This is a genomic window from Herbaspirillum sp. NPDC101396 (genome assembly GCF_044767365.1).
GTDB lineage: Bacteria > Pseudomonadota > Gammaproteobacteria > Burkholderiales > Burkholderiaceae_D > Herbaspirillum.
Map to the genome: position 1 here is coordinate 287,051 of NZ_JBIWNT010000005.1, position 56,879 is coordinate 343,929.

Below are 56,879 nucleotides of genomic sequence, written 5' to 3' on the forward strand. Positions count from 1 at the left end.
CACGGTGATCGGCGTGTCGAACGACAAGATCGATACCCTCAACAAATTTTCTGTGAGCGAATGCCGCAGCAAGTTTGCCGTGGCCGCCGACACCGATCAGAAGATCATGAAGTCCTATGATGCCGTGATGACGATCAAGTCGGACTACGCCAGCCGCACATCCTACGTGATCGCGCCGGATAAGAGCATCATCTATGAATACAGCAGCCCGAGTCCCGACAAGCACGTTGAGAACACGCTGCAAGCGCTGCAGCAGTGGGTCAAACGCAAGTAAGCTTATTGATTCGCAGAGGGCGCGTCAGGTAGTTGCAATGGTTTGCGGGCCGGCGCCGGAATAGCGCCACTGTCGACCTCTTCCCACGCCGTGACGAAATCCTCGTCAGCGACATAGATGCGCAGATAGGCTTGCAAACGCAGATTTTTCGGGGCGAGGAATGTCAGCCGGCGCTCTTTGCCGTGCTCATCAAATGCCGGTTGCTCGTAGGTATAGCCCCATAGCTCCTGTCCGTTGAACAGGCCGGGCTGCGTGATCTGCGTGTAGTACTGCTTCTTCCCGAAACGCTTGGCCTTGATCATCATCACGCCGAGGCCGCCGGCCAGCACCGCAATCAGGACAGCGCTCACAATCATCCATCCGGTACGTTTTGTCATTGCACTCACTTTAACCAAAGTCAAAGTGAGTCTGACTGCCCCTGCGCTGACCGGGTTGCTCGCATTTTATCGAGCATGTCGATGAAATTGTCTTTTCAGCCGATCGACAGGATCAGGGTGCTGACCAGGCGCACCGCAATCTGCAGCAGGATCAACGCCGCCAGCGGCGACAAGTCGACGTTGCCGATCAGCGGCAGGACCTTGCGCAGCGGACGCAGCAAAGGCTCATTCAACGCGCGCACGAACGGCGCCAGCGGCGCATACGGATTGACCCAGCTGAAGATCGCTTCGATGATCAGCGTGGCCATGAAACCGTAAAAAATCCATTGGAAGAAGCGCACCAGCGACAACAGAATGATGGGCTGAAAATCAAACCCCGAGGCAAATCCCAGCGCCGCGATGATCGACAGCAGCACGACCAGGAAGGCGCCGACCAGGCTGGCCCAGTCATAGCCGCCGACGCCCGGCAGGATCCTGCGCAAGGGCTTGACCAACCAGTCCGACAACTGGAACACGAACTGCCCCACCGAAGCCGGCGGGCGCACCTGCACCACCTGCATCCAGAAACGCAGCAACAGCACCCCGGCGAGCACGCTGGCGATGGCGTCAACGATCAACATGAAAATGCTATGCAACACGGTCACTCTCCATAAGAAGCTGCTTACTTGTTTACGCGATCTCCGTCCTGCGGAGGCCCTCTGGTGCACATACTAAACCATGCAGCCGTTTTCCCTATGTGGGGACGGCGAATAATTAATAAAGACTAAAGCAAGCACGCCAACGCGTTGAGACGGGCGAAAAAAAACCGCTGCATGAACGAATCACACAGCGGTATTTTTGCACCTGATTACTCAGGCGCCAGGCCAGGTCCGATTAAGGACGTGTTGTGCCTGTTGGGAACGGCCAAGCTGCTGCCGGGTTCAGCACAGTCTTCACAGCAGGAGCTGCTGCAGCGGCTGGCTTAGCTGCCGGCTTTTTAGCCGCAGGCTTAGCAGCTGCCTTCTTGGCGACTGGCTTCTTCGCTGCTGGCTTAGCGGCTGCCTTGACGGCCGGCTTTGCAGCTGGCTTGGCGGCTGGCTTCTTAGCCGCTGGCTTGGCGACTGCCTTCTTCGCGACTGGCTTCTTCGCTGCAACTGCCTTCTTAGGAGCTGCGGCCTTCTTCGCCACTGGCTTCTTCGCTGCGACTGGCTTCTTCGCTGCGACTGCTTTCTTGGCGACTGGCTTTTTAGCGGCGACTGCCTTCTTCGCTACTGGCTTCTTGGCTGCAACTGCTTTCTTAGGAGCCGCTGCTTTCTTCGCCACTGGCTTCTTCGCTGCTACCGGCTTCTTCGCTGCGACTGCCTTCTTGGCGACTGGCTTCTTCGCTGCAACTGCCTTCTTCGCTACTGGCTTCTTGGCTGCAACTGCTTTTTTAGGAGCTGCTGCTTTCTTTGCCACTGGCTTTGCTGCTGCCTTAGCTACTGGCTTCTTGGCGGCGACTGCCTTCTTAGGAGCTGCTGCCTTCTTGGCTGCAACCGGCTTCTTAGCGGCGACCGCTGGTTTCTTTGCAGCCGGCTTCTTGGCTGCTGGTTTCTTTGCTGCTGTTGCCATTTTGTTTCTCCTTCTTCACGTGATGGAAAAAATCAAGCTTGATTTAAGAAACCCGTCTGTACCATCGCGATGATGCAGGCGGATTATTCATCGGCACAAGCAAGCTTCTGCTTGCGCTAATGAATTCGGCACCAGCTGAACTGCTGCATCCCCTCATGTATGCAGCACTTCAGCTATCTTGGCTGGGCCTCTGCCCCGCTTGTTCAGGGGCTCAGAGCCTTGTTTCGCGCCTTCGCGAACGCCACAACCAAAAAAAACGCCAGCGGATTACACGCTAGCGTCAGGAATACGATTCCCGAAAAACCTTCAGGTTTTTCAAAGGAAAAGCCGCCTGACCCGATTTGATCGGGTCAAGCGGCGATAACAGAGAAGATCGTTTCGGTCTTTTACTGTTCATTAAATTTGGTGAAAGCCTTCCGTTTTTGGCAGTCGGATATCTTGCAAGCTATCCGACCGCTGAGTGCCTCACAGATCTCGCTGAAGAGCATTGACGAGATGGGCACATCATTCCCAGTTAAGCGCGCCTCCGGTTTGATACTCGATGACTCTGGTTTCAAAGAAGTTGCGCTCCTTCTTCAAATCGATCATCTCGCTCATCCACGGAAACGGATTTTCTTCTTGCGCGAACAGCGGATCAAGTCCGATTTGCTGTGCGCGACGATTAGCGATGAACCGTAAGTAGCCTTTGAACATCGGCGCATTCAAACCTAGCACGCCTCGCGGCATTGTATCCTCTGCGTAACGATATTCCAACTCTACGGCGCTTAAAAACAACGATTTAATTTCGTTTCTGAATTCCGGCGTCCACAAATGCGGGTTCTCCATCTTCACCGTGTTGATCAGATCGATCCCGAAATTGCAGTGCATCGATTCATCGCGCAGGATGTATTGATACTGTTCGGCGGCGCCCATCATCTTGTTCTGGCGACCCAGCGCAAGGATCTGCGTGAAGCCGACGTAGAAGAACAGGCCTTCCATGATGCACGCGAAAACGATCAGCGACTTCAGCAGCTTCTGGTCGTTCTCGGTGGTGCCGGTAGTGAACTGCGGATCGGTCAGCGTGTTGATGAACGGGATCAGGAACTCGTCCTTGTCGCGGATCGACTTCACCTCGTGATAGGCGTTGAAGATTTCCGCTTCATCCAGCCCCAGCGACTCGACGATGTACTGGTAGGCGTGGGTGTGGATCGCTTCTTCGAACGCCTGGCGCAGCAGGTACTGACGGCATTCCGGCGCGGTGATGTGGCGGTAGGTGCCCAGCACGATGTTGTTGGCGGCGAGCGAGTCGGCGGTGACGAAGAAGCCGAGGTTGCGCTTGACCAGACGGCGTTCGTCTTCGGTCAGGCCGTTCGGATCTTTCCACAGTTCGATGTCGCGCTGCATGTTGATTTCCTGCGGCATCCAGTGGTTGGCGCAGCCGGCCAGGTACTTGTCCCAGGCCCATTTGTATTTGAACGGCACCAGCTGATTGACGTCGGTGTGGCCGTTGATGATGCGCTTGTCGGCGGCGTTGACGCGGCGGGTCACATCAACCGGCGCTTCGTCTTTGGTAACCAGAGCAGGATTCAGGGCCACGTCGGAAAACTGCGGACGTGCATTTACGGCGGCCGATTGCAATTGAGGCTGAGGCGTTTGCGAGGCGCGTGGCGCGGATGGTGCCGGCGTCGCCTTCACTTCATCATCCCAAGAGAGCATTTTTTGATCCTTTACTTTATTTACTTTTGACGTCCCGGCGCGGCCGGGATGTGACTTATGACATTGATTCAGGCGGCTCGTTCATCTTCCGGAGAAGACTGCCGCCGGACTTGCCGGCGGCGGTTGCCTGTAGTTACTGCGTTTTGATTACTGGCAAGCTTCGCACTCTTCGAAACCATCATCGCCGGGACGCAGGTAGCATGCTTCGCCGTCGGCTTCGACTTCTGCCGCCGCCACGGTTGCCATGCTGGCGGCAGACGCCGTCATCGAGGCCGGTGCAGCTGTTGCCGCCGCCGCTGCACTGTGGCTGACGCCGCCGTCCACCGCCACCGCGTTCAACGCGCCGGTCTTGGAAGTCGACTTCTCGGTATGTGTCGCGCCGATGGTGCGGAGGTAGTACGTGGTCTTCAGGCCGCGCAACCATGCCAGCTTGTAAGTTTCGTCCAGGCGCTTGCCCGAGGCGCCGGCCATGTAGATGTTCAGCGATTGCGCCTGGTCGATCCATTTCTGACGGCGGGATGCTGCTTCCACCAGCCAGGAGGGCTCGACTTCGAAGGCGGTGGCGTAGATGTCGCGCAGGTCTTGTGGGATGCGGTCGATCTTGGCCAGGCTGCCGTCAAAGTACTTCAGGTCGGAAATCATGACTTCATCCCACAGGCCGCGGGCCTTCAGGTCACGTACCAGGTACTCGTTGATTTCGGTGAATTCGCCGGACAGGTTCGACTTCACATACAGGTTCTGGTAAGTCGGTTCGATGCAGGCCGACACGCCGATGATGTTAGAAATCGTTGCCGTCGGTGCGATCGCCACGCAGTTCGAGTTGCGCATGCCGAACTCTGAAATGCGCGAACGCAGTGCCGACCAGTCCAGCGTTTCGGACATGTCCGCTTCCAGGTAGCCGCCGCGTTCCTGCGCCAGCAACTTCAGGGAATCTTGCGGCAGGATGCCGCGATCCCACAGCGAACCGCGGTAGGAGCTGTAACGGCCGCGCTCTTCCGCCAGCTCGGTCGATGCCCAGTAAGCGTAGTAGCAGACGGCTTCCATCGAACGGTCGGCGAATTCCACCGCGTCCATCGATGCGTAAGGCACGCGCTTCATGTGCAGGCAGTCCTGGAAGCCCATGATGCCCAGGCCGACCGGACGGTGGCGCAGATTCGAGTCACGCGCCTTCTTGACCGCGTAGTAGTTGATGTCGATCACGTTGTCGAGCATGCGCATGGCAGTGCGGATGGTCTTTTGCAGCTTGGCGTGGTCGATTTCACCGTTGACCAGGTGGGCCGGCATGTTGACCGAACCCAGGTTGCAGACGGCGATTTCGGATTCGTTGGTGTTCAGGGTGATCTCGGTGCACAGGTTCGAGCTGTGGACCACGCCGACGTGTTGCTGCGGCGAACGGATGTTGCATGGGTCCTTGAAGGTGATCCATGGGTGACCGGTTTCGAACAGCATCGACAGCATCTTGCGCCACAGATCCAGTGCGGCAATCTTCTTGAACAGCTTCAGTTCGCCGCGTGCAGCCTTGGCTTCGTAGCCAGTGTAGGCTTCTTCGAAGGCCTTGCCGAACTTGTCGTGCAGGTCGGGCGCATCGGATGGCGAGAACAGGGTCCAGTCGCCCTTTTCCATGACGCGCTTCATGAACAGGTCGGGAATCCAGTTGGCGGTGTTCATGTCATGCGTACGGCGGCGGTCATCGCCGGTATTTTTACGCAGGTCGAGGAATTCCTCGATATCCATGTGCCAGGTTTCCAGGTAGGCGCAAACTGCGCCCTTGCGCTTGCCGCCCTGGTTGACCGCCACGGCGGTGTCGTTGACCACTTTCAGGAACGGCACCACGCCTTGCGACTTGCCGTTGGTGCCCTTGATGTGCGCGCCCAGCGAGCGGACCGGGGTCCAGTCGTTGCCCAGGCCACCGGCGTACTTGGCCAGCAATGCGTTTTCCTTGATGGCTTCGTAGATGCCGTCCAGATCATCGGCAACGGTGGTCAGGTAGCACGACGACAGTTGCGAACGCAGGGTGCCCGAGTTGAACAGGGTCGGGGTCGAGCTCATGAAGTCGAACGAAGACAGCAGGTTGTAAAACTCGATAGTGCGTTCTTCGCGGTTGATTTCGTTCAACGACAGGCCCATCGCGACGCGCATGTAGAACGCTTGCGGCATTTCGATGCGGGTGCCCTGGATGTGCAGGAAGTAGCGGTCGTACAAAGTTTGCAGGCCGAGGTAGCCGAATTGCAGGTCGCGCTCAGGCTTGATGGCCTCGGCCAGCTTGACCAGGTCGAACTGGGCCAGCTTGGAGTCGAGCAGGTCGGCGGCGATGCCCTTCTTGATGTACTTGGCGAAGTAGTCGAGGTACTCGGCCGGTGCATCGGCTTGCGCCACTTCCTTGCCGAACACTTCTTTACGGATCGTGTGCATCAGCAGGCGTGCGGTGACCTGGCTGTAGGCCGGGTCTTTTTCCATCAGCGCGCGGGCAGCCAGGATGGCCGACTTGTGCAGCTCTTCCACCGGCACGCCGTCGTACAGGTTCTTGACCGTTTCAGCCAGGATGGCGTCGGCGTCAACGTGTTTTTCCAGGCCGACGCAGGCGGCGGTGATCAGGGTGCGAACTTCGTCGAGGTCCAGCAGACGGCTCTGGCCGTCTTCCACCACGTGCAATTGCGGTGCGGCGAAATCGGTCTTGGCGGCGCTGCCTTGTTGCTGGGCGCGCTCTTCCATGCGCTTGGCGCGGTACAGCACGTAAGCGCGGGCGACGTCGTGTTCGCCGGAACGCATCAGGGCCAGTTCAACCTGGTCCTGGATGTCTTCAATATGGAAGGTGCCGCCGGTCGGCTGGCGACGCACCAGGGCCGAGACGACGCTGGTAGTCAGTTGCTCGACCATTTCGCGCACGCGCGCCGATGCCGCACCCTGGCCGCCGTTGACGGCGAGAAACGCCTTGGTCACCGCGATCGAGATTTTCGATGGTTCAAAACCGACCACCGCGCCGTTGCGGCGGATGATTCTGTATTCGCCCAGACCGGAAGCCGGCTTGATCAATTGCGACGAGGTGGCTTCGTCATGATTGCCTGCGGCGGGGATGACGCCAAAATCTGTTGGGGATTTAGCGGAAATTTCTTGAGTAGAGCGCACTGAGCCTCCTAAAACTGTGATTGATGGACAGCAAAACTGCCCGCGTTGCCAATAGAACCTTCTCTCTATATAGATACTGAAACGGAGAGAGGTTCACGAAATACCGGGAACAGGACAACACCAATGCCGCTGCCTGTGTGCAGCCGCCTGGTTGCTACCTGTTCCGAACCGTTAATAAAATCTGAGAAAACCTGAGATGAGAGGACTGCCGAGACATCGTTTGAATTGTTGCTTGCCTCAAGACCCGTCACCCGCAATGAAGCCCAACCATGAAGCCCTGACCTGCTGAACCTGCCCGGCCCCTGTTGAGAGCCTGATCCGGCGCCATGTACATGCCGCGACGAACCGAGAACAGCTACTTCCAACCCAAAGAACGATTAAAGATTTACTTACCAAAAACACTACATCTAGTTCCAAAGGAATGATTGAGACTAATTCTAGTGTCTGCAATCGTCAGATGCAACCGCTATTTCTGGATATTTTTATATGTTTTACGCTTGACTTCCGCCGCCCCCAGCAGGGAAGCGCAATTGCGCTTGTTCTGCAAGGCAATGGAAATTTTTCCGGAATCTCGCCCAGTCGAAAAATGGACCGGGGTCGGTCTTGCGACCGGGAGCGATGTGCTCATGACCGGCCACATCGGTCAGCGGATACCGTCGGCGCAGGGCGTCGGTGAGCGTCGCCAACACTTCGTACTGAAGGTCGGTGAAGGGCTCGAAGTCGGTTCCCTCGAGCTCGATGCCGATGGAAAAGTCGTTGCAGCGCTCTCGTCCATGGAAGCTGGACACGCCGGCATGCCAGGCCCGGTCATTGGCCGAGACGAACTGGATCAGAGCGCCGTCGCGCTGGATGACGAAATGGGCCGACACCCGCAAGGGGCGTAATTGATCGAAATACGGATGGGCGTCGCAATCCAGCCGGTTGCAGAACAGATCGCCGATGAACGGTCCGCCAAACTGGCCCGGCGGCAAGCTGATGTTGTGGATCACCAGCAGCTCTGCCGCCACGCCCTCGGCGCGCGCGTCAAAGTTGGGCGACGGCTGGCGGTGCGCCTGTCCGCACCAGCCGTCGGCTTCGATGTCCAGGACCGGCGCCGGCATGTTCATCTCAGGACGAGGCCAGACGCAGGTGTTCTTCGCTGCAAAACACGGTGCCGGCAGCGTTGCTGATGGACTCCGACGCCGGAAAATGGATGCCGCAATGCGCACATTGCACCATGGCCTCAATCTGCTGCTGAGGCTCGCTGCGCTTGCGCGCGAACGGATTGCGGCGCGCGCCTTCCCGGTCTGGAGAAGAGGCGGCGCCAGCCGCCATGGATTTTTTGGCGCGCTGGAACCAAACCACGACCGCCAGGGCGACTATCAGCCAAATGAGATATTTCATACGAGTATCCGATGCAGCACGACTTCAAGCACGAAGCGACTGCCGACATAGGCGAGCAGCAAAATGGCAAACCCGGCGAGGGTGAAACTGAGCGCGGTGCGACCGCGCCAGCCTTGCCATTTGCGTCCCGCCAGCAATAAACCGAACAGGCCCCAGGACAACAAGGTGAAGATCGTCTTGTGATCCCACCGGAACGCCTTCTGGAACAACTGCTCGGAAAACACGACGCCCGACAGCACCGTCAGGGTCAACAAAACGAAACCGAATGCGATCAGGCGAAACAGGATCTTTTCCATCGTCAGCAGCGCCGGCAGGCGGTCCAGTGCGATCGAGAACCAGCCCGAGCGGGCCGGTCCGGGTCGCGTATGCAGGCGCGACTCCTGCAGCACCATCAGCACGGCGTGGAAGGCCGCGATGGTCAGCGTGCTGTAGGCCAGGATGGAAATCGCGATGTGCCACAGGAACCAGTCCGACTTGCCTGCCAGCTCGACCATGTTGCCTGGAAATACGCTCGGCAAAATCACCGCCACGGCCGCCACCGGCAGCACCAGCACGCGCAGGCTGTCGAGCGAGAAGTTGCGGTTTTCAAGCCAGTAAGCCGCCACCGAGACCCACATCGTGGCCGACAGCATCACCGCAAATCCGACGCGCACGGCGTCGGGCGCAAACATGTCGTAGACCAGGGCGCCGCCGTGCAGCAGCCATCCGATCACCGTCCCGAGTGAAATCGGCAGGCGCCGCTCGGAAGGCAGGAAGGCGCAGCCCAGATAGAGGAGCGCAGCCAGAATGAAAAAATAAGTTTGCATCGACTAAGTTTACACCATGTCGTCACTTCGCTGACTGCGGGAGGGGCGGCAAAAAAGCGCCGAAGAGAGCCTGGCGCACTTACCGGAAGGCAAATGCGACCCCGCTCTATTGCGTTGGCACGAAACAATAGAGTGGGGGCAAAACAGCAAAAAACAATGCTCAGTCGACGGCGGCGGCGCGCATCTCGTCGTGGTGATGGCGCTGCTGCTCTTCCATGACCAGTTGGCCGAGTTCGCGCTTCAAGGCGTTGAACTCGGGGTCGGCCGGATCGCGCAGGCGTGGCAGCGTGACTGTGATGTCGCGCTTGATGGTGCCGGGACGATAGGTCATGACGACGATGCGGTCGGCCAGGTAGATGGCTTCTTCGATGCTGTGGGTGACGAAGACGATGGTCTTCTTGAACTCGTCCCAGATGCGCAGCAACTCGTCCTGCAAATTGCGCCGCGTCAGGGCGTCGAGCGCACCGAACGGCTCATCCATCAGCATGATCGGCGAATCCAGCGCCAGCACGCGGGCAATCGCCACGCGTTGGCGCATGCCGCCGGACAGGTCCTTGGGGAAACGGCTGCGGAAATCGATCAGGCCCAGCTTGTCCAGCAACTGCGTCACGCGCGCCTGGATCTCAGCCTTGCCGACGCCCTTGATTTCAAGGCCGAAGGCGACGTTCTGCTCGACCGTCATCCAGGGGAACAGCGCGTACTCCTGAAAGACCATGCCGCGATCCGGTCCCGGCTCGGTGACCAGTTTGCCGTCGGTGGTGATGCTGCCGCTGCTGGGCAGGGCGAAGCCGGCGATGGCGTTGAGCAAGGTCGACTTGCCGCAACCCGACGGGCCGAGCAGACAGACGAACTGGCCGTCCGGGATGTCGAGATTGATGTCCTTCAAGGCCACCACTTCGCGCTCGTCGCTTTTGAAAACCTTGTTGACGCCGGCAATGACGATTTGGGATGCGTTCATGTCAGCTCTCCAGTCCGCGATGCCAGCGCAGCATGTAATTGTTCAGACGGCTCATGCCGAGGTCGATCGCCAGGCCGAGCAGGCCGATGGTGATCATGCCGGCGATGATCTTGTCGGACCAGAAGTATTCGCGTGCTTCCATGATGCGGAAACCGAGGCCGTTGCTGACCGCGATCATTTCGGCCACGATCACCACGATGAAGGCGGTGCCGATGCCGATGCGCACGCCCGACAGGATGTAGGGCACCGCAGCCGGCAGCATCACGCGCACGAACAGCGTGCGCTGGCTGGCGCCGAGGTTGCGCGCAGCGCGCAGGTAGATGCTGTCGACCTGACGCACGCCGGCGATGGTGTTCATCAGCACCGGGAAGAACGCGCCCAGAGAAATCAGGAACAGCGCCGGCGGATTACCCAGCCCGAACCACAGGATCGCCAGCGGGATGTAGGCGATCGGCGGAATCGGACGGATCACCTGCACCGTCAGGTTCATCAACCCGTAGACGCGCTGGCTGGAGCCCATCAGCAAACCCAGCGGCAAGGCCAGCCCGGCGCCGATCAGGAAACCGACCACCACGCGATACAGGCTGCCGAGGGCGTCCATCAACAGCTCGCCGGAGAACAGCCAGGCCAGCCAGCTGCCCTCGGCGGGATCATATGGTTTCAGCGGTGCGGCGTACTCGAACCACTTGTGCACCACCGCCCACGGCGACGGCAAAACCAGCGGATTAATCCAGCCCAGCGAAGACGCCGCCTGCCAGATGGCGATCACCGCCACCGGCACCAGCAATCCCTCCAGGGCTCCCCCAATTTTTTGTTTTGCCATCGCTGTTTCCTTGTTACTTGACGAATTACTTCAGGTTCATGCTCTTCTTGGCTTGCTCCAGCAGATCGGTTTTCACCCAATCCTTGGCGACCGGCGGCTTGGCCATCTTGCCAGTGCCGTACTTGGCCATGGTGTCGGTGGTGATCTGGATATGCTCGGCGGTGATGTCATAGGCGTAAGGAGAATTGCCGATGGCGTCGTAGAAGTCTTCCTTGGTGATCTGGTTCTTGAAGATCACTTCACGCACGTATTTCTCGGCGGTTTCCTTGTTGTCGATAAAGGTCTTGGTCGCCTCCAGGAAACAGCGCATGAACTTCTCGGCCAGCGGACGCTTCTCTTTGTAGAACTTCTCGGTCATCACCATGGTGCGCACCGGTTCGCCGATCGGGGTGTCGTACGGCTTCATGACTTCGACGCCGTAGCCCTTGTTGATCGCCTGCGAGGATTGCGGCTCGCTCTGCATCATGGCGTCGATGTTCTTGCCCAGCAACGCCTGGTTGAGGTCGGCAAACGCCAGGTAGACGATGGTCACGTCCTTGGAAGTCAGGCCGTTCTGGCCGAGTTCGGCGTCGAGCAGCACTTCATGGATACCGCCGCGGGTGACGCCGACTTTCTTGCCCTTCAGATCCTTGACCGACTTGATGTTGGAATCCTTACCTGCCACCAGACGCGCGCCGCCCTTGGCGAAACCGGCCACGACATAGATCGGCGCGCCGTTGGCGCGGCCCGAAATGGCGGCTTCCGAAGCGGTGGTGCCGACGTCGAGTTCACCGGCGAGGATGCCCTGCATCACGTCGGGACCCTTGGCGAAGACTTTTTCGTCGACCTTGATGCCGCATTTCGGGGCGATTTCCTTGATATAGGACACCGCGCCGTAGTGGGCGAATTTGAGGTTGCCGAGGCGGATCACTTCCTGTGCGCCGGCGCTGAACGAAGCGCCTGCCGCCATGATGGCGACTGCAGCCGCCGCGATGAGTTTCTTGTGCATCTCTCTCTCCTGTCGTTATGTTTGCGCCGCGAGCGAAGTACGCCGCGGGTTGATATGCGCCTTCCTCGTGGGAAGAACCGTCCATTCATTCTGTGCAAGGCCACTGTATACACAAATCCTGCAGCGAGAACAATACCGTACTTTCCCCTACTCTTGTTCAGGGGCCTGCAGGGATAGCCGCTGAGAGGCGGTGCGATCGGGTAAAATGGCTGTTTACGCTGCGGTTTTCGCCCGGACGATTTTCACCCGAAATTTCCGGCGCGGGCCGCACCCATTTCTTCAAGATAACGGTTCATCATGCTCGACAATCTCACCCAACGCCTTGCCAAAGTCGTCAAAACCATGCGCGGCGAGGCGCGCCTGACCGAATCCAATACCGCCGAGATGCTGCGCGAAGTGCGCCTGGCGCTGCTGGAGGCCGACGTCGCCCTGCCGGCAGTGCGCGAGTTCATCGCCAAGGTCAAGGAAAGAGCTCTCGGCGAAGAAGTCATCGGTTCGCTGACCCCGGGCCAGGCACTGGTCGGCGTGGTCCAGCGCGAGCTGGCCAGCCTGATGGGTGCCGACCTCGGTCCGGCAGCCTCGCAGCTCAACTTCGCCACCCAACCGCCGGCGATCATTCTGATGGCCGGTCTGCAGGGCGCCGGTAAAACAACCACCGTCGGCAAGCTCGCCAAGTACTTGCGCGAGACCACCAAGAAAAAGGTCCTGACCGTCTCCGCCGACGTCTACCGTCCAGCCGCGATCGGCCAGCTGGAAACCGTGACCGCCCAAGCCGGCGCCGACTTCTTCCCGACCAAGACCACCGACAAGCCGGTCGACATCGCCTTGGCCGCGCTCGATTACGCCAAGCGCCATTTCCATGATGTGCTGATCATCGACACCGCCGGCCGTCTCGGCATCGACGAAGCGATGATGCAGGAAATCAGCGCCGTGCACGCCGCTGTCAAGCCGATCGAAACCCTGTTCGTGGTCGACGCCATGCTCGGCCAGGACGCCATCAACACCGCCAAGGCCTTCAGCGACGCGCTGCCGCTGACCGGTATCGTGCTGACCAAGCTGGACGGCGACTCGCGCGGCGGCGCCGCCTTGTCGGTGCGCCACATCACCGGCAAGCCGATCAAGTTCGCCGGCGTGGCCGAAAAACTCGACGGCCTGGAAGCCTTCGATCCAAGCCGCATGGCCAATCGCATCCTCGGCATGGGCGACATCCTGGCGCTGGTCGAAGAAGCACGCAAAGGCGTCGACGTCGCTGCTGCAAACGACCTCGCACAAAAGATCAAGGGCGGCGGCAAGTTCGACCTCAACGACTTCAAGGCCCAGCTCGGCCAGATGAAAAAGATGGGTGGCATGGCCGGCCTGCTGGACAAACTGCCGGCCCAGATGCAGCAGGCCGCCGGCAAGACCAACATGGACCAGGCTGAAAAGCAGGTGCGCCGCATGGAAGGCATCATCAACTCGATGACGCTGCAAGAGCGCGCCAAGCCGGAACTGATCAAGGCCACGCGCAAGCGCCGCATCGCCGCCGGCGCCGGTGTGCAGGTGCAGGAAGTCAATCGCATGCTGGCCCAGTTCGACCAGATGCAGACCATGATGAAGAAGCTCAAAGGCGGCGGCATGATGAAGATGATGCGCAGCATGAAAGGCATGATGCCGGGCATGCGCTGAGGCCACTTTGGAGGGTGTCCCGGCGCAGCGCGAAAGCCGCGCCGGGCGGCTTTTTGAGAGGAGCAAAGCGGGTTTTCGCAATCGTCGTTGCTTATAGCGTGTTTTCGCCCCGAAAAGCGCTAAAAAACACTTGCATCGCCGGGAAAACCGCACCACTATTGCTGGTGCGTGATTTGCGCATTCAACTCTTTCCTTGCTTGATCTCTTATTAAGGAGGCTTACAGATGGCCACAGCCAAAAAACCCGCAGCCGCAGCGAAGAAGCCCGTAGCAAAAGCAGCACCGAAAGCAGCACCGAAGAAAGCAGTCGCAGCACCGAAAAAGGCAGCACCAAAAGCAGCAGCAAAGCCTGCAGCAAAAGCCGCCGCACCAAAGAAGGCCGCCGCACCAAAAGCAGCAGCCAAGCCGGCAGCAAAGAAACCAGCCGTCAAACGTACTCCCAACGCCGCCTTCATGAAGCCGCTGACACCGTCCGCAGCGCTGGCTGAAGTCGTGGGCGCGAAACCTCTGCCACGTACGGAAGTGACCAAGAAGGTCTGGGAATACATCAAGAAACACAATCTGCAAAACCCTGAGAACAAGCGCAATATCGACGCGGACGACAAGTTGAAAGTCGTGTTCGGCGGCAAGAAACAGGTATCGATGTTTGAAATGACCAAGCTGATTTCCGGCCATTTGAAATAGGCAATACAGGTTTTTGCAGACTTGCTTGCAAAACAAAAACGCCCGCAACGCGCGGGCGTTTTTGTTTTTGGATGCGATTCGGGTCATGCGCCGACAGTGCATTCCTACAGGAGAGCGATATCTCTGTCGCCGGCTGAACTTTGGGTTTTGGGCCGGAGTCTAGACTGCACGGACGTAAACCTGAAAGGATTCGGCATGACATTTCCTCAACCCAACCCGGCCCGCGCGGGCCTGCGCAAGACAACCGCAGCAATCAGCATCGCTGCAGTGAGCCTCCTGACTGCCGGCGGTGTTTTCGCTGCTGGCAAGAGCAACTCCGAGCTCGACGCGCAATATCAACGTGAAAAAGCCGTTTGCACCAGCGGCCAATCCAACCAGGACAAGGCCACCTGTCTGCGCGAAGCCGGCGCCGCTTACCAGCAGGCCAAACAAGGCAAGCTCAATGACGGCCAGCAGACGCAATATTCTTCCAACGCGGTAAATCGTTGCAAGGCCTTGCCGGCCAGCGACCAGGCCGATTGCCAGCGCCGCATTGAGAACCCCACCGACGTGGAAGGCAACGCGCCCTCCGGCGGCATCCTGCGCAAGGACGTGACGATCGTACCCGCGACGACACAGTAAGAGATTGGCTATAAGAGATTGGCTGTAAACGATTTACCCGGCAGACTGGACTAGCGACGCCGACAGAGGGGATCAGCGCCGAATTGTTTCGGCGCTGATCCCCTCTCCTTTTTGAGCGAGCGGATTTCCGCTCACGGAATTGCCGTACTCCCAACGCCTCCATGCGCTCAGCACCGCATTCGGATAATCAGCCTGGCCGCGACTGCCGTTGTAACGTCCCAGCGCCATGAAATAATCGCCGCCCTCCTGATCCAGATACAGCCGCAGGATTACGCAGCCATAGCGCAGGTTGCTGCGCAGGTGGAACAGCTTGCGGCGGTCGCCATCGCCGATGACGCGCGTCCAGAACGGCATCACTTGCATGTAGCCGGTGGCGCCGGCCGACGAGATCGCATATTTGCGGAAAGCCGATTCCACCTGGATCAATCCCAGCACCAGGGCCGGATCGAGTCCGGCGCGACGCGCTTCATACCAGGCGCTCTCCAGCAACTCCAGGCGACCGCGCCGGTCGGGTATCGTCTCGCGCAGGCGATCGGACATCTCGCCCAGCCAGTTGAGGTAGGCGATGCGTTCTTCGATGGTGGAAAATTGCGGCTTCGGCGGACGGGCGTCCGCCACCGCTTGCGCGAGCACCGAGCGGAGCGAATCCGCCAGTTGCTCTTCTTTTTGATTGCCGGCGTGGGCGGCAACGGCAAGCAGCCATTGCGCACCACACGCCAGCATCAGGACCTGACGCACCAACCGCATGTTGCGGTGAATGCCGTTCAGGCCAGCTTGCCTTGGATGAAGGCGAGAGCATCGGCCAGCGGCACCGGTGTGGCTGCAGTGTCGCGACGGCCCTGGTATTCAATCTGGCCGTCCTTGAGACCGCGGTCGCCGATGACCACGCGGTGCGGCACGCCGATCAGCTCCCAGTCCGCAAACATGGCGCCCGGACGTTCACCGCGGTCGTCCAGGATGACGTCGACCCCGGCTGCGACCAGCGCGTCGTATAGCTTGTCGATCTCCGCCTTGACCGCTTCGCTGCGGTCGTAGCCCATCGGGCACAGCACCACTTCGAACGGCGCCAGCGTGGCCGGCCAGATGATGCCCTTGTCATCGAAGTTCTGCTCGATGGCGGCACCCAGAATACGCGTGACGCCGATGCCGTAGCAACCCATCTGCAGCGGTTGCGGCTTGCCGGCTTCGTCCAGATAAGTCGCCTTCATTGATTCCGAATACGCGGTGCCGAGCTGGAACACGTGGCCGACTTCGATGCCGCGCTGGATTGCCAGCACGCCCTTGCCATCCGGCGACGCGTCGCCTTCGACCACGTTGCGGATATCGGCGACGGCCGGTTCCGGCAGATCGCGGCCCCAGTTGGCGCCGGTGAAGTGGAAGTCGGCTTCGTTGGCGCCGCAGACGAAATCGCTCATGTTGGCGACGGTGCGGTCGGCCACGACCTTGACCGGCTTCTTGGTGCCGATAGGTCCGAGGTAGCCCGGTGGCGTGCCGAACCATTCGACGATTTCGGCTTCGTTGGCGAAACGATAATTGGCCAGACCGGGAATCTTGCCGGCCTTGACTTCGTTGAGTTCGTGATCGCCGCGCAGCAGCAGCAGCCAGACTTCCTTGTCTTCCGGCTTTTCCTTCTCGACGGTCAGTACGATGGACTTGATGGTGCGCTCCAGCGGCAGCTTGAGCAGCTCGGCCACCGCTTCGCACTTGGCCTTGCCCGGGGTCGCGGTCTTGGTCAGCGCTTCTGTGGCTGCGCCCCGCGTGGCATTGACGGCAACTGCTTCGGCCGCTTCCATGTTGGCGGCGTAGTCGGACGTAGGGCAATACACCAGCGCGTCTTCGCCGGTGGCGGCGATGACGTGGAACTCATGCGAGCCCGAACCGCCGATGGCGCCATTGTCGGCCGCGACGGCGCGGAACTGCAGGCCGAAGCGCGTGAAAATGCGCACGTAGGCGTCGTACATGACCTGGTAGGACTTTTTCAGGCCGTCGATATCGCGGTCGAAGGAGTAGGCGTCCTTCATGGTGAATTCACGGCCACGCATCAGGCCGAAACGCGGACGGCGCTCGTCGCGGAATTTGGTCTGGATGTGATAGAAGTTGACCGGCAACTGCTTGTAGCTGCGCAGCTCGGTGCGAGCAACGTCGGTAACCACTTCTTCGGAGGTCGGCTGGATGGCGAAGTCGCGGCCATGGCGATCCTTCACGCGCATCAACTCAGCGCCCATCTTGTCCCAACGTCCGGTTTCCTGCCACAGCTCGGCCGGCTGCACCACCGGCATCAACAATTCGATGGCGCCGGAACGGTTCATTTCCTCGCGCACGATCGCTTCCACCTTGCGGATTACCTTCAGGCCCATCGGCATGTACGTGTAGATCCCGGAGCCGAGCCGCTTGATCATCCCGGCCCGCATCATCAGCTTGTGGCTGACGATTTCGGCGTCGGAAGGAGCTTCTTTCAAGGTGGAAATAAAAAATCGGGAGGCGCGCATGACGATGAGTTCTTTTTAAAAGAGGAAGGTTTATAATCAACCTAATTTTAAAGGATTAGCTGGCTGATGCGCCCACTCTTTGCACATTTGATCCCTGTTTCATGCACATCGCGCGTCGATGTGCCGGTCTTTGCCGCGCTTGATAAAGGCGCGTGCTGACAATTATCGAGCAATTGCCAGCGGAGGCCGGATAGGGCAAGAGAGGACGCCCTGCCGCAGAAAGTTTTGAGGTACACCATGCTGGATCGAGAAGGCTTCCGCCCGAACGTCGGCATCATCCTGCTCAATGCCCAGAATGAAGTCTGGTGGGGCAAGCGGGTTAGAGAACATTCGTGGCAATTTCCACAAGGCGGAATCAAACATGGCGAAACTCCCGAACAGGCGATGTTTCGCGAACTCGAAGAAGAAATCGGCCTGAAGGCGGAACACGTCAAGATCATCGGTCGCACGCGCGACTGGCTGCGCTATGAGGTGCCCGATCATTTCATCAAGCGTGAAATCCGCGGCCATTATCGTGGGCAAAAACAGATCTGGTTCCTGCTGCGCATGGTCGGCCGCGATTGCGACGTCAACCTGCGCCTGACCTCGCATCCCGAGTTCGACGCATGGCGCTGGCACGACTATTGGGTCCCGCTGGATGTGGTCATCGAGTTCAAACGCGACGTCTATCAGCAGGCGCTCAAGGAGCTGTCGCGCTTCCTGGCGCGACCGCATGCCGGACATCGCCGTCCCGATGCCGCTGGCAAAACCGAGCACGCGTCATCCGATCATCCCGGCAATGCCCCACAGGCAGATCCTTGCGGCTCCGCCACTCCGCCCACCATTAAGTGAATCTTCATGTCCCAACGTTTCCGCAATATCTTTGCTCCGCACCGACTTGTCCGCACCCTGGCGGCAGGTCTGCTGTTGTGTTCGGCTACGCTCAGTTTCGCTCAACAGCTGGGCAACTTCGACGAAGAATTCGACGATGAAGAGAAGCCGTGGCAAGAGATCGCCGTCAAGTTACCCCCGGCGCCGCTGCCAGAGAATCTTGCCGAGTTCTACGTCGGCCCGACCACGACGTCGAAATCCTACGTCGATCTCAAGTCGCTGAGCATCGGCACTGACAACGTCGTACGCTACATCATGGTGACCAAGAGCAGCGGCGGCGCCACCAATATCATTTATTCAGGCATTCGCTGCGAAACTTACGAGATCAAGCAGTACGCCTTCGGCCGCAGCGATGGCAGCTGGTCGCGTTCGCGCCACGACAAATGGATACGCATCAAGGACGCCGGCGCCAATCGCCAGGACGCGGCTCTCTACAAGAGCTATTTCTGTCAGGTTGGCATACTGGACGGTGATCTGAGAAAAATCAGCAACCGCCTGCGTGAAAATCGTCCGATCGATCCTGCCAGAGAGTAAGTCCTGCCGACGCAGAATGCAAAAGGGGCGCAGATGAACACTGCGCCCCTTTTGTTTTTTCAGCGAATTTACCGGTTTATACCAGCACCAGGTTGTCGCGATGGATCAGTTCGGACTCTTCGACAAAGCCGAGGATGGAGAGGATTTCCGACGAAGGATGACGCACGATGCGGCGCGCATCCGAACTGGCGTAATTGCTGATGCCGCGCGCAACAGGCTTGCCGCTTGCGTCGACGCAAGTGATGACATCGCCGCGACCGAATTCGCCCGCCACTTCCGTGACGCCAATCGGCAGCAGCGACTTGCCTTCGGCCGTGAGCTTCTGCACGGCGCCGTCGTCCAGGACCACGCGACCGGCCGTCTGCAGATGATCGGCCATCCATTGCTTGCGTGCAGTCAGTTGCGCGGTCTGCGCCGTTAATTGCGTGCCGATGGCTTCGCCGGCGGCGAGGCGGCTCAGCACGCTCTCTTCACGCCCCCAGGCAATCACGGTGTGCGCACCCGAGGTGGCGGCGCGTTTGGCCGCGAGGATTTTGGTAAGCATGCCGCCACGACCGATGCCGCTGCCGGCGCCGCCCGCCATGGCCTCCAGCGTGAGATCGCCAGCCTTGGCTTCATGTACGAACTGGGCGTCGGGATCGCGTCGCGGATCAGCCGTGTACAAGCCGCGCTGGTCGGTCAGGATGATCAGCGCGTCGGCTTCGATCAGGTTGGCGACCAATGCCCCAAGCGTGTCGTTGTCGCCGAATTTGATTTCATCGGTAACGACGGTGTCGTTCTCGTTGATGATCGGCACGACGCCGAAACGCAGCAGCGTGAACAAGGTCGAGCGTGCGTTGAGGTAACGCTCGCGGTCGGCCAGGTCGGCGTGTGTGAGCAGCACCTGCGCGGTCCCGAGCTGATGCGCGCGGAAACTGGTTTCGTAGATTTGCGCCAGACCCATCTGGCCGACGGCAGCGCAGGCCTGCAATTCATGCACGCCGGTCGGACGGCGATCGAAGCCGAGACGCTGCATGCCTTCGGCGATCGCGCCGGAACTGACCAGCACCACTTCCTTGCCGAGCGTGCGCAAATGCGCGATCTGCTCGGCCCACATGGCGATGGCAGCGCTGTCGAGCCCCTTGCCATCGTTGGTCACGAGCGAGGAACCGACTTTGATGATCAGCCGCTTGGCTTGTTGTATGACGGAATGCATGTTGTTGGAGGAAGATCGGCCGGGCCGTAAAATTCAAATGTCCGCCGCACCATGGGTGTCGACGGACATGCATCGAGAACAAGATAGTAAACGATTTACTTGCAGATTGACCGGCAGACGATCAGTCGAGTACCTTGAAACGCGGATCATCCGGATCAATCGAGGAAATGCCGCGCGCTTCTTCGGTCATCTGGGTTTCTTCGGCGCGATGTTCCTGGTGACGCTTGGTTTCCAGGTAGCCGTAGATTTCGGTGATCAGGTCTTCGCAACCGTCGCGGGTCAGCGCGGAGATTTCAAACACCGGCCCCTTCCAGCCGAAGCGCTTGACGAAGTCCTTGACGCGCTTCTTGCGGTCCGCTTCCGGCACCACGTCGAGCTTGTTGAGCACCAGCCAGCGCGGCTTGTCAAACAGGGAATCGTCGTACTTCTGCAATTCCTTGACGATGGCCTTGGCTTCCTTGACCGGATCGACAGTATCTTCAAACGGCGCCAGATCGACGATGTGCAACAGCAAACCGGTACGCTGCAAGTGGCGCAGGAACTGCACGCCCAGGCCGGCGCCATCGGCGGCGCCTTCGATCAGGCCCGGGATGTCGGCGATCACGAAGCTCTTTTCATGGCTCACGCGTACCACGCCCAGGTTCGGATGCAGGGTCGTAAATGGATAGTCGGCGATCTTCGGACGTGCGTTGGACACAGCCGAGATGAAGGTCGACTTGCCGGCGTTGGGCATACCCAGCAGGCCGACGTCGGCCAGCACCTTCAGCTCCAGCTTCAGTTCGCGGCGTTGGCCTTCCTTGCCTTCGGTCTTTTGACGCGGGGCGCGGTTGGTGGACGTCTTGAAATGGATGTTGCCCCAGCCGCCTTCGCCGCCTTGCGCCAGCAGGACAACCTGCTCGTGCTCGGTCAAATCGGCAATATGTTCGCCGGTGTTGTGGTCGACGATCAGCGTGCCTACCGGCATGCGCAGGAAAATATCGTCGGCGCCCTTGCCGTAGCAATCCGAGCCGCGGCCGTTTTCACCGTTGCGCGCCTTGTGCAGCTTGGAATAGCGATAGTCGATCAGGGTGTTGACGTTACGGTCGGCGACGGCCCAGATGCTGCCGCCCTTGCCGCCGTCGCCGCCGTCGGGACCACCGAACGGACGGAATTTTTCACGGCAAAAACTGGCAACGCCGTTGCCGCCATCGCCCGCGATCAGTTCGATCTTTGCTTCGTCGATAAACTTCATGATTGTTACCGCTAACTTAAAAGTAAGAAGCTCTGCTTAAAATAAACTTAGCCGGGCAAGCGGTGGACATCAATGAAGACCGTTCGCCGGAGACAGTGTCCGAACGACAGCGGCGCCAGAAGAACACGGGCCATGATCGGAACACGGGTAGCTTAGGCAGAGATTCCTAGAGCTACAAGTACAGTCGCGTCAGCCACGCCGTTGCTCACGCTGGTCACGTTGGTGACACCGGACGGCAGACCTGCGCGCTGCAGGATGAATACAAAAACAGACAGCTAGAAACTAAAAAAGGCTCCACCAGAGGCAGAGCCTTAAAACAACTTTTGCTAAGGCTTGCGCCCTATGTAGTCACTGAATTGCAGGACTCAAGTAAAAACTTAAGCAGCCGCTGCAACAACAGTAACGTACTGGCGCTTCGCAACGCCCTTGATCACGAACTGGACTTTACCTTCTGTCAATGCGAACAGAGTGTGGTCCTTGCCCATGCCAACGTTTTCACCAGGATGAACCTTGGTGCCGCGTTGACGAATGATGATGCCGCCAGCGTTGATCGCTTGGCCGCCATAGACCTTGACGCCGAGTCGCTTCGACTCTGAATCACGGCCGTTGCGCGTAGTGCCGCCGCCTTTTTTATGTGCCATTTAAGGACTCCTTGTATCTAGTTTGACCTGCGCTGTTAAGCGTTGATCGAGACGATTTGCAGTTCGGTGTAGTTCTGGCGATGGCCTTGACGCTTCTGATAATGCTTACGACGACGCATCTTGAAGATCTTGACCTTGTCGTGGCGACCCTGCGCTATGACAGTAACCAGCACCGTTGCACCCTCGACCAATGGCGCACCGAATTTAACGGTATCGCCTGCGCCCACTGCGAGCACTTGATCCAAAGTGATTTGGGAGCCAATGTCTGCCGGTATCTGTTCTACTTTAAATTTTTCACCAGCGACAACTTTATATTGTTTGCCCCCGGTTTTTATGACCGCGTACATGTGAAACCTCATCGAAAATGAATGAATAAATTTTCTTTTTCTCCTCTGCGAGGCCCATGAAAAGCGGCTTTCGAATCGGGAAAACCTCCAATTATACATAGACTTAGCCTGCTCGTCAAAAGCTCTTGACTTCCGTGTGCAACACCTGATGAAAATGGCAATACGGCAATTTCCTGCAGGAAAAAGCACAATTCGAAACAGTCGCGGCGGTACGTGGCAGCGCCTTTGTCATCGTATAATCACGGCAATCTTGATTTTTCACAGGTTCAGCCTTGTCCGCCGCTCTCCAAACCGCTACGCCCAATTCCTTCATTGACCCGATAGCTGCCGACATGGGCGAGGTCAATACCGTTATCCGCCAGCAACTTTATTCCGAAGTGCCGCTGGTGAACCAGGTTTCCGAATACATCATCAGCGCCGGCGGCAAGCGCATCCGGCCCGTGCTGGTGCTACTGATCGCCAATGCCTACGCTTATAAAGGCACGGCTCACCACTCGCTGGCGGCGGTGATCGAATTCATCCACACCGCGACCCTGCTGCATGACGACGTTGTTGACGAATCGTCATTGCGCCGCGGCAAGGAAACCGCCAATGCCCTGTTCGGCAATGCCGCCTCGGTGCTGGTGGGCGACTTCCTTTATTCGCGCGCCTTCCAGATGATGGTGGCCGTGGGCAACGCCCGCGTCATGCAAATCGTCGCCGACGCCACCAACGTGATCGCCGAAGGTGAAGTGCTGCAATTGCTCAATATGCACAATCCGGACGTCAACGAAGAAGATTACTTGCGCGTGATCCGCTCCAAGACCGCCAAATTGTTCGAAGCCGCCGCCCAGCTGGGTGCGCTGATTTCCGGCGCCGACGAAGCCGGCATCGAAGCCGCCGGCGAATATGGCCGTTCGCTGGGCACCGCCTTCCAGCTGATCGACGACGTGCTGGACTATTCCGGCAACGCCGCCGAAATCGGCAAGAACGTCGGCGACGACCTGCGCGAAGGCAAGCCGACCTTACCGCTGATCTACCTGATGGAAAACGGCACCGCTGCACAGCGCGAACTGGTGCGCAGCTGTATCGAGAACGGCGACGAGCAGCATTTCAACGAGATCCTGGCTGCCATTACGAGCTCGGGTGCGCTCGATTACACCCGCCAGGAAGCGCAAAAAGCGGCACGCCGTGCAGCCGACGCGGTGAAGTCACTGCCGGATAGCAAGTACAAAAATTCTTTGCTAGAATTATCGACGTTCGCCGTTGACCGCAATCACTGATCAACGACAAGACACCCACCGTCGGGGTGTAGCTTAGCCCGGTAGAGCGCTACGTTCGGGACGTAGAGGCCGGAGGTTCGAATCCTCTCACCCCGACCAGGTTTCCCGTGTTTCACGACGCATGTTTTTTCAGCAGGCGTCGCGGGTCCACCCTCAGTTCCCCCTCTGAATTGGTGTTAGAATCCAGCTTCGTTTGCGTCACGGAAGCGGGCTTGTACCCGTGGCCGGAGCAGGCGACTACATCAACTTCCCTTACGGTGACCCTTTGGATACCGTGCCCATATGGGTGCAAATTCTTGCACTGGCACTTCTGATTCTTTGCTCGGCATTCTTTTCGATGACCGAGACCGCCCTGATGGCTGCCAACCGGCATCGCCTCAGGCATCTAGCCAAGCATGGCAACAAGCGCGCCATCACGCTGCTGTGGCTGCTTGAGCGCACCGACCGCCTGCTGTCGCTGATCCTGATCGCCAATACGCTGATCAACGCTTTGGCAACGGCGCTGGTCACCGCGCTGGCGATCGCCGCCTTCGGCAACCACGAAAAAGTCATCACCATCGCCACCGCCTGCGTGGCCGGCCTGCTGATCATCTTTGCCGAAATCGTGCCCAAGATCATCGGTGCGACTTATCCGGAACGCATCTCGCTGTTTACCGGCTTCTTCCTCAAGCCGCTGATGGCGCTGGCCAAGCCGCTGCTGTGGGTGGTCAACATCATCGTCTCGACGATCCTGCGCATCATCCATATCAAGGCCAGCGGCCGCTCCCACGATCAGCGCCTGTCGCCGGAAGAGCTGCGCTCGATCGTGCTCGAGGGCGGCAACTTCATTCCGCAAAAGCACAAGAGCATCCTGCTGAACCTGTTCGATCTCGAGAAGATTTCGGTGGAAGACGTCATGACGCCGCGCGCCCAGGTCGAGGCGCTCAACCTGTCGGTTTCCATCGATGAAATCCGCAACCAGCTGGCGACCTGTTATCACAACAAGCTGCCGGTCTATGAAGGCGAGATCAACCAGATCGTCGGCATCCTGCATGTGCGAAAGGCGATCATGCTGTTCAGCCAGGATGAGGAAATTACCAGCGAAGAAATTCGTGCGCTGCTGAGCGCGCCGTATTTCATCCCGCAGGACACGGACGTCTTCACGCAGCTGCAATACTTCCAGGAAAACCACGAACGCCTCGGCATCATCGTCGACGAATACGGCGAAGTGCAGGGCCTGGTGACGCTGGAAGACATCATCGAGGAAATGATCGGCGAGTTCACCACCTCGGTGCCGGGCGCCGCGCGCGCCGACAGCTTCGCCTGGAACAAGGATGGCGAATGCCTGCTGGAAGGCGCCACTACCCTGCGCGACATCAACAAGCGCCTGGGCCTGAGCCTGCCGCTGGACGGTCCCAAGACGCTCAACGGCCTGCTGCTGGAATGGCTGCGCGACATCCCCGAAGCCAACGTGTCGGTGCGCATCGCCGGCTGCATCATCGAAATCGTCCAGGTGCAGAACCAGGCCATCAAGGTGGTCAAGCTGTTCGCGCCATCCGCTGCAAAAGCGCCGAAAGCCGAATAGCTACGATTTACAAGGCGGTACGCAAGCCGCATCATCGGTCGCGTCAGGTTCACTCCCGATGCAGTTCCGATACGACGATGCCAGCAAGACGCCGGTGCAACGCCGGTCGTTCCCTAGACTCTTGCCGGCACCGTCACCATGCTCCAGCGCGCTTCTGCACTTGCTTCCGCTTCTACGCCCATCCCTGACTTCGACGACGTCTCCGCCGTCAATTACTTGCAAAAAATCCTGCTCGACGCCATCAACCTCGGCGCCTCGGACCTGCATTTTGAACCGTTTGAGAAGCATTGCCGCATCCGCTTCCGCGTCGACGGCCAATTGCGCGACATCGTAGAGCCGCCGCTGTCGATGAAGGACAAGCTGGCTTCGCACATCAAGATCATTTCAGGCCTCGACATCGCCGAAAAGCGCGTGCCGCAGGATGGCCGCATGAAGCTGGCGCTGTCATCGACGCGCGCCATCGACTTCCGAGTGTCGACGCTGCCGACGCTGTTCGGCGAGAAGATCGTCATGCGCATCCTCGACGCCAGCCGTTCCCAACTGGGCATCGACACGCTCGGCTACGACGCCGCACAGAAGGAACTGCTGCTGCAGGCGATCCGCCGGCCTTACGGCATGGTGCTGATGACCGGCCCGACCGGTTCGGGCAAGACGATGTCGCTGTACAGTTGCCTCAGCATCCTGAACCAGCCCGGCACGAATATTTCGACGGTCGAGGATCCGGCTGAAATCAGCCTGCCCGGCATCAATCAGGTCAACGTCAACCCGCGCGCCGGACTGACCTTTCCGGTTGCGCTGCGCGCCTTCCTGCGCCAGGATCCGGACGTAATCATGGTGGGCGAGATCCGCGACCTCGAGACCGCCGACATCGCCGTCAAGGCGGCGCAGACCGGGCATCTGGTGTTTTCCACGCTGCATACCAACGATGCGCCGTCGACGCTCACGCGCCTGATGAACATGGGCGTGCCGGCCTTCAACGTGGCCTCGTCGGTGATCATGATCACGGCGCAACGGCTGGCGCGCAGGCTGTGCGCTTGCAAGCAGCCGGCGGACATCCCCGTGCAGGCGCTGCGCGAAGCCGGTTTCGGCGCGGCGGACCTGAACGGCGGCTGGACCCCGCATCGCGCCGCCGGTTGCCGCCGCTGCGGCGGCACCGGCTACAAGGGACGCGTCGGGATTTACCAGGTCATGCCGATCAGCGAGACCATCGAAGCCCTGATTCTGGCGCACGCCACGGCGCCGGACATCGAAGCGCAGGCGGTGCGCGAAGGCGTGCTCACGCTGCGCCAGGCCGGTCTGCAAAAAGTCTGCGATGGCCTGACCAGCCTGGAGGAGATTCTCGCATGCACCAATCTGTGACAATGTCACCGGACGCCTCTGCATGACGACGGCACGCGACGAGCTCTATGCCTGGGAGGGCCGCGATCGCCAAGGCAAACCCGCACGCGGCGAGATGCGCGCCGGCGGTCCGGCGCTGGTCGGCGCGATACTGCGACGCCAAGGCATCCAGGCGGCATCGATCCGCAAAAAAAGCGTACAGCGCGACAAGCGCATCGGCGAGAAGGACATCGCGCTGTTCACGCGGCAACTGGCGACCATGCTCAAGGCCGGGGTGCCGTTGCTGCAGGCGTTCGACATCGTCGCGCGCGGCCAGGCCAATCCGGCGCTGGCGCGGCTGGTGACCGGACTGCGCACCGACGTGGAAGGCGGCAGCGGCCTGCACCAGGCCTTCGGCCGTCATCCGCGCCAGTTCGATGCACTGTATTGCAACCTGGTGGCGGCAGGCGAACAAGCAGGCCTGCTCGATGAATTGTTGGCGCGCCTGGCCCAGTACAAGGAAAAAACGCTGGCCACACGCAGCAAAGTACGCGCCGCGCTGGTCTATCCGGTCGCCATCGTGGGGGTCGCCGTGCTGGTGACGTCCATCATCATGATCTGGGTGGTGCCGTCGTTCAAGGAGGTATTCGGCAGCTTCGGCGCAGTGTTGCCGCTGCCGACGCTGATCGTCATCGCCATCTCGGATTTCATGACGGCATACTGGTGGCTGCTGGTCGCGACGTTTGGCGGGGCGAGCGCCTGGCTACTGCGGGCATGGCGCAGGTCGCCGGCCTTGCAGGCCCGGGCCGACCGCTGGCTGCTGCGTCTGCCGGTGGTCGGCAACATCGTGCGCAAGGCGGCGCTGGCGCGCTGGAGCCGTACCCTGGCGACACTGTTTGCCGCCGGCGTGCCGCTGGTCGATGCACTCGTATCTGTGCGCGGCGCGGCGGCCAACGCGGTATACGCCGAAGCCACCGCCTCCATTGGTCGCGAGGTCGGCGACGGCGCCAGCCTGGCGGCGGCGATCGAGAGCACCGGACTTTTCCCGGAACTGGTCGGGCAGATGGTCGCCATCGGCGAGGAATCAGGCGCGCTCGACCAGATGCTGGCCAAAGTCGCCGATTTTTATGAAATCGAGGTCGACGAAGCGGTCGCTTCCCTCTCCACGCTGGTGGAACCCTTTATCATGCTGGTATTGGGCGTCGTCATCGGCGGCCTGGTGATTGCGATGTACCTGCCTATTTTCAAACTGGGATCCGTTATCTGATGTTCGACCTGCTGACTCTTGCCGACATGCCCGCCGGCGGCACTGCCGCAGCGGCGGCGCTGGCCGCCTGCGCAGGACTGCTGATCGGCAGCTTCCTCAACGTGGTGATTCACCGGCTGCCGCAGATGATGCAGCGCGAAGCCGAGAACTACCTCGCCTATGAAGCCGGCTGCATCCCGCCGCATGGCGAGCGCTACAGCCTGTGGACGCCGCGCTCGGCTTGCCCGCATTGCGCAGCACCCGTTGCGGCCCGGCACAACATTCCCGTACTCGGCTACCTGCTGCTGCGCGGACGTTGCGCCGCATGCCGCGCTGCCATCTCGCGCCGCTATCCGGCAGTGGAAATCTTTACCGCGCTGCTGTCGGCGCTGACGGCCTGGCATTTCGGCCTCGGCCTGGAAGGCGTCGCCGCACTGGTCTTCGTCTATTTCCTGATTGCGCTTGGCTTCATCGACGCCCACACCCAGCTGCTGCCCGACAGCCTGACATTGCCGCTGCTGTGGCTGGGCCTGCTGGTCAACCTCGACGGTGTCTTTGTCCCGTTGGCCGATGCGGTAATGGGCGCAGCGGCCGGTTATCTTGTACTCTGGAGCATTTACTGGATCTTCAGGCTGGCCACAGGCAAGGAAGGCATGGGCTACGGCGACTTCAAGCTGCTGGCGGCGCTCGGCGCGTGGCTGGGCTGGCAGGCGCTGCCGCTGATCTTGGTGCTGGCGTCCTGCGTCGGCGCCCTGGTCGGCATCGCCATGGTGCTCCTGCGCAAGCAGAGCAAGGATCAGACCATTCCGTTCGGCCCGTACCTGGCGCTGGGCGGCGTACTGATGCTGCTGTACGGCAAATTTCTATTTCTGTTCGAGCCCTGATTCAGGGCGTTAATTCAAATTGCATTGATGAACGACATTTCTTCCACCGTCGGCGCAACGCCATTTTCGATCGGCTTGACCGGCGGCATCGGCAGCGGCAAGACCACTGTCGCCGACCTGTTCGGCGAACGCGGTGCGGCACTGATCGACACCGACGCCATCGCCCATCAGCTGACCACACCGGGCGGCGCCGCCATTGACGCCATCCGTGCAACATTCGGCGACGACTTCATCGGCGCCGACGGCGCCATGGACCGCCCCCGCATGCGCGCCCATGTATTCGCCGACGCCGGCGCGCGCAAACGGCTGGAGGCCGTGCTGCATCCGCTGATCCGCAGCGAGACCGCGCGCGCGGCGCAAGCGGCGCGCGGAGATTACCTCATCTTCGTGGTACCGCTGCTGGTCGAGTCCCAACAATGGCGCACACGCACCTCGCGCATCCTCGTTGTCGATTGCAGCGAAGAAGTCCAGATCGCCCGCGTCATGCAACGCAATGGCATGACGCGCGCGCAAGTCGAGGCCATCATGAAGGCCCAGGCCACGCGCACAGAGCGGCTTGCAGCAGCCGACGACGTCATCGAAAACAATGGCGACACCGCTGCGTTGCTGCCGCAAATCGAACGCCTGCACGCGCTCTATCTGGCCATGGCGAAAACAAATCGCGATGGGCATTTGTAATTTTCCTCTGCATGGGTCAGAATCACGTAAATTGAACGCGCGCTTTATCAATATCCTCACTCTCTTCACTATTCTGCAATTGTGCAATTGTTGAAGACATATTCATAAAGCGCGTTGTCGAATCCGATTCAACTTTAAAGGGACGCAGCTTTGATCGTTTACGAATACCCTTTCAACGAGCGTATTCGCACGCTGTTGCGGTTGGAGGATTTGCACGAGAAGTTCGTGTTCTTCCTGCATCAGGAAAGCCCGCTGCAACATCATGTCGCCCTCTCCACCATTTTCGAGATGCTCGAAGTGGCTGGACGCGCCGACCTCAAATCCGATCTGCTGCAAGAACTGGAACGCCAGAAGCAAATCCTGCTGGCCTACCAATCCAATCCCAATGTCGAAGCCGAGATGCTCAACGCCATCCTGAGCGAAGTCGACCGCGCCAGCGCCGCTTTGGCTGCCTCGCAAGGCCGGACCGGCCAGAATATCCGCGAAAACGAATGGCTCATGAGCATCCGCGGCCGCACCATCATCCCGGGTGGCGCCTGCGAATTCGACCTGCCTTCTTACTACGCCTGGCAAAAACGCACGGCGGAGCAGCGTTTCACCGATATTTCCAACTGGTTTGCACCGCTGGTGCCGTTGTTCGACGCCGTCGGCATCGTCATGCGACTGCTGCGGGAATCGGGACAACCGGTCAAAATCAACGCAGAAGGCGGAAGTTACCAGCAGATGCTGCAAGGGAAGATTTATCAGATGCTGCGTCTGGTGATCGACGAAGAGATGGGCGCGATCCCCGAGATTTCGGCCAACAAGTACATGCTGTGGGTGCGCTTCACTTCCCAAGACGGCGACATGAAACCCAAGCCTTTCGAAGGCGAAGTGCCGTTCGAACTGGCATTGTGCGGGTTTTAAGCAAGCGATTCAGATAGAACTCAGGTACACGTTATGGCAACAATCGTAGACTGCCCCACTTGCGGCACCAAGGTGGAATGGACCGAAAAGAACAAATACCGGCCGTTTTGCTCGGACCGCTGCAAACAGATCGATCTCGGCGCATGGGCCGAAGAAAAATACGCCATCCCCGCCGTCAACCTGCCGCAGGAGCCGGACGAGGACAATTCCTCAGTCCAATAGACCAGCCCGCGTCGGTCAGACCGGCAGCCGGAGTTTATCGATCCACTCGATCAACGGAATCGTGGCCGGCAGCAACGGCGCGACATCCACGCTGCCTTGCCACGCAAACGCTTGCCCCTCAAGGCTTTGCGGTTCACCGCGCCAGTCCCGGCTGATGTAGAAATGCAAACGCACGTGCGCATGCGGATAGATGTGCTGCACGCCGCACCAAGCTTCGGCCGACACCACTTCAATTCCCAGTTCTTCCAGAAACTCGCGCTTGAGCGCATCCAGCACCGACTCGCCGGCTTCGACCTTCCCGCCGGGAAACTCCCAGTAACCGGCGTATGGCTTGCCTTCGGGACGCTGCCCCAGCAGGACGTCACCGTTCGGCTTCATCAGGATACCGACGGCCACGTCGATCGGCGGCATTGCCTCCTTGGCAAGTATCATCAGGCTTTGAGCTTTCCGGCGTAATCCTTGGAGAACTGCCAGGCCACGCGACCCGAGCGCGAGCTGCGCTGCAGGGCCCAGCGCAGGGCGTCGCCGCGCGCCGCTTCGATCTGGGCGGCGTCGCAGCCGAAATGACGCAGCCAATGGGCCACGATTTCAAGATAGTCGTCCTGCTTGAATGGATAGAAGGTCACCCACAGGCCGAAACGCTCGGACAGGGAGATCTTTTCTTCCACGGTTTCGCCCGGATGGAGGTCGCCGTCGTCGGTGTGGGTGTACGTCGAGTTGTCCGACATGCGCTCGGGCATCAGGTGGCGGCGGTTGGAGGTCGCGTAGATCAGCACGTTATCCGACTGCGCGGCGATGCTGCCGTCGAGCGCCACCTTGAGCGCCTTGTAGCCGCTCTCGCCTTCTTCAAACGACAGGTCGTCACAGAAGATGATGAAGCGTTCCGGACGCGCCGACACCAGGTCGACGATGTCGGGCAGGTCGTGCAGGTCGTCCTTGTCCACCTCGATCAGGCGCAGGCCCCGGTCGGCGTACTGGTTCAGGCAAGCCTTGATCAGCGAAGACTTGCCGGTGCCGCGCGCACCGGTCAGCAGCACGTTGTTGGCCGGACGGCCGTCGACGAACTGTTTGGTGTTCTGGTCGATCTGTTCCTTCTGCGGCCCGATGTTATGCAGGTCGGACAAGGCGATGTGGGAGATATGGCCGACCGACTGCAGGTAACCGCCGCCATTGTTGCCATTGCGGCGGCGCCAGCGAAACGCCACGCCCTTGTCCCACTCCACCGACGTCGCCGATTGCGGCAGGATGGATTCGATACGGGCCAGCAAGGCCTCGGCGCGCTGAAGAAACTGATCTAATTGAGTCATGACAGATGGGCAAGGAGGATCAAGGAATCTCACATTGTGACGGAAACCCGTTCCGCCGCGCGTGAATAAAATTCGTGAGAACCGCGAGCCGTTCAACTAAAAACATCTCAGGCTCTGAATTCGCTCAGAAGCTTAGCGAGCGGCTCAAGGTCGGTGCGAGAAGCGCAGCCGTACTGACGTACGGCGGGCATCACAGCGCCGGGATTGAGTCGCGCAGCAGCTTATGAACGAATTCAGGAGCGGTAGTCGGCGTTGATGGTGACATACTCGTGGGACAGGTCGCAAGTCCAGATCGACGCCTTGGCCGTACCGCGCGCCAGCTTCACGCGCACCGTGATCTCGCTCTTCTTCATGACGCGCTGGCCGTCTTCTTCCTTGTAATCCGGATTACGGCCGCCGTTCTTGGCGACCCAGACGTCGTCCAGGTACAGGTTCAGTTTCGAGACGTCGAGATCGTCGACACCGGCATAACCGATCGCCGCCAGGATGCGGCCCAGATTCGGATCGGAGGCGAAGAAGGCCGTCTTGACCAGCGGCGAGTGGCCGATCGAGTAGGCGATCTTGCGGCACTCATCGACGCTCTTGCCGTCTTCCACGGTGACTTCGATGAACTTGGTGGCGCCTTCACCGTCGCGCACGATCTGGTGTGCGAGGTTCTGCGACAGCGCGCTCACGGCAGCGGCCAGTTCCTTGTACTCGGCGCTGCCGGCGCTGGTGATTTCCAGTTCGCCGGCGCCGGTGGCGATCAGCATGAAGGAGTCGTTGGTCGAGGTGTCGCCGTCGATGGTGATGCAGTTGAACGACTGGTCGGCGGCATCCTTGACCAGTTGGTTCAGCAGCGCCTGCGGCACTTTGGCGTCGAACGCCAGGTAGCCGAGCATGGTCGCCATGTTCGGCTTGATCATGCCGGCGCCTTTGCTGATGCCGGTCATGACCACTTTCTTGCCGCCGATGGTGATCGTGCGCGAGGCCGCTTTCGGCTGGGTGTCGGTGGTCATGATGGATTCGGCGGCGGCGAACCAGTTGTCGGTCTTCAGGTTGGCGATCGCAGCAGGCAAGCCTGCCTTGATGCGGTCGACCGGCAGGGGTTCGAGGATGACGCCGGTGGAGAACGGCAGGACTTGCTCCGGCTTCAGGCCGAGCAAGTTCGCCAGTTCGGCACAGGTGTCGTTGGCGCGCGCCAGGCCTTCTTCGCCGGTGCCGGCGTTGGCGTTGCCCGTGTTGATCACCAGCGCGCGGATAGGCGCGGCATCGCTGGCTTGCGCCAGATGCGTCTTGCAGACTTGCACCGGCGCCGCGCAGAAACGGTTGAGCGTAAACACGCCGGCGATGGTGGCGCCCGGCGCCAGTTTCATGACCAGCAAATCCTTGCGGTCGGCCTTGCGCACGCCGGCTTCGGCGTAGCCCAGCTCGATGCCGGCAACGGGTTTCAGATCGGCGGAAACGGGAAGAGGAGAATTGACGGCCATGGTTGTCTAGTCAGCGTTAAAGGTGAAAGGGAATGCGGGAGAGCGTTATTGTAATCGGATCGGATGACCGGAATATTTTTACGGCATCAGATTCTTGGCGACCACGAACCAGGGGCGTCGCGCCAGCGGCAGCAGCCGTGCATTGGCGTCGATGGGAATCAGCGACTCCGACACCGAATTGAAGACGTTGCCGCCGATCACGCCGGCCCAGCCGCGCTCGGGATGAATTTCGTAGACAAGATCGCAATGTCCCGGCAAACCCGGCCGGATGTCGTCCAGCGTGGCGGCCTGGTTGCTGTCGCGCGGTGCACAGATCAGGTCGCCCGGCGCGATCGGTTCCGTCGCCGCCGGACGCAGCACGAACAGCGGCGCCGGCAGGCTCTGGCGCGCCTTGAGATAACTCAGGTAGTTGAAGTGCACGTCGCTGGGCAGGAAGTCATCGGAAGAAATCCCCGCCGCCTGCATCAGGTAGGAAATGAACGCCGCCGACCAGGCTTGCTGCGTATCGGCGCCGGTGAGGGACTTGCCCACCGATTGCCAGTACATGCCGACGCGCTGCACCGCCTCGCCTTCATCTTCCAGCAAACCCAGGCGCGGTGCGCTGAGGACTTCGCCGCGCATGTCGATCTGCTGGCGATCGAAAAACGACCATTCGGTCTCGGCCGCCGCCAGCAAGGCGGCACGCGGCGGCGCATCCTGACGCACCGCCAAGGCGGAAGCCTCCGTCGTCGCTACCGGGGCGCTGCCGCACGCCGCCAGCGTCACCAGCAAAGCCGAGGCCACAAGAAAGCGGAACGGAGTTATCGGGAAGCGCATGCTTGCTTTCTTTGTCATGTTGTCATTCCGGTGAAACCACTTTCAAACCGATGATGCCGACGATGATCAGCGCCAGGCAGGCCAGCCGCGCCGGTGATGCTGATTCGTGGAACAGCACGATGCCGAGGATGACCGCGCCGACGGCGCCGATGCCGGTCCAGATGGCATAGGCGGTACTGAGCGGCAGGGTCTTCACCGCCAGCGCCAGCAGACCGACGCTGACGGCCATCGCGGCCAGCGTCGCCACGCTCGGCAACAAATGCGTGAAGCCGTCGGTGTACTTCAGTCCGACCGCCCACGCCACTTCAAACAAACCCGCCAATACCAGAATGATCCAGGCCATAGCCAATTCCTTTACGCTGCGGGGCCGTCCCCATCGAGTGAATCCGCGGCGAGGTCGTCCACGCACGGGGCCGGCCGTCGTTGCACTACGGCGCGGAGAACGAAAGAAAAAAGCCGCTCCGGAAATCGGGAGCGGCTCAATCACAACTAACAACTAACAACTAACAGCGGCTTAAGCCAGCTTGCCGTGGCATTGCTTGTACTTCTTGCCGCTGCCGCATGGGCATGGATCGTTGCGGCCGACCTTCGGCAAACCGTTGACCAGCGGTTGCTGGGCGTTGTCGTCGGAAGCGGCGTTGGCGGTCGGCGCCAGCAGCTCTTCCGGCGCCGCATTGGCGTCGAAATCGGCATGCTGGTAATGCACGTTTTCGACGTGCGACTGCGCCAGGTTTTCTTCGGCTTCTTCGATCGCCTCACGGCTTTCGATGCGTACCGTCATGACGATCTTGATGACTTCGTTCTTGATCAGATCGAGCATCTGGGCGAACAGCTCAAAGGCTTCGCGCTTGTATTCCTGCTTCGGATTCTTTTGCGCATAGCCGCGCAGGTGAATGCCCTGGCGCAGATGGTCCAGCGCCGCCAGATGTTCACGCCAGTGGCTGTCGATGCTCTGCAGCATGACGCTGCGCTCGAAACCGCTGAACGCTTCGGTACCGACCACATCGACCTTGGCCTTGTACGTCGTTGCCGCAGCAGACAGGACGCGCTCAAGCAACTCTTCGTCGGTCAGGTTCGGCTCGGCTTCCAGGATGGCCGTCAGCGGCACGGCCAGTTGCCATTCGTTGGCGAGGGCGGCTTCCAGCGCCGGGATGTCCCATTGCTCTTCGACCGACTCTTCCGGCACGTGGGTGCGGAAGGCTTCGGTGAACACGCCTTCGCGCAGCGACGTGATCATCTCTTCCATTTCGGCGGCTTCCAGCAACTCATTGCGCTGCTGGTAGATCACCTTGCGCTGGTCGTTGGCGACGTCGTCGTATTCCAGCAATTGCTTGCGGATGTCGAAGTTGCGCGCTTCCACCTTGCGCTGCGCCGATTCGATCGAACGCGAAACGATGCCCGCTTCGATCGGTTCGCCTTCCGGCATCTTCAGACGGTCCATGATCGCGCGCACGCGATCGCCGGCGAAGATGCGCAGCAGTGCGTCGTCCAGCGACAGATAGAAACGCGACGAACCCGGATCGCCCTGACGGCCTGAACGGCCGCGCAGCTGATTGTCGACGCGACGCGATTCGTGGCGTTCGGTGCCGATGATGTGCAGGCCGCCGGCGCCGACCACGTGGTCGTGCAGCGACTGCCATTCGTCATGCAGTTTTTGTGCTTGCGCCGCCTTGTCGGCATCCGACAGGGACGCATCGGCGTCAATGATCTTGATCTGATTTTCGACGTTGCCGCCCAGCACGATGTCGGTACCGCGACCGGCCATGTTGGTGGCGATCGTGATCATCTTGGGGCGACCGGCCTGCGCAATGATTTCCGCTTCGCGCGCGTGTTGCTTGGCGTTGAGGACGTTATGCGGCAGCTTGGACTGGTTCAGGATGCCCGACAGCAGCTCGGAATTTTCGATCGAAGTCGTACCGACCAATACTGGCTGGCCGCGCTCGTAGCAATCCTGGATGTCCTTGACCATCGCCATGTACTTCTCTTGCGATGTCTTGTAGACCTGATCCTGGCGATCCTTTCGGGCGCTTGGACGGTTGGGCGGAATCACCACGGTTTCCAGGTTATAGATTTCCTGGAATTCGTAGGCTTCGGTGTCGGCGGTGCCGGTCATGCCGGACAGCTTGCCGTACATGCGGAAATAGTTCTGGAACGTGATCGAGGCCAGCGTCTGGTTCTCGTTCTGGATCTTGACGCCTTCCTTGGCTTCCACGGCCTGGTGCAGGCCGTCTGACCAGCGGCGACCGGTCATCAGGCGGCCGGTGAATTCATCGACGATCACGACTTCGCCGTTCTGCACCACGTATTGCTGATCCTTGTGATACAGCGTGTGGGCGCGCAAGGCGGCGTACAGGTGATGCACCAGCGAGATGTTGGAGGCGTCGTACAGCGAAGCGCCTTCCGGCAACAGGCCCATGCTGGTCAGGATTTGTTCGGCGCGCTCGTGGCCGGCTTCGGTCAGCAGGACCTGATGGCCCTTTTCGTCCTTGGTGTAATCGCCCGGGACTTCAACCTTGCCCTTGCCGTCGGGAGTTTCTTCGCCGATCTGCAGCGTCAGCAGCGGTGGCACTCCATTGATCTTGTGGTACAGGTCAGTGTGATTTTCGGCCTGGCCGGAAATGATCAGCGGGGTGCGCGCTTCGTCGATCAGGATCGAGTCGACTTCATCGACGATGGCGAAATTCAGGCCGCGTTGCACGCGATCGGTCGCATCGAACACCATGTTGTCGCGCAGGTAGTCGAAACCGAATTCGTTGTTGGTGCCGTAGGTGATGTCCGAAGCGTAGGCGCCCTGCTTGAGGTCGTGCTCCATCTGCGACAGGTTGACGCCGGTCGACAGGCCGAGCCAGCCGTACAGCTTGCCCATCCATTCAGCATCGCGTTGCGCCAGGTAATCGTTGACGGTGACCACGTGCACGCCCTTGCCCGACAAGGCGTTCAGGTATGCCGGCAGTGTCGCCATCAGGGTCTTGCCTTCGCCGGTGCGCATTTCGGCGATCTTGCCGAAGTGCAGCACCATGCCGCCGACCAGCTGGACGTCGAAGTGACGCATCTTGAGCACGCGCTTGCTGGCCTCGCGGCAGACCGCGAAAGCCTCCGGCAGAATGTCGTCAAGCTTGGTTCCGCTTGCCACGCGCTGCTTGAACTCCGGCGTCTTGGCTTGCAGCTCGGCATCCGACAGTTTCTCGATGTCCGCTTCGAGCGCATTGATTTGACGGACAATTTTTTGATATTGTTTGAGCAACCGCTGATTGCGGCTACCGAAAATCTGGGTCAGTAATGACATGCTTGGATTCTAAAAAAGCGCCGAAAAATGACTCTGCGCGGCAGTTTTGCCCGCACGGAACCGGAATGAGGCCAATAAACCTTGGATTTTAGCATGCAAGCGGCCCGAGGCAGTGCCTCAGCCGGGCGCAGACACGACTGAGACGCTTGGCCGCCATCAACGGCGATGCGCTAATTTCCAGGATGCAATGTTCTTGCGATCTTTGCGACGCACCTGAATACGTGCGCGCAGAAATACTGTCAATAGATTGGGCCGAGGCGCAAAGATTCAATATGCCTGGCGGAGCAAGGCCGCATCAGCGCCCTGCCACGAACACCGGCGCCGCTTTGGGGCCGCCGCCCGGACTGCCGAGGGCGAGGAACTTGCGCGGATCCTGCGCCACGCCGCGGATGCGCACTTCGAAATGCAGGTGCGGTCCGGTGGAACGACCGGTGGTGCCGATGTCGGCCACGTGCTGGCCGCGCTTGACGATGTCGCCCACCTTCACGAACAGCTGCGAGGCATGCGCATAGCGCGTGATGATGTCGTTGCCATGGTCGATTTCCAGCATATTGCCGAACTGGTAATGGTATTCCGCCGCGATCACCACCCCGGCTGCTGCAGCGACGATGGGCGTGCCGGTCGAAGCCGGGAAATCGAGGCCTTCGTGGAATGCGTTATGGCCGGTGAACGGATCAAGGCGCCAGCCAAAGCTTGATGAGTTGTAGGCGACATTGACCGGCGGATTGGTCGGCAACAGGCGCGACTTGATCTTGTCGCTCATCAGCGTCGACTCCACCGCGTTCATGTAGTCGCCGCGATGACCGACGTCGACCGCCAAGGCATCCAGCATTTTCTGCAGCTCGCTCATGCCGAGTTCACGGCCGGGACCGCCGATGGACGACATCTCGACGCCGCCGCGTCCCGGTTTGTCCTTGAAGTTGAACTCTTCCGGACGCACGCCCGCCAGGCCTTGCACGCGCTCGCCGAGCGCGTCGAGACGCATCAATTGGGCTTGCATTTCGCCAAGCTTGACCGCCATCACGGCGAGGTTTTCCTTGAGGTATTTGTCCTTGCGGTCGTCTTCCTGCTGCGTCATCGAGACCATCAGCTTGTGCAGCATCGGCGAACTGTCGCCGTCGGAAGCATGGCGCAACACCAGATACGACAGGCCCGCAGCCGAAGCCGCAATGCTCACCACCAGGAACAACAGCACCGTCACCACATGCCTGGAAGTCAGCGTGACCGACCGGGCGCGCGTGAAGCGCGGGTGCAGCAGAATAATTTGCATCTTTACTCCCTAGTCTCTCCTCCGCACGAGAGGAGATGTGATAAGGTTTAAAGATGAAGTATGCCTCCACATTTACCCCTTATCGCCGCGGCCCTTCAGCCGCGCAGCTGAGGCGCAGGCCGCGGGACGCGACAGATTTCTTGCGGGCGGATAATGCCATGGCGACCCTGATGCCAGCCATTACCCGCATGGCGTCGCTGCAAAAAAGTTGTGCAGCGATTCTGCCGGCTATTTTCCAATCGTGCGACGTCATGAATTTCGAAGGCGGTCAGCTGGTGCTGAGCATGCCCAATGCCGCGCTTGCAACCAAGCTCAAGCAACAGTTGCCGAAGTTGCAAGAACGCCTCGTCCAGGATGGATGGCAGGTTAATGCAATCCGCATCAAAGTACAAGTTGGCAAGAATTACGTGGTGCCGCCGACGCCGCGCCGGCAACTGATTTTGCCGAGCCTGGCGGTGTCGTCGTTCGCCGAGCTCAATAGTGCCCTCGAAGACTCGCCGCAGAATCAGGCCTTGAAGGCGGCACTGGCGAACATGGTACGTCGCAACACCGGCGTCAAATAGGAAGAAAACAGAAAGAAACCCGGCCTTGTTCTTGCTCTCGCGAAAGAACGGCGGCCGGATGGCAGGGGGAGAAAGAGGGCTTGAGGCTGGACGCTTAGTTCAGCGCCCACTCCTGCTTGGCCTGCATGACATACGTCTGCGGCGCCGACTCCAGCGTGTCGAACGTCACGATCTCGTAGGCATCCGGCTGATCCAGCAAGGCACGCAACAACTGGTTGTTCATGCCGTGGCCGGACTTGTGGGCGTTGTAGCTGGCCAGCAGCGGATGGCCGATCAGGTACAGGTCGCCGATGGCGTCGAGGATCTTGTGACGCACGAATTCATTGTCGTAGCGCAAGCCGTCGGCGTTGAGGATGCGATATTCGTCCATGACGATCGCGTTCTCGAACGAGCCGCCGCGCGCCAGTCCCATGCCGCGCAAGGTCTCGACATCCTGCATGAAACCGAAGGTGCGTGCACGGGCGATTTCCTTGACGTAGGACTCGATGGCGAAATCGACTTCGGCGGTCTGGCCGGTGCCGTCCACTGCGGGATGGTTGAATTCGATGAAAAACTTGAGCTTGAAGCCGTTGTACGGTTCCAGGCGCGCCCACTTCTCCTTGGCGCCTTCGCCTTCGCGCACTTCCACAGGCTTCTTCACGCGGATGAATTTTTTGGCGGCGTTCTGTTCCTGCAAACCCGCTTGTTGCAATAGGAAAACGAACGACGACGCCGAACCGTCCATGATCGGAATTTCTTCGGCGGTCAGGTCAATGTACAGATTGTCGATGCCGAGGCCGGCGCAGGCCGACAACAGATGCTCAACGGTGGAAACCCGCGCACCGTCCTTCGACAGCACCGACGCCATGCGCGTATCGCCCACGCCGGTGGCCGATGCGGGAAATTCCACGACCGGTTCGAGATCGATGCGACGGAAGATGATGCCAGTGTCGACTGCCGCCGGACGCAGGGTCAGGTCGACCTTGGTGCCGGAATGCAAACCGACGCCGACGGTCTGGACGAGATTCTTGATGGTGCGCTGTTTTAACATCCCGACATTATAGCCAAGATGCCATCCGGCCTGCTGCCGGCTTGCTCACTGTTGCAAAAAAGTTCCGCACTGCAAAAAAACGTAAAAAGGCGCGGGGACGGCCCTTTCGGACCGCCTTCCGCGCCTTTCTTGTCAGACTGCGTCTGCCTGAAGCGGCAGATCAGCCCAACTGACCCAGCAGCGTCTCGGCGTTCGAGACTTCGAACTTGCCTGGCGCTTCCAGGTTCAGTTGCTTGACCACGCCGTCTTCGACCAGCATCGAATAACGTTGCGAGCGCACGCCCATGCCCTTTTCGGTCAGGTCGAATTCCAGACCCAGCGCCTTGGTCAGGGTGGCGCTGCCGTCGGCCAGCATGCGCACGGCGCCGGCGGCTTTCTGTTCACGGCCCCAGGCGCCCATCACGAACGCGTCGTTGACCGAGATGCACCAGATTTCATCGACGCCCTTGGCCTTGAACTGCTCCGCGTGCTGGATGTAGCCCGGCACGTGCTTGGCCGAACAGGTCGGCGTGAAAGCGCCCGGCAATGCAAACAGGGCGATCTTCTTGCCCTTGACCAGGTCGGACACCTTGAATGTGTTCGGGCCGAGCGAGCAGCCTTCGGTTTCTGTCTCGATGAATTCAGCCAGGGCGCCTTCCGGCAGGCGATCGCCAACTTTGATGGTCATGATGATTTCCTTCTAATGAGTAATTCGGTAGTTCGGGAATGCCGCAGCGAGAGGCTGACAAGCAAATGGGCAAAAAAACGCCGCGCACAAAGGCGCGGCGCGCAGGCGATAGTATGCCTGTTTATGACGTCGGTTGCTGTCGGCCGAAACGGACCGCAATCGACGTCAGGTATTGCTTAGTCCGCTTGCTTGCGCAGGAAAGCCGGAATGTCATAGGTTTCCATGCCATTCTTTTCCAGCGCGCGCACGGTGTCGGAAGCCGACTCGCGACGCCATACCGCCGGCGCCTTCATGCCGCCAAAAGCTGCGCCGGTTTGCGCGCCGCCGTTGGCATTGTTCATCGTGCCGGTGCCGGCCATCATCGGTTCGTTGTGGGTACCGGTGCGCAGCATCGGGGTCTGCACCAGTTGCACCGACTTGCGTGCACGGCCCAGGCCGGTCGCCACCACGGTCACGCGGATGTCGTCGCCCATGCCGTCGTCGTACGCGATGCCTTGCGCGATCGATGCATCAGGAGCGGCGAAAGCACGCACGGTCGCCATGACTTCCTTGATTTCCTTACCCTTCAGGTTGCGGCTGGCGGTCACGTTGACCAGCACGCCGCGCGCGCCGGACAGATCGATGCCGTCGAGCAGCGGCGATGCCACTGCCTGCTCTGCCGCCACGCGGGCGCGGTCCACGCCGGAAGCGGTGGCCGTACCCATCATGGCCTTGCCCTGCTCGCCCATGATGGTCTTGACGTCGTTGAAGTCGACGTTGATGTGACCAGGCACGTTGATGATTTCAGCGATACCGGCGACGGCGTTGTTGAGCACGTCATCGGCATGACCCAGCCATTCGATCATGCTGTCATCTTCGTAGATCTCTTCCAGCTTTTCGTTGAGGATGATGATCAGGGAGTCGACATGCTGCCCCAGTTCTTCCAGCCCCTGGTCGGCGATGTCCATGCACTTCTGGCCTTCGTACGAGAACGGCTTGGAGACCACCGCAACCGTCAGCGCGCCCAGCGACTTGGCGACTTCGGCCACCACCGGTGCAGCACCGGTGCCGGTGCCGCCGCCCATGCCTGCGGCGATGAACACCATGTGCGCGCCGCGCAGTGCATCTTCGATGCGCGAGCGGGTTTCTTCCGCCAGGCGGCGACCGACTTGCGGCTGCATGCCTGCGCCCAGGCCGGTTTCACCGATCTGGATGACGTTGTCGGCCTTCGACATTTTCAATGCTTGGGCATCGGTATTGGCCACAATGAACTCAACACCGGACACGCCCCTGTTGATCATGTGCTGCACCGCGTTGCCGCCTGCACCACCCACGCCGACGACCTTGATGATCGTGCCGAGAGTGGCATTGTCGAGCATATTTATTTCCATGATGACTCCTTAAATATATGTATGTGCAGCTTGCAGTTGATAGGCATCACGCGGTGTGACGACTAGCAACTGAGAACTGCGTGTTGCTGATCCGAAGACTGAATAACTGAAAACCAAATTGAAAACTGAATACTGAATACTGACTAATGCGACTGCTTAAAAATTGCCTAAAAACCATTCCTTCATGCGCTGCCAGATTGCCTTTACCGAACCCTCCTGCCGGGTCACGATGTACCCGCGCAGATACTGCTTTTTCGCTTCCAACAACAACCCCAATACGGTGGAATAACGTGGACTGCGCACCACGTCTGCCAACTGCCCGCTGTATTCCGGCGTCCCCAGGCGGGCCGGCTTGAGGAAAATGTCCTCCGCCAGCTCAATCATTCCCGGCATCATCGCGGAACCGCCGGTGAGGACGATGCCCGACGACAGCACCTCTTCGTAACCGGACTCGCGCACCACCTGATGCACTAATGCAAACAACTCTTCCACACGCGGCTCGATCACCGCCGCCAGCGCCTGGCGCGACAAGGTGCGCGGATTGCGGTCACCCAGGCCCGGCACTTCCAGCGTCTCGGTCGGATCCGCCAAAATCTGCTTCGCTACGCCGTAACGCAGCTTGATTTCTTCCGCTTCCAGCGTCGGCGTACGCAAGGCCATCGCAATGTCGTTGGTGATCTGGTCGCCGGCGATCGGGATCACGGCGGTGTGACGGATCGCGCCTTCGGTAAACACCGCCACGTCGGTGGTGCCGCCGCCGATATCGACCAGCACCACGCCCAATTCACGTTCATCCGGCGTCAGCACGGAATCGGCCGAAGCCATCGGTTGCAAAATCAAATCCGATACTTCCAGACCGCAGCGACGTACACACTTGACAATGTTCTGTACCGCCGACACCGCGCCGGTCACGATGTGCACTTTTACCTCGAGTCGGATGCCGCTCATGCCGATTGGTTCACGCACATCTTCCTGATTGTCGACGATGAATTCCTGCGGCACGGTATGCAGTAATTGCTGGTCGGTCGGGATGTTGACGGCCTTGGCGGTTTCGATCACGCGCGACACGTCCGCGGCACTGACTTCCTTGTCCTTGATGGCCACCATGCCGCTCGAATTGAAGCTGCGGATATGGCTGCCGGCGATACCGGTGTAGACGTTGCGAATCTTGCAATCGGCCATCAGCTCGGCCTCTTCCAGCGCGCGCTGGATCGATTCGACCGTGGCTTCGATGTTGACCACCACACCCTTCTTCAACCCCTTGGATTCGGACTGGCCCAGGCCGATCACTTCATGGCGTCCGTCCTGCAATACTTCCGCCACCACGGCCACCACTTTGGAGGTGCCGATGTCGAGACCGACGATCAGGTTTTTTGCGTCTTTTGTCATATCGTTCCGCTTATTTTTTCTTTCCGTTCAATGCAGCCAGTACCAGTCCATCCGCCTTCAGCGCCAGACCGTTCGGGTAACGCATGTCGACATTTTCAATCTTCTTCCCCTGCAGGCGATCCACCAGTTGTGGATAGACCGAGACCAGCCTGCCAATTCTTTCCTTCAGCGTGGCGTCGCTTTCAGCACGCCCCAGCTCCACTGTGAGACCGTTATCCAGCTTCACTGTCCACGCATAGCGGTTGGACAAGGCGACCGATTCCGGCTCCAGCTTGATCGGCGCGAACCAGTTGCGGAACTGGTCGAAGCGCGCCACCACTTCCTTCTCGCTGCCGACCGGTCCGTCAAACTCCAGCAGGTCGCCGTCGTCTTCCGCCTCCGCCAGATTGGCGGTAAATACATCACCCTTGACCGACAGCAAACGGCCGTCGTCGCCCCAGGTACCGAGCGCGCGATGCTCTTCCAGCGTCACGATCAGCTTGTTCGGCCATTCACGCCGCACCATCGCCTTGCGTACCCACGGCACCGACTCGAACGCGGCACGCACTGCATCGAGGTCGGCGGTAAAGAAATTTCCCTTGATGCGCGGCACCGCGCTGGCGCGTATCGTCAGCGGATTCACCCGGCGCAACTGCTCCTCGGCCACGCCTTCGACGCGTATTGTCCTGAGCGTAAACATCGGCCGCTGCGCCAGCCACCACAGTCCCGACGCCAGCAATGCCAACGCCACCAGCGCCAGCAGGGCGTTGGTGGTTGCGTTGAGCATCTTGACGTCTTGCCACATGGTTGCGCCTTATCCTTTATCTGACACTTCGGTGTCTTTTGAGGAGTGTGATTTCCACGCGTCGGACGGCTTCAGGTCGAGCGCCGCGAACTTCAGAATCTCGTAGCACAAATCTTCATACGTCATCCCCGCCTGGCGGGCCGACATCGGCACCAGCGAGTGCCCGGTCATGCCCGGCGAGGTGTTGATCTCCAGCAGGAACGGCTCGTTGTCCGAAGCGCGCAGCATGAAGTCGACGCGCGACCAGCCGCGGCAACCGAGCGCGTTGTAGGCCTTCACCGCGAGTTCCTGGATACGCTGCGTCAGTGCTTCGTCGAGCGGCGCCGGGCACAGGTACTTGGTGTCGTCGGTGAAATACTTGTGCTGATAGTCGTAGTTGCCTTCCGGCGCGCGGATCTCGATCACCGGAAAGGCTTTGGCCTTGTTGTCCCCGCTCGTGCCTTTGCCCATCACCGGCACGGTCAGTTCACGGCCGGTGACGAATTCTTCCGCCAGCACCACCGCATCGTATTGCGCGCACAGATCGAAACCTTCCTGCATGTCCGAATAGCCCGCCACCTTGGCGATGCCGATGGTCGAACCTTCATGCGGCGCCTTCAGCATCAGCGGCAAGCCGAGCACGTCCGGCACCTGGCGCAATTCTTCCCGCGGCGTGGAGGCGCTGTCGAGCACGATGAAGCGCGGCGTCGGCAAGTCGTGACCGATCCAGATGCGCTTGGTCATGACCTTGTCCATCGCAATCGAGGACGCCATCACGCCGGGGCCGGTGTAAGGAATGCCGAGTTGCTCCAGCGCGCCTTGCAGCGTGCCGTCTTCGCCGTAGCGACCATGCAGCGCGATGAACACGCGGTCGAATTTCTCCGCCGCCAGTTCCGCCAGGCTACGCTCGGCCGGATCGAAAGGATGCGCATCGACGCCCTTGCTGCGCAGCGCCTTGAGCACGCCGGCGCCGGACATCAGCGACACTTCGCGCTCGGCGGAACGACCGCCGAACAGCACACCGACCTTGCCAAATCCGGCAGCTTGATTGATTTGATTCATCACGCCCCCTGTCCTTGACCTTGACCCTGTGCCGCCAGCTTGGCCGGCACGCCGCTGATCGAGCCGGCGCCCATGGTCATGACGACGTCGCCGTCTCGCACTACATTCAGAATGGTTGCCGGCATGTCGGCGATGTCCTCGACGAACACCGGCTCGACCTTGCCCGCCACGCGCAAGGCGTGCGCCAGCGCGCGGCCGTCGGCGGCGACAATAGGCTGCTCGCCGGCGGCGTAGACTTCCGCCAGCACCAGCACGTCGGTCGTCGACAGCACCTTGACGAAGTCTTCGAACAGGTCGCGCGTGCGCGTATAGCGATGCGGCTGGAACGCCAGCACCAGGCGACGGCCGGGATAAGCGCCGCGCGCTGCGGAAATGGTGGCGGCGGTCTCGACCGGATGGTGGCCGTAATCGTCCACCAGCGTGAACGAACCGGCTGGCTTGCCGGCGGCGTCCTGCAGCTGCACATCGCCGTAGCGCGTGAAGCGGCGGCCGACGCCGTTGAATTCGGTCAGCGCCTTTTGGGTATCGGCGTCGGCGACATCGAGCTCACGCGCAATTGCCACGGCGGCGCAGGCGTTCTGCACGTTGTGCATGCCGGGCTGGTTCAGGCTCACCTGCATCGGCTCATATCCGTCCTGGATCACGGTGAATTCCATCTTGCCGTCGACGGCCTTGGCGTCAATCGCCCGGATATCGGCGTCTTCATGGAAGCCGTAGGTCAGGATCGGCTTGGAAATCATCGGCATGATTTCGCGCACGTGCGGGTCGTCCAGGCACACCACCGCGACACCGTAGAAAGGCAGGCGCTGAGTGAACTCGACGAAGGCCTGCTTGAGCTTGGCGAAATCGTGGTTGTAGGTTTCCATGTGATCGGCATCGATGTTCGTGATGACTTCGATCACCGGCGTCAGGTTCAGGAACGATGCGTCCGACTCGTCCGCCTCGGCCACGATGAAGTCGCCCGAGCCGAGCTTGGCGTTGGCGCCGGCGCTGGTCAGGCGGCCGCCGATGACGAAGGTCGGATCCAGTCCGCCCTGCGCCAGCACGCTCGCCACCAGACTGGTGGTAGTGGTCTTGCCGTGCGTTCCGGCAATTGCGATGCCCTGCTTCAGGCGCATCAGCTCACCCAGCATCACCGCGCGCGGCACGATGGGGATATGTTTCTTGCGCGCCGCCACCACTTCCGGATTGTCGCCCTTGACCGCAGTCGAGGTGACGATGGCGTCGGCGTTTTCAATGTTCTCGGCCGCGTGACCGTAGAGGATGCGCGCGCCCAGTTGCGCCAGGCGTTGCGTGGCCGCGTTGCTGCCCAGATCCGAGCCGGACACGCCGTAGCCCAGATTCAGCAACACCTCGGCAATGCCGCTCATGCCTGAGCCGCCAATACCGACGAAGTGAATATTCTTAACCCGATGTTTCATTGCTTTACCAGTCTTTCCAGCACCTGCGCAATCGCCTCATTGGCGTTGCGCCTGCCTTGTTCATATGCCGCCAGCGCCATTTCCAGGCAGGCAGGCCGATCCATTTTTTGCAGCAACGCCGCCAGGCTGTCCGGCGTCAGTTCTGTCTGCGGCAAATGCACTGCCGCCTTGTTTTGCGCCATCCATTTGGCGTTGTCGCGCTGATGCGAAGTCGTCGACGCCACCAAAGGCACCAGCACGCTGGCGACACCTGCCGCCGTCAGTTCCGACACGGTGATCGCACCGGCGCGGCAGATCACCAGGTCGGCGTCGGTGTAGCGGCGCGGCATGTCGTCGATGAAATCCACCACTTCCGCTTCCACACCCGCCTGCGCATACGCCGCACGCAAGGCCTCGATATGTTGCTTGCCCGACTGGTGCGTCACCAGCGGACGCTGATCCGCCGGCATCTTTGCCAGCGCGGCTGGCACGCATTCATTCAATACTTTCGCCCCCAGGCTGCCACCCACCACCAGGATGCGCAGCCGGCCGTCGTGAGCGGCATAACGCGTCGCCGGCAACGGCAGCGCCAGGATTTCCTTGCGCACCGGATTGCCGGTGACTTCCGCCTTGGCGGCCGCCTTGCCGAAATCGGCGGGAAAACCGAACAACACCTTGTCCGCCAGCGGCGCCAGCGTCTTGTTCGACAGCAGCAAGGCCGCGTCGGCGTTGACCAGCGCCAGCGGCACGCCGCGCAGGCGCGCCATCGCGCCGCCCGGCACCGTCACGTAACCGCCCATGCCCAGCACCACGTCGGGCCGGCGCTTGCCGATGATGCCGTAGCAGGCGCCGAAGCTCGCAATCATTCTCCACACGCCCTTGACGGTATGCATCAGGCCCTTGCCGCGCAGACCGGCGAAGACGATGGCATCCATCTCGACGCCGTGCTTGGGCACCAGCTCGCGCTCCATGCCGTGCGTCGTGCCCAGCCAGGAAACCTGCCAGCCGCGCGCACGCATGGTGTCGGCGATCGCCAGGCCCGGGAAGATATGCCCGCCGGTGCCGGCCGCCATGATCAGAAGGCGCGTGCTCATAGCCGTCCTCCCCGCATCAGCACGCGGTTTTCATAGTCGATGCGCAGCAGAATCGCCAGGCCGACGCAATTGATCAGCACGCCGGAGCCGCCGTAACTCATCAGCGGCAAGGTCAATCCCTTGGTCGGCAGCAAGCCGAGGTTCACGCCCATGTTGATGAAGGTCTGCACGCCGATCCAGATGCCGATGCCCTTGGCGACCAGGCCGGCAAAAGTCAGGTCCAGTGCGATCGCCTGGCGGCCGATCTCGAAGGCATGCTTGATCAGCCAGTAGAACAGCAGCACCACCACCAGCACGCCGGCAAAACCGAGTTCTTCACCGATCACGGCCAGCAAGAAGTCGGTATGTGCTTCCGGCAGATAGTGCAATTTTTCCACGCTGCCGCCGAGGCCGACGCCGAACAGTTCGCCGCGACCGAAGGCGATCAGCGAGTGCGACAACTGATAGGCCTTGCCGAGCGCGTTCTCTTCCACCCACGGATTCATGTAGGCAAAAATCCGTTCGCGCCGCCATGGCGACAAAATGATCACCAGTGAAAATATCCCCACCAGCGTGGCGCCGATGCCGCCGAACCAGACGCCGTTGATACCGCCCAAAAACAGGATGCCCATGGCGATGCAGACGATCACGCCGAAGGCGCCTAGGTCGGGTTCCAGCAGCAACAGCAAACCGACCACGCCCACCGCCAGCGTCATCGGCATGAAGCCCTTGGTCAGCTTGTGCATCACTTCCTGCTTGCGCACCGTGTAATCGGCGGCGTACAGGACGATGAACAGCTTCATCAATTCCGACGGCTGCAGATTGAATACCTTGAACGACAACCAGCGCTTGGCGCCGTTGACGCCCTTGCCGATGCCTGGGATCAACACCATCGCCAGCAGGATCAGCGTGCCCACGAACAGATACGGCGCCAGCTTTTGCCAGGTCTCGATCTTGATGCGGAACACCAGCAGGCCGGCCAGCAGCGAGACGCCGATGAACATGGCCTGGCGGATCAGGAAATGCGCCGTCTTGTAGTTCGCGTACTTGGGCGAGTCGGGCAAGGCGATCGACGCCGAATACACCATGACCATGCCGAACAGCATCAGCAGCAAGACCACCCACACCAGCGGCTGGTCGTACTCCATCATGCGTGAACGCTGCTCGATACCGCTGATACCCTTCAGGCTGCCGCTGTTGCTGCCCGCGCGCGCACTGCCGCGCACGCCAGGTTCATCCTTGGCGCCGAACCAGCCGGTGATCGAGGGCAGCGTCAGTTTCATCACATCACCTCGCCACGCGACAAGGCCAGCTCACGCACGGCGTCAACGAAGACTTCGGCGCGATGCCCGTAGTTGCGGAACATGTCGAAACTGGCGCACGCCGGCGACAGCAGCACGGCGTCGCCGCCCTGGGCCATGGCGCCGGCTTTCTCGACGGCTTCTTCCAGCGTTGCGCAGTCGATCAGTTCGACGCCGCTGTCAGTGACGGCGCTGCGGATCGCTCCGGCATCGCGACCGATCAGGAACACGGCGCGGCCGTATTTCGCCAGCGGTTCGGCCAGCGGTGCGAAATCCTGCCCCTTGCCTTCGCCACCGGCGATCAGCAACAGTCGATTCGGTTTGCCGCCGTGGCCGAGGCCATTGAGCGCGGCAACGGTAGCGCCGACATTGGTGCCCTTGCTGTCGTCGTAATATTCGACGTCCTGGATGGTCGTAACCAGCTCGACGCGGTGCGGCTCGCCGGTGTACTCGCGCAGGCCGTGCAGCAGCGGCGCCAACGGCAGGTCGACGGCGCGGCACAACGCCAGCGCGGCCAGGCCGTTGAGCGCATTGTGCAGGCCGCGAATGCGCAAGGCATCAGCGGGCATCAGGCGCTTGAGCTGGAATGGCTGCTCGACCACTTCCTTCGGATCCTTCTTGCGGCGGCGGCCTTCGGGCTTTTCTTCGTCTTCGATGGCGGCGGCGTTGGCCAGCCACAGCATGCCGTTTTCATCGACCAGGCCGAAGTCGCCGGCTTTCGTCGGCTCGCCCATGCCGAAGCTGGAAACGGTCGCGCCCGGCTTGGTCATCTGCATGACCAGCGGATCGTCGCGGTTGAGCACGCGCACGGTGTTGTCGCCGAAAATCTTCGCCTTGTCGGCGGCGTAGGCGTCCATGTCGCCGTGCCAGTCAAGATGGTCTTGGGTCACATTGAGCACGGTCGCGGCGCTGGGCTGCAGGCTGTGCGTCGAATGCAACTGGAAGCTCGACAGCTCCAGCACCCAGGCTTGCGGCAGAATGCCGGTGTAGACTTTTTCGGGTTCCGGCGGCGGCAATTCGAGTTGCAGCGGCGTCGTGTCTTCCTCGTCGACAGATGCAACTTCCGGCATGGCCGACGCTTGTTCGAACTCATCCTGCGCCGCTTGAACCTCTGCGTCGGCGATGACTTCTTGCTGCGCGTCACCTTCGACCGTGGCCGAGTCTGAGTCTGAGTCTGAGTCTGAGTCTGAGTCTGAGTCTGAGTCTGAGTCTGAGTCTGAGTCTGAGTCTGAGTCTGAGTCTGAGTCTGAGTCCGCATCCGCGTCAGGATCCGCAGATGCCTCGACGCTCAGCACGGCGTCGCCCCCGATCAGCACCGCCTGTGTCGCCGGTGCGTTTGCTTCTTTCAATTCATTTGCGGCTTCGTCGATCGCAGCCTGCAATTCAGCCGCTTCTTCCTGCTCGCGCAACTCCATCTGCGCCGACGCGGCTGCTGCGAGTGCAGCCTCTTCGGCCGCCTTCCGCTCAGCTTCGGCCGCCTCGATGGCAGCTTGCTGTGCAGCTTCCGCGGCCAGCTTTTCCGCTTCCACGGCATCGGCTTCGGCCTGCAAAGCTGCCGCTTCCCGTTCAATGCGCAATTGCTCGGCAACTACCTTGGCGTGTGCTTCGTCGTCGATCAGCGTCTGGCGCAGGACGTCCAGCACGGCCGGGCTGATGTTGCCGGCGACCTTGGTGGTCAAGCCGGCGCGACGGCACAGCATGCCGGCCAGGCTGGTGACAGTGGTCTTGCCATTGGTGCCGGTGATGGCCAATACTTTCGGCGCGTAAGCGCGCTCTTCGCGCAATGCCGCCAGGGCTTGCGCGAACAATTCCATTTCACCCCACAGCGGGATGTTGCGTGCGCTCGCGGCGGCGGACACGGCCGCCAGTTCGCGTCCGGGCGCCAGGCCGGGACTGACGGCAACGAAGTCGACGCCGTCCAGCAAACCGGCCGACAAGGCTTGGCCGCCGACGAATTCAATATCGCCGGACACTGCGCGCAATGCCGCCAGCCGCTCGGCCACGGCCTGCTCGTCGCGGGTGTCGGCAACACGCACGCGCGCGCCGCAATGGACCAGCCATTGCGCCATCGCCAGACCGGATTCACCGAGTCCGAGCACCAGAGCGTGTTTATCGACGTAATTCATTCTTTATTACCTGAGTCTTTCTAAAGTGACCTGCTCAACGCAATTTCAGCGTCGACAGACCGAACAGCACCAGCATCATCGTGATGATCCAGAAGCGCACCACGACTTGTGTTTCTTTCCATCCTTTTTGTTCATAGTGATGGTGCAAAGGCGCCATCAGCAGAACGCGTTTACCGACGCCGTAGCGCTTCTTGGTGAACTTGAAATACGCCACCTGGATCATCACCGACAGCGTCTCCACCACGAAGATGCCGCCCATGATGAACAGCACGATTTCCTGGCGCACGATCACGGCGATGGTGCCGAGCGCACCGCCCAGCGCCAAGGCGCCGACGTCGCCCATGAACACTTGCGCGGGGTAAGCGTTGTACCAGAGGAAAGCCAGTCCCGCGCCGGCCATCGCACCGCAGAAAATCAGCAATTCGCCTGCGCCCGGAATGTGCGGGATAAACAGATATTTGGCGTAGCTGGCGCTGCCGGTCAGGTAAGCGAAGATGCCCAACGCACCGCCGACCAGCACGGTCGGCATGATCGCCAGGCCATCGAGGCCGTCGGTCAGGTTGACGGCGTTGCTGGTGCCGACGATGACGAAATAGGTCAGCGCGATGAAGCCCCACACGCCCAGCGGATAGCTGACGGTCTTGAAGAACGGTACGATCAGGTCGGCCTTGGGCGGCAGGTCGAGGTTGAAGCCCGACTGCACCCAGGCGAAGAACAGATCCAGCACCTTCATGTTGCTGACTTCGGACACCGAAAACGCCAGGTAAAACGCTGCCACCAGGCCGATCAGCGACTGCCAGAAATACTTTTCACGCGAACGCATCCCGTTCGGGTCCTTGTAGACCACCTTGCGGTAATCGTCGACCCAGCCGACGGTGCCGAAGCCCAAGGTCACGATCAACACGATCCAGACGAAACGATTGCTGAGATCCGCCCACAGCAGCGTGGAAATGCCGATGCCGATCAGAATCAGCACGCCGCCCATGGTGGGCGTGCCGGATTTGATCAGGTGCGTTTGCGGACCGTCGGTGCGCACTGCCTGGCCAACCTTGAGCAAGGTCAGCATGCGGATGACCGCCGGACCGGCGACGAGGCCGATCAACAGCGCCGTCAGCGTCGCAAACACGGCGCGGAAGGTGATGAAGTTGAACACGCGCAGGAAACTAAAATCCTGCTGAAAATTCTGAGCCAGCCAAAGCAGCATGTTAATGAGTCTCCTGGTGAAGTGGCGCCCCGGTCTGCAGCTGCGCCCCGACCAAATGCTGCACAACGCGTTCCATCTTCATGAAACGCGAACCTTTTACCAACACCGTCGCGGCGGCGACGGCAACCTCCTCGGTTGCGGCGCCGATGGCGTCGACGGTGTCGAAATGGCGCGCCGGAAATGCTGCTCCCGGCGTGCTGTTGTATGCCTCGATGGCGTCGCGCATGGCGTCGCCGAAACCGAAGAAATGATCGATGCCGCGTTCGCGCGCATAGGCGCCGATTTCGCGGTGGAATTTGGGGCCTTCGTTGCCGACCTCGCCCATGTCGCCCAACGCCAGCACGCGCGGCGCGGCGGTTTGCGCCAGCACGTCGATGGCAGCGCGCACCGAATCCGGATTGGCGTTGTAGGTGTCGTCGATCACCAGCGCACCGCTGGCAGCGGTCTTGCGTTGCAGACGGCCGTTGACCGGCGCGAAGGCTTCCAGTCCGCGCACGATGGCGGCGGCGGCGATGCCTGCGCCCAGCGCGCAGGCGGTTGCGGCCAGCGCATTGCGCACGTTGTGCTCGCCGACGGCGGCGAGCTTGATGCCGAATTGTTGCGCGCGGCCGCCGATGTTGGCGTTGACGGCGATGGCGCTGCCGAATTCACGCACCTGATACGTGGCGCTGACGTCGGCATCCGGATTGAGGCCGAAGCTGATGACCGGACGCGCGCCGGCGAGCTCGCGCCAGACCCAGGCGTAGTCGTCTTCAGCCGGGAACACGGCGACGCCGTCGGCAGGCAAGGCGGCAAACACGGCGCCGTTTTCACGTGCCACGGCTTCGACGGTCGCCATGAATTCCTGATGCTCACGCTGGGCATTGTTGACCAGCGCCAGCGTCGGTCGTGCAATCTCGGCCAGCACGGCGATCTCGCCGGGGTGGTTCATGCCGAGCTCCACCACTGCAGCCTGGTGCTGCGGCTGCAGGCGGAACAGCGTCAGCGGCACGCCGATTTCATTGTTGAAGTTGCCGCGCGTAGCCATGCTGCGCTCCTCGCCGAAATCGGCGGCGAGAATCGAGGCGATCATTTCCTTGACCGTGGTCTTGCCGTTGCTGCCGGTCACGGCGATCACCGGCAGCTTGAATTGCTGGCGCCAGTGACGTGCGATCTGCCCCAGCGCAACGCGGGTGTCGGGCACGACGATGGCGGGAATCTTCAGATCGGCCGGAACGTGCTCGACCACCACTGCAGCGGCACCTTGCGCAGCGACCGCTTCAAGAAAATCATGCGCGTCGAAACGTTCGCCGCGCAAGGCGATGAACAGGTTGCCGGGCACGACCGCGCGGCTGTCGGTGGTGGCGCCGTTGATGGACACATCAGCCAATGCACCGGCGTCGTTGTGCACGGCTGCGCCGTCCAGCCACTGCTTCAATTGTTCAAGCGTTGCTTTCATCACGCGCCCCCCATCATCGTGGCGCGCGCAGCCAATGCCAGCGCGACGTGGTCGGCGTCGAGGAAGGGATATTTCTTGCCGGCGATTTCCTGGAAGGTCTCGTGACCCTTGCCGGCCAGCAGCACGACGTCCTGCTTGACCGCGTGACGCACGGCCCACAGGATCGCGCCGGCGCGGTCCGCCAGTACATGCGGCGTCAGTCGCGTCATGCCGCTTTTGATATGCGAAATGATGACCGCAGGATCTTCACTGCGCGGATTGTCGCTGGTCAGGATCACGTGGTCGGCCAGCTCGGAGACTGCCCCCATTTGCGGACGCTTGCCCGGATCGCGATCGCCGCCGCAGCCAAACACGCACCACAGTTCACCGCCGCGCTGGTTGGCGACCTGGCGCAAGGCGAGCAAGGTCTTTTCGAGCGCATCCGGCGTGTGGGCGTAGTCGATCACGATCAACGGCACTTCCTGGCCGCCGAATTGCTGCATGCGTCCGGGCACGGCCGTCAGCGTTGCGATCACCGCCAGCGCGGCGTCCCAGCCGGTACCCTTGGCCAGCATCACACCGAGGATGCCGAGCACATTGCTGACATTGAATTGTCCCACCAGTTGCGTCTTGACCTGGCCGGTGCCGAACGGCGACTCGATGTGAAAACTGGTGCCGGCATTGGTGCTGCGGATCGCCGAGGCGCGCAGCACGGGCACGGCTTCCAGCGCCTCATCGACGGTGGCGTCGCCCAGCGAATAACCGATGATCGGGATGTTCTTGGCCTGCACATAAGGAATCAGGCGCTGTCCCATCTGGTCGTCCAGATTGATGACGGCATGCTGCAGACCGGGTGAGTCGAACAACTGAATCTTGGCCGCTTCATAGGCGATCATGTCGCCGTGGTAATCGAGATGGTCGCGGGTGAAATTGGTGAACAGCGCAACGTCCACGTGCAGGCCGTTCATGCGGCCCTGGTCGAGACCGATCGACGATGCTTCGATCGCCAGCACCGACGCGCGCGCGGTGCGCAGATCGGACAGCTTACGTTGCAGCAGCACCGCGTCCGGCGTGGTGTAGCCGGTAACGTCGAAGGCATGCGGCTTGCCGTCCTGGAACATGCCAACACCCAGCGTGCCGACTACGGCTGCAGGTGCGCTAACGCCTTGCAGGCGCGACAGCGCCATGCCCAGCCAGTACGAGCACGAGGTCTTGCCGTTGGTGCCGGTGACGGCGACGGTGAACATTTCCTGGTCCGGCTGCCTGTAATAAGCATTGGCGGCGAAGCCGGCCAGATGCTTGAGTCCGCGCACACCGAGGTGCGGCACGCCGCCTTGTGCTTCATCCCAATCATGGCCAGCTTCTTCATAGACCACGGCAGCAGCGCCGCGCTCGACGGCGTCGGCGATATAGAGACGACCATCGGCGCTGTCGCCGGGATAGGCAAAGAAGATATCGCCGGCCTGCACACGACGCGAGTCAGCAGTCAAATTCGCGCCCGCGACGGCGACGCCCTGCAGCCAGGTCACGATTTTTTGCGCGGAAAGCATGGTCGCAGGCATTACATGCTCTCCTCTAAGGCGTCTTTTGGAATGATGATGTTGGTCACGCTGGAATCCGGTGCGACATTGAGCGCACGCAAGGCGTTGGCCGTTACGCTGGCGAAGACGGGACCCGCGACAGTGCCGCCGTAGTGGTTGCCGGCGCTGGGTTCGTCCAGCATCACGGCAATGATCAGGCGCGGATCGGACATCGGCGCGATGCCGACGAAGGACGACACATATTTCTTCACGTACTTGCCGCCCTCGATCTTGTATGCGGTACCTGTCTTGCCGCCGACACGATAACCGGGCACCTGAGCCTGCGGCGCGGTGCCGCCGGGCGCCACCACGGTTTCCAGCATGCGGCGCATCTGCAATGCGGTGTTTTCAGAGATCACGCGCTGGCCGATCGGCGAGTCGTTGACCTTGGTAAACGACAGGGGAATCAGGTCGCCGTTGCGGGCAAAGATCGTATAGGCATGCGCCAGCTGGATCAGCGAGACCGAAATGCCGTGGCCGTAGCTCATCGTCGCCTGTTCAATCGGACGCCACGCCTTGTACGGACGCACCCGACCGGCGACCGCACCCGGGAAGCCGAACTTGGGTTGCTGGCCGAGGCCGACGTTGGTGAACATTTCCCACATTTCCTGGGCCGGCATTTCCAGCGCGATCTTGGCAGTACCGATATTGGAGGACTTCTCGATGATCTGCGCGACCGTCAGCGGTCCGTGCGCGTGCGAGTCGCCGATGGTGGCGGTGCCGATGGTCATCTTGCCTGGCGAAGTCTGGAACACCGTCGACGGTGTGACGCGATGCGTATCCAGCGCCAGCGCCACGGTAAACGGCTTGAGCGTCGAACCCGGTTCGAAAGTATCGGTCAGCACGCGATTGCGCAGCTGCGCGCCGGTCAGCACCGAGCGGTCATTGGGGTTGTAGGTCGGCAGGTTGGCCAGCGCCAGCACTTCGCCGGTACGCGCGTCAACCACGATGATGCCGCCGGCCTTGGCCTTGTTCTTCTCGACCGCTTCTTTCAGTTGCGTGAAGGCGATGTACTGGATCTTGCTGTCGATCGACAGCGTCAGGTCCTTGCCGTCGTGCGGCTCGCGCACGGCTTCGATGTCTTCGACGATGCGGCCGAGGCGATCCTTGATCACGCGACGACTGCCGGTCACGCCGGCCAGGGTTTTCTGCGAGCCGAGCTCCATGCCGTCCTGCCCGGTGTCTTCGACGTTGGTGAAGCCGACCACGTGGGCCATGACTTCGCCCTCGGGATAGAAGCGCTTGTATTCCTTACGGGTCTCGATGCCGGCGATGCCGAGCTTGACGATCTTGTCGGCGGTGTCCTGCTCGACCTGGCGCTTCAGATAGACGAAGTTGCGGTCGGAGTCGAGTTTCTTGCGCAATTCGGCATCGCTCATGCCAAGCAATTTGGCCAGATCGCGCAGCTTGT

At 60.7% G+C, this 56,879-nt stretch carries 52 protein-coding genes, 1 tRNA gene and 1 pseudogene (2 of these 54 running past the window's edge); 16 read left to right on the top strand and 38 right to left on the bottom strand.

The features are described from left to right. Positions 1-274: the 3' portion of a peroxiredoxin gene (locus ACIROY_RS18705; RefSeq protein WP_402343186.1), read on the top strand. Its footprint begins 272 nt before the window's first position; only the last 274 of its 546 coding nucleotides appear in the window; its start codon lies beyond the left edge, outside the window; it ends in the stop codon at positions 272-274. 2 nt (positions 275-276) lie between these two features. Here the strand turns inward: ACIROY_RS18705 and ACIROY_RS18710 are convergent, their stop codons facing one another. The 11 genes from ACIROY_RS18710 to ACIROY_RS18760 form a co-directional block, all read right to left on the bottom strand. Beyond that, positions 277-651 (bottom strand): YxeA family protein, encoded by a 375-nt coding sequence (locus tag ACIROY_RS18710; RefSeq protein ID WP_402343189.1) that lies wholly within the window; start codon positions 649-651, stop codon positions 277-279. A 95-nt stretch (positions 652-746) separates the two neighbouring features. After that, positions 747-1,289 carry a YggT family protein gene (locus tag ACIROY_RS18715; protein ID WP_053201110.1) on the bottom strand — a complete coding sequence of 181 codons (543 nt, stop codon included), beginning with the start codon at positions 1,287-1,289 and terminating at the stop codon, positions 747-749. A 235-nt stretch (positions 1,290-1,524) separates the two neighbouring features. Then, a complete protein-coding gene (locus tag ACIROY_RS18720; RefSeq protein WP_265211169.1) occupies positions 1,525-2,241 on the bottom strand; it encodes a histone H1-like DNA-binding protein in 717 nt (238 codons plus the stop codon). Positions 2,242-2,745: 504 nt separating this feature from the next. Continuing rightward, a complete protein-coding gene (locus tag ACIROY_RS18725; protein ID WP_116436613.1) occupies positions 2,746-3,936 on the bottom strand; it encodes a ribonucleotide-diphosphate reductase subunit beta in 1,191 nt (396 codons plus the stop codon). A gap of 147 nt (positions 3,937-4,083) precedes the next feature. Then, positions 4,084-7,062, bottom strand: coding sequence for a ribonucleoside-diphosphate reductase subunit alpha (locus ACIROY_RS18730; protein WP_402275557.1), 2,979 nt, complete (start codon positions 7,060-7,062; stop codon positions 4,084-4,086). A gap of 491 nt (positions 7,063-7,553) precedes the next feature. Continuing rightward, on the bottom strand, positions 7,554-8,162 hold the full coding sequence (ampD, locus tag ACIROY_RS18735) for a 1,6-anhydro-N-acetylmuramyl-L-alanine amidase AmpD (protein WP_402275559.1): 609 nt from the start codon (positions 8,160-8,162) through the stop codon (positions 7,554-7,556). 7 nt (positions 8,163-8,169) lie between these two features. Continuing rightward, on the bottom strand, positions 8,170-8,445 hold the full coding sequence (locus ACIROY_RS18740) for a PP0621 family protein (RefSeq protein WP_402275562.1): 276 nt from the start codon (positions 8,443-8,445) through the stop codon (positions 8,170-8,172). Further along, positions 8,442-9,251, bottom strand: coding sequence for an inner membrane protein YpjD (locus tag ACIROY_RS18745; RefSeq protein ID WP_402275564.1), 810 nt, complete (start codon positions 9,249-9,251; stop codon positions 8,442-8,444). The genes ACIROY_RS18740 and ACIROY_RS18745 overlap by 4 nt, the downstream gene beginning before the upstream one ends. Positions 9,252-9,411: 160 nt before the next feature. Next, on the bottom strand, positions 9,412-10,209 hold the full coding sequence (locus ACIROY_RS18750) for an ABC transporter ATP-binding protein (RefSeq protein WP_402275566.1): 798 nt from the start codon (positions 10,207-10,209) through the stop codon (positions 9,412-9,414). 1 nt (position 10,210) lies between these two features. Then, positions 10,211-11,032: an ABC transporter permease gene (locus ACIROY_RS18755; protein WP_402275568.1), complete on the bottom strand. Its 822-nt coding sequence runs from the start codon at positions 11,030-11,032 to the stop codon at positions 10,211-10,213. A 25-nt stretch (positions 11,033-11,057) separates the two neighbouring features. Beyond that, the gene (locus tag ACIROY_RS18760; RefSeq protein WP_116436620.1) at positions 11,058-12,020 is read right to left on the bottom strand and encodes an ABC transporter substrate-binding protein; all 963 of its coding nucleotides are present in this window, start codon (positions 12,018-12,020) and stop codon (positions 11,058-11,060) included. A 297-nt stretch (positions 12,021-12,317) separates the two neighbouring features. Between ACIROY_RS18760 and ffh the strand changes: the two genes are divergently transcribed. The 3 genes from ffh (at position 12,318) to ACIROY_RS18775 (ending at position 14,989) form a co-directional block, all read left to right on the top strand. Then, on the top strand, positions 12,318-13,685 hold the full coding sequence (ffh, locus tag ACIROY_RS18765; protein ID WP_116436621.1) for a signal recognition particle protein: 1,368 nt from the start codon (positions 12,318-12,320) through the stop codon (positions 13,683-13,685). Positions 13,686-13,909: 224 nt separating this feature from the next. Then, positions 13,910-14,368 (top strand): SWIB/MDM2 domain-containing protein, encoded by a 459-nt coding sequence (locus tag ACIROY_RS18770; protein WP_402275570.1) that lies wholly within the window; start codon positions 13,910-13,912, stop codon positions 14,366-14,368. Positions 14,369-14,563: 195 nt separating this feature from the next. After that, complete coding sequence (locus ACIROY_RS18775; RefSeq protein WP_402275573.1) at positions 14,564-14,989, top strand: hypothetical protein; 426 nt, start codon at positions 14,564-14,566, stop codon at positions 14,987-14,989. Positions 14,990-15,061: 72 nt separating this feature from the next. Here ACIROY_RS18775 and ACIROY_RS18780 read toward each other — a convergent pair whose 3' ends face one another. Then, on the bottom strand, positions 15,062-15,736 hold the full coding sequence (locus tag ACIROY_RS18780) for a lytic transglycosylase domain-containing protein (RefSeq protein WP_402343192.1): 675 nt from the start codon (positions 15,734-15,736) through the stop codon (positions 15,062-15,064). A 17-nt stretch (positions 15,737-15,753) separates the two neighbouring features. Then, positions 15,754-17,478, bottom strand: a complete 1,725-nt coding sequence (locus ACIROY_RS18785) for a proline--tRNA ligase (RefSeq protein WP_402275577.1) — start codon at positions 17,476-17,478, stop codon at positions 15,754-15,756. Positions 17,479-17,715: 237 nt separating this feature from the next. Here ACIROY_RS18785 and ACIROY_RS18790 point away from each other — a divergent pair, with 237 nt between their 5' ends. Beyond that, a complete protein-coding gene (locus ACIROY_RS18790) occupies positions 17,716-18,309 on the top strand; it encodes an RNA pyrophosphohydrolase (RefSeq protein ID WP_402275580.1) in 594 nt (197 codons plus the stop codon). Positions 18,310-18,315: 6 nt separating this feature from the next. Next, a complete protein-coding gene (locus ACIROY_RS18795) occupies positions 18,316-18,882 on the top strand; it encodes a CNP1-like family protein (protein WP_402343195.1) in 567 nt (188 codons plus the stop codon). A gap of 76 nt (positions 18,883-18,958) precedes the next feature. Here the strand turns inward: ACIROY_RS18795 and proB are convergent, their stop codons facing one another. The 4 genes from proB to rplU form a co-directional block, all read right to left on the bottom strand. Next, positions 18,959-20,077 (bottom strand): glutamate 5-kinase, encoded by a 1,119-nt coding sequence (gene proB, locus ACIROY_RS18800; RefSeq protein WP_402275584.1) that lies wholly within the window; start codon positions 20,075-20,077, stop codon positions 18,959-18,961. Between the two features lie 121 nt (positions 20,078-20,198). Then, on the bottom strand, positions 20,199-21,308 hold the full coding sequence (gene obgE / locus ACIROY_RS18805; RefSeq protein ID WP_402275587.1) for a GTPase ObgE: 1,110 nt from the start codon (positions 21,306-21,308) through the stop codon (positions 20,199-20,201). Between the two features lie 377 nt (positions 21,309-21,685). Next, positions 21,686-21,949 (bottom strand): 50S ribosomal protein L27, encoded by a 264-nt coding sequence (gene rpmA / locus ACIROY_RS18810; protein ID WP_016834239.1) that lies wholly within the window; start codon positions 21,947-21,949, stop codon positions 21,686-21,688. 35 nt (positions 21,950-21,984) lie between these two features. After that, positions 21,985-22,296, bottom strand: coding sequence for a 50S ribosomal protein L21 (gene rplU / locus ACIROY_RS18815; RefSeq protein WP_116436658.1), 312 nt, complete (start codon positions 22,294-22,296; stop codon positions 21,985-21,987). A gap of 272 nt (positions 22,297-22,568) precedes the next feature. Between rplU and ispB the strand changes: the two genes are divergently transcribed. The 9 genes and pseudogenes from ispB to yacG all read left to right on the top strand — a co-directional run bounded on the left by ispB (position 22,569) and on the right by yacG (position 30,375). Further along, a complete protein-coding gene (gene ispB, locus ACIROY_RS18820) occupies positions 22,569-23,558 on the top strand; it encodes an octaprenyl diphosphate synthase (RefSeq protein ID WP_402343198.1) in 990 nt (329 codons plus the stop codon). Positions 23,559-23,580: 22 nt separating this feature from the next. Further along, positions 23,581-23,657 (top strand) — tRNA-Pro (locus ACIROY_RS18825). Between the two features lie 166 nt (positions 23,658-23,823). Beyond that, positions 23,824-25,122, top strand: a complete 1,299-nt coding sequence (locus tag ACIROY_RS18830) for an HlyC/CorC family transporter (protein ID WP_402275592.1) — start codon at positions 23,824-23,826, stop codon at positions 25,120-25,122. Positions 25,123-25,329: 207 nt separating this feature from the next. Continuing rightward, positions 25,330-26,481, top strand: a pseudogene (locus tag ACIROY_RS18835) (ATPase, T2SS/T4P/T4SS family); the annotation flags it as partial. A 22-nt stretch (positions 26,482-26,503) separates the two neighbouring features. Then, positions 26,504-27,706 carry a type II secretion system F family protein gene (locus ACIROY_RS18840; RefSeq protein ID WP_402343201.1) on the top strand — a complete coding sequence of 401 codons (1,203 nt, stop codon included), beginning with the start codon at positions 26,504-26,506 and terminating at the stop codon, positions 27,704-27,706. Next, a complete protein-coding gene (locus tag ACIROY_RS18845) occupies positions 27,706-28,569 on the top strand; it encodes a prepilin peptidase (RefSeq protein ID WP_402343204.1) in 864 nt (287 codons plus the stop codon). Before ACIROY_RS18840 ends, ACIROY_RS18845 begins: the two co-directional genes overlap by 1 nt. Positions 28,570-28,596: 27 nt before the next feature. Further along, positions 28,597-29,247: a dephospho-CoA kinase gene (gene coaE, locus ACIROY_RS18850; RefSeq protein WP_402343206.1), complete on the top strand. Its 651-nt coding sequence runs from the start codon at positions 28,597-28,599 to the stop codon at positions 29,245-29,247. A 150-nt stretch (positions 29,248-29,397) separates the two neighbouring features. Next, complete coding sequence (zapD, locus tag ACIROY_RS18855; RefSeq protein ID WP_402275601.1) at positions 29,398-30,153, top strand: cell division protein ZapD; 756 nt, start codon at positions 29,398-29,400, stop codon at positions 30,151-30,153. 33 nt (positions 30,154-30,186) lie between these two features. Then, positions 30,187-30,375, top strand: a complete 189-nt coding sequence (gene yacG / locus ACIROY_RS18860) for a DNA gyrase inhibitor YacG (RefSeq protein ID WP_402275603.1) — start codon at positions 30,187-30,189, stop codon at positions 30,373-30,375. 15 nt (positions 30,376-30,390) lie between these two features. On the opposite strand, the gene ACIROY_RS18865 is transcribed toward yacG, so the two are convergent. The 7 genes from ACIROY_RS18865 to ACIROY_RS18895 form a co-directional block, all read right to left on the bottom strand. Next, positions 30,391-30,786 (bottom strand): NUDIX domain-containing protein, encoded by a 396-nt coding sequence (locus ACIROY_RS18865; RefSeq protein WP_402275605.1) that lies wholly within the window; start codon positions 30,784-30,786, stop codon positions 30,391-30,393. A 20-nt stretch (positions 30,787-30,806) separates the two neighbouring features. Next, positions 30,807-31,682 (bottom strand): ATP-binding protein, encoded by an 876-nt coding sequence (locus ACIROY_RS18870; RefSeq protein ID WP_402275607.1) that lies wholly within the window; start codon positions 31,680-31,682, stop codon positions 30,807-30,809. A 233-nt stretch (positions 31,683-31,915) separates the two neighbouring features. Then, on the bottom strand, positions 31,916-33,151 hold the full coding sequence (gene argJ / locus ACIROY_RS18875) for a bifunctional glutamate N-acetyltransferase/amino-acid acetyltransferase ArgJ (protein ID WP_402343209.1): 1,236 nt from the start codon (positions 33,149-33,151) through the stop codon (positions 31,916-31,918). Positions 33,152-33,229: 78 nt separating this feature from the next. After that, positions 33,230-33,985: a DUF2272 domain-containing protein gene (locus ACIROY_RS18880; RefSeq protein ID WP_402343212.1), complete on the bottom strand. Its 756-nt coding sequence runs from the start codon at positions 33,983-33,985 to the stop codon at positions 33,230-33,232. A gap of 4 nt (positions 33,986-33,989) precedes the next feature. Continuing rightward, positions 33,990-34,310, bottom strand: a complete 321-nt coding sequence (gene sugE / locus ACIROY_RS18885; protein ID WP_402343215.1) for a quaternary ammonium compound efflux SMR transporter SugE — start codon at positions 34,308-34,310, stop codon at positions 33,990-33,992. Between the two features lie 171 nt (positions 34,311-34,481). Next, positions 34,482-37,253 (bottom strand): preprotein translocase subunit SecA, encoded by a 2,772-nt coding sequence (secA, locus tag ACIROY_RS18890; protein ID WP_402343218.1) that lies wholly within the window; start codon positions 37,251-37,253, stop codon positions 34,482-34,484. A gap of 295 nt (positions 37,254-37,548) precedes the next feature. Further along, positions 37,549-38,523 (bottom strand): M23 family metallopeptidase, encoded by a 975-nt coding sequence (locus tag ACIROY_RS18895; RefSeq protein WP_402343221.1) that lies wholly within the window; start codon positions 38,521-38,523, stop codon positions 37,549-37,551. A gap of 53 nt (positions 38,524-38,576) precedes the next feature. On the opposite strand from ACIROY_RS18895, the gene ACIROY_RS18900 reads away from it, so the two are divergent. After that, positions 38,577-39,086 (top strand): DciA family protein, encoded by a 510-nt coding sequence (locus ACIROY_RS18900; RefSeq protein ID WP_402343224.1) that lies wholly within the window; start codon positions 38,577-38,579, stop codon positions 39,084-39,086. 94 nt (positions 39,087-39,180) lie between these two features. Here ACIROY_RS18900 and lpxC read toward each other — a convergent pair whose 3' ends face one another. The 14 genes from lpxC to ACIROY_RS18970 form a co-directional block, all read right to left on the bottom strand. Continuing rightward, the gene (gene lpxC, locus ACIROY_RS18905) at positions 39,181-40,116 is read right to left on the bottom strand and encodes a UDP-3-O-acyl-N-acetylglucosamine deacetylase (protein ID WP_402275619.1); all 936 of its coding nucleotides are present in this window, start codon (positions 40,114-40,116) and stop codon (positions 39,181-39,183) included. A gap of 160 nt (positions 40,117-40,276) precedes the next feature. Then, positions 40,277-40,783 (bottom strand): peroxiredoxin, encoded by a 507-nt coding sequence (locus ACIROY_RS18910; RefSeq protein WP_402275622.1) that lies wholly within the window; start codon positions 40,781-40,783, stop codon positions 40,277-40,279. A gap of 176 nt (positions 40,784-40,959) precedes the next feature. Continuing rightward, on the bottom strand, positions 40,960-42,153 hold the full coding sequence (gene ftsZ, locus ACIROY_RS18915; RefSeq protein WP_402275624.1) for a cell division protein FtsZ: 1,194 nt from the start codon (positions 42,151-42,153) through the stop codon (positions 40,960-40,962). A gap of 156 nt (positions 42,154-42,309) precedes the next feature. Then, entirely contained in the window at positions 42,310-43,542 is a 1,233-nt protein-coding gene (ftsA, locus tag ACIROY_RS18920; RefSeq protein WP_007878109.1) for a cell division protein FtsA, read from the bottom strand. Positions 43,543-43,552: 10 nt separating this feature from the next. Further along, entirely contained in the window at positions 43,553-44,326 is a 774-nt protein-coding gene (locus ACIROY_RS18925) for a cell division protein FtsQ/DivIB (RefSeq protein ID WP_402275626.1), read from the bottom strand. Between the two features lie 9 nt (positions 44,327-44,335). After that, positions 44,336-45,367: a D-alanine--D-alanine ligase gene (locus tag ACIROY_RS18930; RefSeq protein WP_402343227.1), complete on the bottom strand. Its 1,032-nt coding sequence runs from the start codon at positions 45,365-45,367 to the stop codon at positions 44,336-44,338. Beyond that, on the bottom strand, positions 45,367-46,788 hold the full coding sequence (gene murC, locus ACIROY_RS18935; RefSeq protein ID WP_402343230.1) for a UDP-N-acetylmuramate--L-alanine ligase: 1,422 nt from the start codon (positions 46,786-46,788) through the stop codon (positions 45,367-45,369). Before murC ends, ACIROY_RS18930 begins: the two co-directional genes overlap by 1 nt. Then, complete coding sequence (gene murG, locus ACIROY_RS18940) at positions 46,785-47,861, bottom strand: undecaprenyldiphospho-muramoylpentapeptide beta-N-acetylglucosaminyltransferase (RefSeq protein ID WP_402343233.1); 1,077 nt, start codon at positions 47,859-47,861, stop codon at positions 46,785-46,787. Before murG ends, murC begins: the two co-directional genes overlap by 4 nt. After that, positions 47,858-49,123 (bottom strand): putative lipid II flippase FtsW, encoded by a 1,266-nt coding sequence (ftsW, locus tag ACIROY_RS18945; protein ID WP_402275636.1) that lies wholly within the window; start codon positions 49,121-49,123, stop codon positions 47,858-47,860. The genes murG and ftsW overlap by 4 nt, the downstream gene beginning before the upstream one ends. After that, positions 49,123-51,267 carry a UDP-N-acetylmuramoyl-L-alanine--D-glutamate ligase gene (murD, locus tag ACIROY_RS18950; RefSeq protein ID WP_402343237.1) on the bottom strand — a complete coding sequence of 715 codons (2,145 nt, stop codon included), beginning with the start codon at positions 51,265-51,267 and terminating at the stop codon, positions 49,123-49,125. Before murD ends, ftsW begins: the two co-directional genes overlap by 1 nt. 34 nt (positions 51,268-51,301) lie before the next feature. Then, a complete protein-coding gene (gene mraY / locus ACIROY_RS18955) occupies positions 51,302-52,471 on the bottom strand; it encodes a phospho-N-acetylmuramoyl-pentapeptide-transferase (RefSeq protein WP_016835724.1) in 1,170 nt (389 codons plus the stop codon). Position 52,472: 1 nt separating this feature from the next. Then, entirely contained in the window at positions 52,473-53,909 is a 1,437-nt protein-coding gene (gene murF, locus ACIROY_RS18960) for a UDP-N-acetylmuramoyl-tripeptide--D-alanyl-D-alanine ligase (RefSeq protein ID WP_402343240.1), read from the bottom strand. Beyond that, on the bottom strand, positions 53,909-55,450 hold the full coding sequence (locus ACIROY_RS18965; protein WP_402343243.1) for a UDP-N-acetylmuramoyl-L-alanyl-D-glutamate--2,6-diaminopimelate ligase: 1,542 nt from the start codon (positions 55,448-55,450) through the stop codon (positions 53,909-53,911). Before ACIROY_RS18965 ends, murF begins: the two co-directional genes overlap by 1 nt. Then, positions 55,450-56,879 carry the 3' portion of a peptidoglycan D,D-transpeptidase FtsI family protein gene (locus ACIROY_RS18970; protein ID WP_402275646.1) on the bottom strand. Its footprint extends 352 nt past the window's final position, so the window shows 1,430 of its 1,782 coding nt (coding positions 353-1,782); its start codon lies off the right edge, out of view — the gene reads right to left on this strand; it ends in the stop codon at positions 55,450-55,452. Before ACIROY_RS18970 ends, ACIROY_RS18965 begins: the two co-directional genes overlap by 1 nt.

Excerpts from the sequence above, each read along its gene's own strand:
- ACIROY_RS18710 (WP_402343189.1), bottom strand. The coding sequence starts at position 651 with ATGACAAAACGTACCGGATGGATGATTGTGAGCGCTGTCCTGATTGCG.
- ACIROY_RS18720 (WP_265211169.1), bottom strand. The coding sequence starts at position 2,241 with ATGGCAACAGCAGCAAAGAAACCAGCAGCCAAGAAGCCGGCTGCAAAG.
- ACIROY_RS18725 (WP_116436613.1), bottom strand. The coding sequence starts at position 3,936 with ATGCTCTCTTGGGATGATGAAGTGAAGGCGACGCCGGCACCATCCGCG.
- ampD (WP_402275559.1), bottom strand. The coding sequence starts at position 8,162 with ATGCCGGCGCCGGTCCTGGACATCGAAGCCGACGGCTGGTGCGGACAG.
- ACIROY_RS18740 (WP_402275562.1), bottom strand. The coding sequence starts at position 8,445 with ATGAAATATCTCATTTGGCTGATAGTCGCCCTGGCGGTCGTGGTTTGG.
- ACIROY_RS18745 (WP_402275564.1), bottom strand. The coding sequence starts at position 9,251 with ATGCAAACTTATTTTTTCATTCTGGCTGCGCTCCTCTATCTGGGCTGC.
- ACIROY_RS18750 (WP_402275566.1), bottom strand. The coding sequence starts at position 10,209 with ATGAACGCATCCCAAATCGTCATTGCCGGCGTCAACAAGGTTTTCAAA.
- ACIROY_RS18755 (WP_402275568.1), bottom strand. The coding sequence starts at position 11,032 with ATGGCAAAACAAAAAATTGGGGGAGCCCTGGAGGGATTGCTGGTGCCG.
- ACIROY_RS18760 (WP_116436620.1), bottom strand. The coding sequence starts at position 12,020 with ATGCACAAGAAACTCATCGCGGCGGCTGCAGTCGCCATCATGGCGGCA.
- ffh (WP_116436621.1), top strand. The coding sequence starts at position 12,318 with ATGCTCGACAATCTCACCCAACGCCTTGCCAAAGTCGTCAAAACCATG.
- ACIROY_RS18770 (WP_402275570.1), top strand. The coding sequence starts at position 13,910 with ATGGCCACAGCCAAAAAACCCGCAGCCGCAGCGAAGAAGCCCGTAGCA.
- ACIROY_RS18775 (WP_402275573.1), top strand. The coding sequence starts at position 14,564 with ATGACATTTCCTCAACCCAACCCGGCCCGCGCGGGCCTGCGCAAGACA.
- ACIROY_RS18780 (WP_402343192.1), bottom strand. The coding sequence starts at position 15,736 with ATGCGGTTGGTGCGTCAGGTCCTGATGCTGGCGTGTGGTGCGCAATGG.
- ACIROY_RS18785 (WP_402275577.1), bottom strand. The coding sequence starts at position 17,478 with ATGCGCGCCTCCCGATTTTTTATTTCCACCTTGAAAGAAGCTCCTTCC.
- ACIROY_RS18790 (WP_402275580.1), top strand. The coding sequence starts at position 17,716 with ATGCTGGATCGAGAAGGCTTCCGCCCGAACGTCGGCATCATCCTGCTC.
- ACIROY_RS18795 (WP_402343195.1), top strand. The coding sequence starts at position 18,316 with ATGTCCCAACGTTTCCGCAATATCTTTGCTCCGCACCGACTTGTCCGC.
- proB (WP_402275584.1), bottom strand. The coding sequence starts at position 20,077 with ATGCATTCCGTCATACAACAAGCCAAGCGGCTGATCATCAAAGTCGGT.
- obgE (WP_402275587.1), bottom strand. The coding sequence starts at position 21,308 with ATGAAGTTTATCGACGAAGCAAAGATCGAACTGATCGCGGGCGATGGC.
- rpmA (WP_016834239.1), bottom strand. The coding sequence starts at position 21,949 with ATGGCACATAAAAAAGGCGGCGGCACTACGCGCAACGGCCGTGATTCA.
- rplU (WP_116436658.1), bottom strand. The coding sequence starts at position 22,296 with ATGTACGCGGTCATAAAAACCGGGGGCAAACAATATAAAGTTGTCGCT.
- ACIROY_RS18840 (WP_402343201.1), top strand. The coding sequence starts at position 26,504 with ATGACGACGGCACGCGACGAGCTCTATGCCTGGGAGGGCCGCGATCGC.
- ACIROY_RS18845 (WP_402343204.1), top strand. The coding sequence starts at position 27,706 with ATGTTCGACCTGCTGACTCTTGCCGACATGCCCGCCGGCGGCACTGCC.
- coaE (WP_402343206.1), top strand. The coding sequence starts at position 28,597 with ATGAACGACATTTCTTCCACCGTCGGCGCAACGCCATTTTCGATCGGC.
- yacG (WP_402275603.1), top strand. The coding sequence starts at position 30,187 with ATGGCAACAATCGTAGACTGCCCCACTTGCGGCACCAAGGTGGAATGG.
- ACIROY_RS18865 (WP_402275605.1), bottom strand. The coding sequence starts at position 30,786 with ATGCCGCCGATCGACGTGGCCGTCGGTATCCTGATGAAGCCGAACGGT.
- ACIROY_RS18870 (WP_402275607.1), bottom strand. The coding sequence starts at position 31,682 with ATGACTCAATTAGATCAGTTTCTTCAGCGCGCCGAGGCCTTGCTGGCC.
- argJ (WP_402343209.1), bottom strand. The coding sequence starts at position 33,151 with ATGGCCGTCAATTCTCCTCTTCCCGTTTCCGCCGATCTGAAACCCGTT.
- ACIROY_RS18880 (WP_402343212.1), bottom strand. The coding sequence starts at position 33,985 with ATGACAAAGAAAGCAAGCATGCGCTTCCCGATAACTCCGTTCCGCTTT.
- sugE (WP_402343215.1), bottom strand. The coding sequence starts at position 34,310 with ATGGCCTGGATCATTCTGGTATTGGCGGGTTTGTTTGAAGTGGCGTGG.
- secA (WP_402343218.1), bottom strand. The coding sequence starts at position 37,253 with ATGTCATTACTGACCCAGATTTTCGGTAGCCGCAATCAGCGGTTGCTC.
- ACIROY_RS18895 (WP_402343221.1), bottom strand. The coding sequence starts at position 38,523 with ATGCAAATTATTCTGCTGCACCCGCGCTTCACGCGCGCCCGGTCGGTC.
- ACIROY_RS18900 (WP_402343224.1), top strand. The coding sequence starts at position 38,577 with ATGAAGTATGCCTCCACATTTACCCCTTATCGCCGCGGCCCTTCAGCC.
- lpxC (WP_402275619.1), bottom strand. The coding sequence starts at position 40,116 with ATGTTAAAACAGCGCACCATCAAGAATCTCGTCCAGACCGTCGGCGTC.
- ACIROY_RS18910 (WP_402275622.1), bottom strand. The coding sequence starts at position 40,783 with ATGACCATCAAAGTTGGCGATCGCCTGCCGGAAGGCGCCCTGGCTGAA.
- ftsZ (WP_402275624.1), bottom strand. The coding sequence starts at position 42,153 with ATGGAAATAAATATGCTCGACAATGCCACTCTCGGCACGATCATCAAG.
- ftsA (WP_007878109.1), bottom strand. The coding sequence starts at position 43,542 with ATGACAAAAGACGCAAAAAACCTGATCGTCGGTCTCGACATCGGCACC.
- ACIROY_RS18925 (WP_402275626.1), bottom strand. The coding sequence starts at position 44,326 with ATGTGGCAAGACGTCAAGATGCTCAACGCAACCACCAACGCCCTGCTG.
- ACIROY_RS18930 (WP_402343227.1), bottom strand. The coding sequence starts at position 45,367 with ATGAATCAAATCAATCAAGCTGCCGGATTTGGCAAGGTCGGTGTGCTG.
- murC (WP_402343230.1), bottom strand. The coding sequence starts at position 46,788 with ATGAAACATCGGGTTAAGAATATTCACTTCGTCGGTATTGGCGGCTCA.
- murG (WP_402343233.1), bottom strand. The coding sequence starts at position 47,861 with ATGAGCACGCGCCTTCTGATCATGGCGGCCGGCACCGGCGGGCATATC.
- ftsW (WP_402275636.1), bottom strand. The coding sequence starts at position 49,123 with ATGAAACTGACGCTGCCCTCGATCACCGGCTGGTTCGGCGCCAAGGAT.
- murD (WP_402343237.1), bottom strand. The coding sequence starts at position 51,267 with ATGAATTACGTCGATAAACACGCTCTGGTGCTCGGACTCGGTGAATCC.
- mraY (WP_016835724.1), bottom strand. The coding sequence starts at position 52,471 with ATGCTGCTTTGGCTGGCTCAGAATTTTCAGCAGGATTTTAGTTTCCTG.
- murF (WP_402343240.1), bottom strand. The coding sequence starts at position 53,909 with ATGAAAGCAACGCTTGAACAATTGAAGCAGTGGCTGGACGGCGCAGCC.
- ACIROY_RS18965 (WP_402343243.1), bottom strand. The coding sequence starts at position 55,450 with ATGCCTGCGACCATGCTTTCCGCGCAAAAAATCGTGACCTGGCTGCAG.